The organism is Chryseobacterium sp. NFX27, assembly GCF_049887855.1.
GTDB lineage: Bacteria > Bacteroidota > Bacteroidia > Flavobacteriales > Weeksellaceae > Chryseobacterium.
The window spans coordinates 115343-173013 of sequence record NZ_JAGEKK010000009.1; the positions used below are offsets into that span (position 1 = coordinate 115343).

The 57671-nt window shown below is 38.4% G+C and carries 60 protein-coding genes (2 of these 60 running past the window's edge); 21 read left to right on the top strand and 39 right to left on the bottom strand.

The features are described from left to right. The 4 genes in view from J4Q03_RS12215 to J4Q03_RS12230 are tightly spaced (at most 7 nt apart) and all read right to left on the bottom strand, a layout consistent with a single transcriptional unit that may run on beyond the window. Positions 1 to 1198: the 5' portion of an IucA/IucC family protein gene (locus tag J4Q03_RS12215; RefSeq protein ID WP_426048450.1), read on the bottom strand. The gene continues 617 nt to the left of window position 1, outside the view; 1198 of the gene's 1815 nt are visible here — the first part of the coding sequence; its start codon is at positions 1196 to 1198; the stop codon falls past the left edge of the window. 7 nt (positions 1199 to 1205) lie between these two features. Then, complete coding sequence (locus tag J4Q03_RS12220) at positions 1206 to 2522, bottom strand: lysine N(6)-hydroxylase/L-ornithine N(5)-oxygenase family protein (RefSeq protein WP_426048451.1); 1317 nt, start codon at positions 2520 to 2522, stop codon at positions 1206 to 1208. Further along, complete coding sequence (locus J4Q03_RS12225; RefSeq protein ID WP_426048452.1) at positions 2515 to 4941, bottom strand: GNAT family N-acetyltransferase; 2427 nt, start codon at positions 4939 to 4941, stop codon at positions 2515 to 2517. The genes J4Q03_RS12220 and J4Q03_RS12225 overlap by 8 nt, the downstream gene beginning before the upstream one ends. Then, positions 4913 to 6439, bottom strand: coding sequence for a pyridoxal phosphate-dependent decarboxylase family protein (locus J4Q03_RS12230; RefSeq protein ID WP_426048453.1), 1527 nt, complete (start codon positions 6437 to 6439; stop codon positions 4913 to 4915). The genes J4Q03_RS12225 and J4Q03_RS12230 overlap by 29 nt, the downstream gene beginning before the upstream one ends. A gap of 218 nt (positions 6440 to 6657) precedes the next feature. On the opposite strand from J4Q03_RS12230, the gene J4Q03_RS12235 reads away from it, so the two are divergent. Then, on the top strand, positions 6658 to 7755 hold the full coding sequence (locus J4Q03_RS12235; protein WP_426048454.1) for a taurine catabolism dioxygenase TauD: 1098 nt from the start codon (positions 6658 to 6660) through the stop codon (positions 7753 to 7755). Between the two features lie 358 nt (positions 7756 to 8113). Here J4Q03_RS12235 and J4Q03_RS12240 read toward each other — a convergent pair whose 3' ends face one another. From J4Q03_RS12240 to J4Q03_RS12295, 12 genes are all read right to left on the bottom strand, one after another. Then, complete coding sequence (locus J4Q03_RS12240) at positions 8114 to 8926, bottom strand: alpha/beta hydrolase (RefSeq protein ID WP_426048455.1); 813 nt, start codon at positions 8924 to 8926, stop codon at positions 8114 to 8116. 259 nt (positions 8927 to 9185) lie between these two features. Further along, positions 9186 to 9749: a Crp/Fnr family transcriptional regulator gene (locus J4Q03_RS12245; RefSeq protein ID WP_426048456.1), complete on the bottom strand. Its 564-nt coding sequence runs from the start codon at positions 9747 to 9749 to the stop codon at positions 9186 to 9188. 13 nt (positions 9750 to 9762) lie between these two features. Further along, positions 9763 to 10284: a GNAT family N-acetyltransferase gene (locus J4Q03_RS12250; protein WP_426048457.1), complete on the bottom strand. Its 522-nt coding sequence runs from the start codon at positions 10282 to 10284 to the stop codon at positions 9763 to 9765. Between the two features lie 7 nt (positions 10285 to 10291). Beyond that, positions 10292 to 11302 carry a S41 family peptidase gene (locus tag J4Q03_RS12255; protein WP_426048458.1) on the bottom strand — a complete coding sequence of 337 codons (1011 nt, stop codon included), beginning with the start codon at positions 11300 to 11302 and terminating at the stop codon, positions 10292 to 10294. 68 nt (positions 11303 to 11370) lie between these two features. Then, positions 11371 to 12165, bottom strand: coding sequence for a helix-turn-helix domain-containing protein (locus J4Q03_RS12260; RefSeq protein WP_426048459.1), 795 nt, complete (start codon positions 12163 to 12165; stop codon positions 11371 to 11373). A 115-nt stretch (positions 12166 to 12280) separates the two neighbouring features. Next, complete coding sequence (locus J4Q03_RS12265) at positions 12281 to 13357, bottom strand: NAD(P)H-dependent flavin oxidoreductase (RefSeq protein ID WP_426048460.1); 1077 nt, start codon at positions 13355 to 13357, stop codon at positions 12281 to 12283. A gap of 6 nt (positions 13358 to 13363) precedes the next feature. Then, complete coding sequence (locus tag J4Q03_RS12270; protein ID WP_426048461.1) at positions 13364 to 13885, bottom strand: YceI family protein; 522 nt, start codon at positions 13883 to 13885, stop codon at positions 13364 to 13366. Positions 13886 to 13980: 95 nt separating this feature from the next. Then, on the bottom strand, positions 13981 to 14550 hold the full coding sequence (locus J4Q03_RS12275) for a Crp/Fnr family transcriptional regulator (protein WP_426048462.1): 570 nt from the start codon (positions 14548 to 14550) through the stop codon (positions 13981 to 13983). 37 nt (positions 14551 to 14587) lie between these two features. Continuing rightward, complete coding sequence (locus J4Q03_RS12280; RefSeq protein WP_426048463.1) at positions 14588 to 15193, bottom strand: nucleosidase; 606 nt, start codon at positions 15191 to 15193, stop codon at positions 14588 to 14590. 312 nt (positions 15194 to 15505) lie between these two features. Beyond that, positions 15506 to 16207 (bottom strand): DsbA family oxidoreductase, encoded by a 702-nt coding sequence (locus tag J4Q03_RS12285; RefSeq protein WP_426048464.1) that lies wholly within the window; start codon positions 16205 to 16207, stop codon positions 15506 to 15508. An 84-nt stretch (positions 16208 to 16291) separates the two neighbouring features. Next, positions 16292 to 17464, bottom strand: coding sequence for an MFS transporter (locus J4Q03_RS12290; RefSeq protein ID WP_426048465.1), 1173 nt, complete (start codon positions 17462 to 17464; stop codon positions 16292 to 16294). Between the two features lie 2 nt (positions 17465 to 17466). Next, positions 17467 to 18402, bottom strand: a complete 936-nt coding sequence (locus J4Q03_RS12295) for an alpha/beta hydrolase (protein ID WP_426048466.1) — start codon at positions 18400 to 18402, stop codon at positions 17467 to 17469. 159 nt (positions 18403 to 18561) lie between these two features. Here J4Q03_RS12295 and J4Q03_RS12300 point away from each other — a divergent pair, with 159 nt between their 5' ends. Continuing rightward, complete coding sequence (locus J4Q03_RS12300) at positions 18562 to 18942, top strand: winged helix-turn-helix transcriptional regulator (RefSeq protein ID WP_426048467.1); 381 nt, start codon at positions 18562 to 18564, stop codon at positions 18940 to 18942. A gap of 2 nt (positions 18943 to 18944) precedes the next feature. Here J4Q03_RS12300 and J4Q03_RS12305 read toward each other — a convergent pair whose 3' ends face one another. Beyond that, positions 18945 to 20129 (bottom strand): MFS transporter, encoded by a 1185-nt coding sequence (locus J4Q03_RS12305; RefSeq protein WP_426048468.1) that lies wholly within the window; start codon positions 20127 to 20129, stop codon positions 18945 to 18947. Between the two features lie 407 nt (positions 20130 to 20536). On the opposite strand from J4Q03_RS12305, the gene J4Q03_RS12310 reads away from it, so the two are divergent. Further along, entirely contained in the window at positions 20537 to 21268 is a 732-nt protein-coding gene (locus J4Q03_RS12310) for an MBL fold metallo-hydrolase (RefSeq protein WP_426048469.1), read from the top strand. Between the two features lie 15 nt (positions 21269 to 21283). Here the strand turns inward: J4Q03_RS12310 and J4Q03_RS12315 are convergent, their stop codons facing one another. Beyond that, entirely contained in the window at positions 21284 to 21625 is a 342-nt protein-coding gene (locus J4Q03_RS12315) for a helix-turn-helix transcriptional regulator (protein ID WP_426048470.1), read from the bottom strand. Positions 21626 to 22242: 617 nt separating this feature from the next. Here J4Q03_RS12315 and J4Q03_RS12320 point away from each other — a divergent pair. After that, complete coding sequence (locus J4Q03_RS12320) at positions 22243 to 22836, top strand: Crp/Fnr family transcriptional regulator (protein ID WP_426048471.1); 594 nt, start codon at positions 22243 to 22245, stop codon at positions 22834 to 22836. A gap of 32 nt (positions 22837 to 22868) precedes the next feature. On the opposite strand, the gene J4Q03_RS12325 is transcribed toward J4Q03_RS12320, so the two are convergent. After that, entirely contained in the window at positions 22869 to 23498 is a 630-nt protein-coding gene (locus J4Q03_RS12325) for a CatA-like O-acetyltransferase (RefSeq protein WP_426048472.1), read from the bottom strand. A gap of 245 nt (positions 23499 to 23743) precedes the next feature. Here J4Q03_RS12325 and J4Q03_RS12330 point away from each other — a divergent pair, with 245 nt between their 5' ends. Further along, positions 23744 to 24589 (top strand): NAD(P)-dependent oxidoreductase, encoded by an 846-nt coding sequence (locus tag J4Q03_RS12330; RefSeq protein WP_426048473.1) that lies wholly within the window; start codon positions 23744 to 23746, stop codon positions 24587 to 24589. Between the two features lie 52 nt (positions 24590 to 24641). Next, on the top strand, positions 24642 to 25097 hold the full coding sequence (locus tag J4Q03_RS12335) for a PPC domain-containing DNA-binding protein (protein ID WP_426048474.1): 456 nt from the start codon (positions 24642 to 24644) through the stop codon (positions 25095 to 25097). An 81-nt stretch (positions 25098 to 25178) separates the two neighbouring features. Here the strand turns inward: J4Q03_RS12335 and J4Q03_RS12340 are convergent, their stop codons facing one another. Together J4Q03_RS12340 and J4Q03_RS12345 are read right to left on the bottom strand one after the other, a co-directional pair. Further along, positions 25179 to 25700 carry a DUF4442 domain-containing protein gene (locus J4Q03_RS12340; protein ID WP_426048475.1) on the bottom strand — a complete coding sequence of 174 codons (522 nt, stop codon included), beginning with the start codon at positions 25698 to 25700 and terminating at the stop codon, positions 25179 to 25181. Positions 25701 to 25702: 2 nt separating this feature from the next. After that, positions 25703 to 26254, bottom strand: a complete 552-nt coding sequence (locus tag J4Q03_RS12345) for a TetR/AcrR family transcriptional regulator (protein WP_426048476.1) — start codon at positions 26252 to 26254, stop codon at positions 25703 to 25705. A 173-nt stretch (positions 26255 to 26427) separates the two neighbouring features. Between J4Q03_RS12345 and J4Q03_RS12350 the strand changes: the two genes are divergently transcribed. The 8 genes from J4Q03_RS12350 (at position 26428) to J4Q03_RS12385 (ending at position 35249) form a co-directional block, all read left to right on the top strand. Next, a complete protein-coding gene (locus J4Q03_RS12350) occupies positions 26428 to 27450 on the top strand; it encodes a ligase-associated DNA damage response exonuclease (protein ID WP_426048477.1) in 1023 nt (340 codons plus the stop codon). Beyond that, complete coding sequence (locus J4Q03_RS12355) at positions 27447 to 29027, top strand: ATP-dependent DNA ligase (protein ID WP_426048478.1); 1581 nt, start codon at positions 27447 to 27449, stop codon at positions 29025 to 29027. Before J4Q03_RS12350 ends, J4Q03_RS12355 begins: the two co-directional genes overlap by 4 nt. Before the next feature lies 1 nt (position 29028). After that, entirely contained in the window at positions 29029 to 31476 is a 2448-nt protein-coding gene (locus tag J4Q03_RS12360; RefSeq protein WP_426048479.1) for a ligase-associated DNA damage response DEXH box helicase, read from the top strand. Between the two features lie 123 nt (positions 31477 to 31599). Beyond that, on the top strand, positions 31600 to 32244 hold the full coding sequence (gene pdeM / locus J4Q03_RS12365; protein WP_426048480.1) for a ligase-associated DNA damage response endonuclease PdeM: 645 nt from the start codon (positions 31600 to 31602) through the stop codon (positions 32242 to 32244). 891 nt (positions 32245 to 33135) lie between these two features. Further along, complete coding sequence (locus J4Q03_RS12370) at positions 33136 to 33726, top strand: TetR/AcrR family transcriptional regulator (protein WP_426048481.1); 591 nt, start codon at positions 33136 to 33138, stop codon at positions 33724 to 33726. A gap of 69 nt (positions 33727 to 33795) precedes the next feature. Continuing rightward, positions 33796 to 34254, top strand: coding sequence for a hypothetical protein (locus J4Q03_RS12375; RefSeq protein WP_426048482.1), 459 nt, complete (start codon positions 33796 to 33798; stop codon positions 34252 to 34254). Between the two features lie 2 nt (positions 34255 to 34256). Then, positions 34257 to 34559, top strand: a complete 303-nt coding sequence (locus J4Q03_RS12380; protein WP_426048483.1) for a DUF3817 domain-containing protein — start codon at positions 34257 to 34259, stop codon at positions 34557 to 34559. Positions 34560 to 34742: 183 nt separating this feature from the next. After that, the gene (locus J4Q03_RS12385; RefSeq protein ID WP_426048484.1) at positions 34743 to 35249 is read left to right on the top strand and encodes a pyridoxamine 5'-phosphate oxidase family protein; all 507 of its coding nucleotides are present in this window, start codon (positions 34743 to 34745) and stop codon (positions 35247 to 35249) included. 224 nt (positions 35250 to 35473) lie between these two features. Here J4Q03_RS12385 and J4Q03_RS12390 read toward each other — a convergent pair whose 3' ends face one another. After that, positions 35474 to 36619, bottom strand: a complete 1146-nt coding sequence (locus J4Q03_RS12390; protein WP_426048485.1) for an Atu1372/SO_1960 family protein — start codon at positions 36617 to 36619, stop codon at positions 35474 to 35476. A gap of 69 nt (positions 36620 to 36688) precedes the next feature. Between J4Q03_RS12390 and J4Q03_RS12395 the strand changes: the two genes are divergently transcribed. After that, positions 36689 to 37495: an AraC family transcriptional regulator gene (locus J4Q03_RS12395; protein WP_426048486.1), complete on the top strand. Its 807-nt coding sequence runs from the start codon at positions 36689 to 36691 to the stop codon at positions 37493 to 37495. Here the strand turns inward: J4Q03_RS12395 and J4Q03_RS12400 are convergent. From J4Q03_RS12400 to J4Q03_RS12440, 9 genes are all read right to left on the bottom strand, one after another. Next, complete coding sequence (locus tag J4Q03_RS12400; RefSeq protein ID WP_426048487.1) at positions 37492 to 38148, bottom strand: DUF6766 family protein; 657 nt, start codon at positions 38146 to 38148, stop codon at positions 37492 to 37494. The two genes, J4Q03_RS12395 and J4Q03_RS12400, sit on opposite strands and share 4 nt — an antisense overlap. Positions 38149 to 38214: 66 nt before the next feature. Continuing rightward, a complete protein-coding gene (locus J4Q03_RS12405) occupies positions 38215 to 38961 on the bottom strand; it encodes an SDR family oxidoreductase (RefSeq protein WP_426048488.1) in 747 nt (248 codons plus the stop codon). A gap of 8 nt (positions 38962 to 38969) precedes the next feature. Further along, complete coding sequence (locus J4Q03_RS12410; RefSeq protein ID WP_426048489.1) at positions 38970 to 39470, bottom strand: CinA family protein; 501 nt, start codon at positions 39468 to 39470, stop codon at positions 38970 to 38972. A 41-nt stretch (positions 39471 to 39511) separates the two neighbouring features. After that, the gene (locus tag J4Q03_RS12415) at positions 39512 to 41644 is read right to left on the bottom strand and encodes a catalase (protein ID WP_426048490.1); all 2133 of its coding nucleotides are present in this window, start codon (positions 41642 to 41644) and stop codon (positions 39512 to 39514) included. Between the two features lie 59 nt (positions 41645 to 41703). Further along, complete coding sequence (locus J4Q03_RS12420) at positions 41704 to 42090, bottom strand: hypothetical protein (RefSeq protein ID WP_426048491.1); 387 nt, start codon at positions 42088 to 42090, stop codon at positions 41704 to 41706. 14 nt (positions 42091 to 42104) lie between these two features. Then, positions 42105 to 42407 (bottom strand): hypothetical protein, encoded by a 303-nt coding sequence (locus J4Q03_RS12425; RefSeq protein WP_426048492.1) that lies wholly within the window; start codon positions 42405 to 42407, stop codon positions 42105 to 42107. A 278-nt stretch (positions 42408 to 42685) separates the two neighbouring features. Beyond that, entirely contained in the window at positions 42686 to 43300 is a 615-nt protein-coding gene (locus tag J4Q03_RS12430) for a Crp/Fnr family transcriptional regulator (RefSeq protein WP_426048493.1), read from the bottom strand. A gap of 366 nt (positions 43301 to 43666) precedes the next feature. Beyond that, complete coding sequence (locus J4Q03_RS12435; protein ID WP_426048494.1) at positions 43667 to 43891, bottom strand: hypothetical protein; 225 nt, start codon at positions 43889 to 43891, stop codon at positions 43667 to 43669. Between the two features lie 86 nt (positions 43892 to 43977). Continuing rightward, on the bottom strand, positions 43978 to 44862 hold the full coding sequence (locus J4Q03_RS12440) for a DMT family transporter (RefSeq protein WP_426048495.1): 885 nt from the start codon (positions 44860 to 44862) through the stop codon (positions 43978 to 43980). A gap of 92 nt (positions 44863 to 44954) precedes the next feature. On the opposite strand from J4Q03_RS12440, the gene J4Q03_RS12445 reads away from it, so the two are divergent. Continuing rightward, positions 44955 to 46367 (top strand): PLP-dependent aminotransferase family protein, encoded by a 1413-nt coding sequence (locus tag J4Q03_RS12445; protein ID WP_426048496.1) that lies wholly within the window; start codon positions 44955 to 44957, stop codon positions 46365 to 46367. A gap of 1 nt (position 46368) precedes the next feature. Here J4Q03_RS12445 and J4Q03_RS12450 read toward each other — a convergent pair whose 3' ends face one another. The 5 genes from J4Q03_RS12450 to J4Q03_RS12470 all read right to left on the bottom strand — a co-directional run bounded on the left by J4Q03_RS12450 (position 46369) and on the right by J4Q03_RS12470 (position 49641). Next, positions 46369 to 46962 carry a Crp/Fnr family transcriptional regulator gene (locus J4Q03_RS12450; RefSeq protein ID WP_426048497.1) on the bottom strand — a complete coding sequence of 198 codons (594 nt, stop codon included), beginning with the start codon at positions 46960 to 46962 and terminating at the stop codon, positions 46369 to 46371. Then, the gene (gene ytxJ / locus J4Q03_RS12455; RefSeq protein ID WP_426048498.1) at positions 46962 to 47339 is read right to left on the bottom strand and encodes a bacillithiol system redox-active protein YtxJ; all 378 of its coding nucleotides are present in this window, start codon (positions 47337 to 47339) and stop codon (positions 46962 to 46964) included. Before ytxJ ends, J4Q03_RS12450 begins: the two co-directional genes overlap by 1 nt. After that, complete coding sequence (locus J4Q03_RS12460) at positions 47336 to 47797, bottom strand: DUF1569 domain-containing protein (RefSeq protein ID WP_426048499.1); 462 nt, start codon at positions 47795 to 47797, stop codon at positions 47336 to 47338. Before J4Q03_RS12460 ends, ytxJ begins: the two co-directional genes overlap by 4 nt. After that, positions 47791 to 48327, bottom strand: a complete 537-nt coding sequence (locus J4Q03_RS12465) for a YfiT family bacillithiol transferase (protein ID WP_426048500.1) — start codon at positions 48325 to 48327, stop codon at positions 47791 to 47793. The genes J4Q03_RS12460 and J4Q03_RS12465 overlap by 7 nt, the downstream gene beginning before the upstream one ends. A 171-nt stretch (positions 48328 to 48498) precedes the next feature. Further along, a complete protein-coding gene (locus J4Q03_RS12470; protein ID WP_426048501.1) occupies positions 48499 to 49641 on the bottom strand; it encodes a DEAD/DEAH box helicase in 1143 nt (380 codons plus the stop codon). 203 nt (positions 49642 to 49844) lie between these two features. Between J4Q03_RS12470 and pncA the strand changes: the two genes are divergently transcribed. Then, complete coding sequence (pncA, locus tag J4Q03_RS12475; protein WP_426048502.1) at positions 49845 to 50450, top strand: bifunctional nicotinamidase/pyrazinamidase; 606 nt, start codon at positions 49845 to 49847, stop codon at positions 50448 to 50450. 197 nt (positions 50451 to 50647) lie between these two features. Here the strand turns inward: pncA and J4Q03_RS12480 are convergent, their stop codons facing one another. Further along, positions 50648 to 51832, bottom strand: coding sequence for a pseudouridine synthase (locus J4Q03_RS12480; RefSeq protein WP_426048503.1), 1185 nt, complete (start codon positions 51830 to 51832; stop codon positions 50648 to 50650). Positions 51833 to 51933: 101 nt separating this feature from the next. Here J4Q03_RS12480 and aroB point away from each other — a divergent pair, with 101 nt between their 5' ends. From aroB to J4Q03_RS12500, 4 genes are all read left to right on the top strand, one after another. Beyond that, positions 51934 to 52980 (top strand): 3-dehydroquinate synthase, encoded by a 1047-nt coding sequence (gene aroB / locus J4Q03_RS12485; RefSeq protein ID WP_426048504.1) that lies wholly within the window; start codon positions 51934 to 51936, stop codon positions 52978 to 52980. A 279-nt stretch (positions 52981 to 53259) separates the two neighbouring features. Next, entirely contained in the window at positions 53260 to 53889 is a 630-nt protein-coding gene (locus tag J4Q03_RS12490) for a porin family protein (protein WP_426048505.1), read from the top strand. A 317-nt stretch (positions 53890 to 54206) separates the two neighbouring features. Then, on the top strand, positions 54207 to 54890 hold the full coding sequence (locus J4Q03_RS12495) for a porin family protein (RefSeq protein ID WP_426048506.1): 684 nt from the start codon (positions 54207 to 54209) through the stop codon (positions 54888 to 54890). Between the two features lie 363 nt (positions 54891 to 55253). Then, positions 55254 to 55961, top strand: coding sequence for a porin family protein (locus tag J4Q03_RS12500; RefSeq protein ID WP_426048507.1), 708 nt, complete (start codon positions 55254 to 55256; stop codon positions 55959 to 55961). Between the two features lie 218 nt (positions 55962 to 56179). On the opposite strand, the gene J4Q03_RS12505 is transcribed toward J4Q03_RS12500, so the two are convergent. Next, positions 56180 to 57127 (bottom strand): glycerophosphodiester phosphodiesterase family protein, encoded by a 948-nt coding sequence (locus J4Q03_RS12505; protein WP_426048508.1) that lies wholly within the window; start codon positions 57125 to 57127, stop codon positions 56180 to 56182. A 139-nt stretch (positions 57128 to 57266) separates the two neighbouring features. Beyond that, on the bottom strand, positions 57267 to 57671 hold the 3' portion of the coding sequence (gene purF, locus J4Q03_RS12510) for an amidophosphoribosyltransferase (protein WP_426048509.1). Its footprint extends 1095 nt past the window's final position; the window shows 405 of its 1500 coding nt (coding positions 1096-1500); its start codon lies beyond the right edge, outside the window — the gene reads right to left on this strand; the stop codon is at positions 57267 to 57269.

Below are 57671 nucleotides of genomic sequence, written 5' to 3' on the forward strand. Positions count from 1 at the left end.
CTCCATTCTGATCTACAAAAAGCAGGGAAGCCATGGTAAACATTTCTTCATCTTCCTGTAAATAACTGGAAGCACTTTCTCGCCATAAAGCTCCAAGGAATTCATTATACTGATAAGGAACACCGGCAATCGCACTGTATTGAGGATGCAGATACGCAACAGAAGCTTCTTCTCCTAAAAATATGGTTCCTTTGGTTTCAAGATAAGCATCGCCTTTGATCAGTCCTTTCATCCAGTCTGTAATGGATGGAGCAATTTTCATCTGCTTAGGCGACAATCCTCTGATATTTCCTGTACTTAAAATAGAAACGGCCGTTTTCAGGTACCTTTTTTCAGGATGATCTGTATTGAATAGAGTCCTGATGCTCTGTTGCGGGCTGTAGACATCATTACCTTCTCCTAAAAGAATTAAGATACCAGATGCAATATCACCTGCAAAATGAATTTTCAGTTTATGTTCCCACTGCCACGGATGCACGGGAATTAAATTATAATCCACAGAAGATTTCCCTGCCTCGATCAGTCTATGTTGAAATGTCTGATACAATTCGTCTCCAATTTCAGAACGGTAAAATCCTTCCTGATCAATAGGGTCCAGCGATTGGAAAGCTGATCTGTCTTTGTGTGCAGCCAGCCATAACACTTTTAAATCCTCTCCTGCTTCCGGAGCGAATGTTTCAAGATCTGTAGGAGAAAATCCTAACCTGCTTTTGTTAACAATGACCCACGGATGTCCTGTCATCTGGTGTTCTACCGTCTGGTAATTACTTGATGCCAGTTCCTTTGAAGACATAATACCTCTGGATATGATCAGTGCATCGCAGTATAAGGTATGCAGCAATTCTTCGGTATATCTTGCCAGCGTATTGGCATCCAGATCGAATACGGTCTGCATTTCAAGGAAAAACTCGGGAATATCCAGCGCTGAGGTTTTTGCCCCATTCTCTATTTTTACGATACTGTCTTTATCAATATGCCAGTAATCCATCATTCTTTCCTGTCCTCGGAATTGATATGCTATGTTTTCAATCCCGGTTTCCAGTTGGAAAACAGTAAATCCTGCTTCATCCTCCAGAGCAACAGCAGGTTTCAAACGTTCCTCATGCATTAACTCTGCAATCGTTTTGGCCATAAGATCTCTGTTGGCCTGTAGCCAGATCTCCTGGCTGATTATATTATTTTTTAAGTTGGTGTTCATTGTTCTGTTATATTTGGACAGTTGGCAGGACAGCGTGCTTTTCTACATCAAAATCCTGGAAAGCAATTTTCTTTTCGATTTTATAATATTCCCGTCCCAGAATGTCATTGATGATATAGGAATTACGGTAGGCCGCCATGCCAAGATCGGTAGAAATGTAGCTGTGGGTATGCACTTCTGCATGAAGTACATAGATTTCGCCTCCATTATGATCTATAGAATAATTCCTGTTCACCGCAAATAATCCTGAAGAGTCTCTTTTAATTCTGGACTGAATATTTTTCAGGAAAGCCGGTTCATGATAACGGTATCCTGTTCCTACCACCAGATAATCAGCTTCCTGTTCGTAAGGAATTTCCTGTTCCAGCTGCGTGAATTCAAGGGTTAAATGGTCCGGATTACTGTTGTCTACTCTATCTAACTGACTGTTTGGAATGATGGTAAGATTTGGATCAGCATTATCAATATTCAGGTCATAGATGAAATCATAGATCTGGTTGATGAGGTCATAGTTGATTCCTTTAAACTGAGCCTGCTGCTTGCTTAATATTGATTTTCTTGCCGCTTCATCCCTGCTGTAGAAATAATCTACATAATCAGGAGAAGTCAGTTCAAGCGTAAGTTTTGAATATTCCATCGGAAAGAAACGGTCCGGACGGGAATACCAGCCTAACTGTGTATTTTCATCACGGCTTTGCAATAAATCATAGAAAACCTCAGCAGCACTCTGTCCTGAACCGATCACGGCAATTTTTTTACCCTGAGCCAACAGTTCTTCTTTGCGGTATAGATATGAGCTGGTGTGAAGAATACGGGAATCCTCTTTCGGAATAAACGAAGGAATATGAGGCTGTGTTCCTGTTCCCAGGATCAGTCTTTCTGTTCTGAAAACTTCGGTTTCCTCAGTTTGGGTATGAACGGTCGTAATCAAATACAATCCGTCTTCATACACGATATCAACCACCTGTGTGGAAAAACGACATTGTGGAAGCTGGCTTACCACCCATTGGCAGTAACGGTTATATTCTTTACGCGGAATGAAAAAATCTTCCCTGATAAAGAATTTATACAGCCTGTTCGTTTCTTTCAGATAATTCAGAAGGCTTAAAGGATTCGTAGGATCCGCCATGGATACACAGTCGCACAGAAAAGGCGTCTGCAGGGTTACGTGGTCGATCATTAATCCCGGATGCCAGTCGAAGCCGTCTCTCTGATCAAGGAAAAGGGTTTTTAATTCAGAAATCGGATGGGATAAGGCGGCCAATCCCAAATTAAAAGGACCAATACCGATTCCGATCACGTTATATATATTGTCGTTATTCATGTTCATTGATTTTTACGGTGAATTCTACATCTTTGTTTTGCGGGAATTTTTCCCAATACCATTCTCTGTAGCAGAAATTAAGGTTGGCTTTTTTATGCGGCATTTCAATGACTTTATCAACTTTGAATCCGACATGTGCCTTGTTCATCATAGACGCCAGAGAATCTACCGAGCCTTCCCCTACCATTTTTCCAACCTCCGGCTGGGCAAATACATAATCGACCATAGACTGTGTGGAAGGAGAAACATATTTCTTCTTCGGATCTGTGGGTGCAATGAATTGGTGGGTTCCGTAATCGGTAGGCAGTACCTCATAGTAATCGCCTACAATATCCCTGCATGGCCAGTATACCTCAATATTACATGAAGGTTCCCCGTTGCTCATGACGATATAGCTGTGCGCTTCATCACCCGGCAGCATCAGACGGTAATAGGTTTCCAGCTCATCAATTGGCCAGTTCATCTGCCAGATCTTGATGGCGTGTTCACGGTTAAACCATTCATGGAGCATTTCAAGATCTTCATCAAGATCAACAGGTCTCATCGTAACCGTGACCTCATCTTTCTGGAAATAACGGCTGAAAAAAACTTCTTTTCCTTTCGGATGAATCAGCTGGTCTGAGAGGTAATGATAGTGAAGAAGGTTCGGGACTTTGGCATAAGAAATCGCTCCTGCACTGGTAATTCCGTCAATTTCATTTGCAACTGCTTTAAAGTTGGTTTTTGTTCCCCAATAACGGTTTTTAAGCGCATAACGGGTGAAATCTGAAGGCATTTCCTGATGAATCTGCTCAAACTCATGATGAAGAATATTAATCAGTGTTCTTTCTTTCACCCATCCTGTCTTTCCTAATGAAGCGACAAGTGCTGAAAGATTGCTCACCAGAACATGATAAGAGATAATATCCAGAAGACGCTCGTCCCTGATGAAAAGGTCTTCAATCTCGGGATAGTCTTTGGAAAGCTCCGTATACTGTTCTCTTGAACTTTCTCTTAATAAATACCCCTGTGCGTCTCTTACAAAAAGAGTCTCTGGAAGCAACTGATCGTCAAGTTGGATCAGAAGGTTCTGCTGGTGTGCCTCAGGAGCCATCCCGTATTGGCTGTACAAATTATTTAACGGAGCAATCAGCAAGTGAATATATTTTGTAAACCAAATACTAACCGATTCTTCCGGGCTTGTTCCCAGCTTCTCTGAAACATCTGTAAAGAATTTCTGAATAAAATTCTGTCCGTCTGCAGGCTCATCCTGACAAAGTCTTGCCAATAATAGTATTTTATCTTCCGGCAGGAATGGATTTTCACGGATCAGCAGATTAAGGCTTTCAATATTCTTATTCTGATGATAAACGCCTAATGTTACAGGTTCCAGAAGCAGTTTGAACTGGCTGAAATCCTTTTCAAATGCTCCTCCTGCATATTTTCTCCATAAAGCTGATGCATAGCCTCTTTTTAAATCTTTCTCCGTATTGATCCTTATTGATCCTGTTAGAAGAACATTTAAAGAAAATTTAGGCATCCATGGAATATTCTGACTGTACATGCTTCTGATGGAAGAGGTTGAATAAAATTCTTCGCCTAAAGCTCCGATATGAATTAAAGTACGGTCTTTGATCATTTCCGCCCCTTCTTTGATCGATAAAAGATAGGTCGCTTCCCATGGATGACACGGAACCGTATAGAAATCAGAAAGCTTTTCACCTTCGTTAAGGTACTTTGCTTCAAGATCTTCGGGTAATGAAACGACGCTCTTCAGAAATTCGTTGTAAGGCTGTTCTAAAACCGAATGTTCCCGGACACAGCTTTTGTGCACCAGAAAATACTCCAGCTGGATTCCTTTATTGAATTCCGGACCGTAAAGAAGCTGCTCTTCTCTGGAGAATCCCATTCTTGCCTTTGTGAAAGGATGAAGATTGTGGCCCACCGGAAGCTGCTGTTCAGATTCGAGGAAAGAATACGTTAAAGCATCTTGAAGCTGTAGGCCTTCTTCCATGATCATTTCCAGATTTCTTAAGCTGCTGTGAATTCTTTTCATGAATAAATCCAAGCCTTTTTCACTGAACTGTTCAGAAAGCTCACGGTAGACCAATGCTGTCAGCTGATCAACATCCGGCTCAAAAACTTTCTGATTTTGATGGTCAACAATCCATAAAGGCATTCCATAATCATGAAAAGCACTTTCGGAACGGTAAGAAACCGGAGTGAATAAAAAGACCCCGCTTTTCTTTAATTCAAATCTTATATGCAGTGGATACGTACTGTTTTCCAGTGCCTGAGCCGTAAGGGTGTCATATTTCGGAACTCCCTGGTAGAATTTTCCGTTTCCAAGCTCCCGGAGCATTCCGTTCAGCAATATTCTGATGGTAATTTCCTGTGCTTTTTCTGTAAGTTTAGTTGGCTGTACCAAAGTCTTCTCCATGCGATTTGATTGTATTTAAAATTTGGTGAACATCTTCTGTAGTCGTTATCGGGTTCAGGAAAGTAAACTTCAGGTAGAAATTTCCGTCTACTTTAGTGCTTGCCACAAGAATTTCCCCGCTGTAGAAAAGCTTCATTTTGATATGCTGGTTCAATGCATTCAAATCCTCTATATCAGGTCTGATATAACGGAAAACGAGAACACTGAGGTCTGTATCGGAAAGCAGCTCGAAATGCGGATTCTCACTAATCATAGAGGCCACATCTTTGGTAAGGTCTATTACGGTATCTGTATATTCTGAGAGCTGTTCTTTGCCCATCATTCTTAACGTAAACCACAGTTTCAGGGCATCGAATCTACGGGTGCTCTGGATAATGGATTTGTTGATCTGCGCGGGAATTTCCTCTTCATCCATCTCTGCAGGATTCAGATAGTCTGCATGGTGTTTGAGAATTCTTAGTTCTCTTTTGTTTTTAACGATGAAAGCACTGCTGCTGATCGGCTGGAAGAAAGATTTATGATAATCTATGGTCACCGAATCCGCTCTTTCGATACCATTCAGAAGATGACGGTATTTTTCGCTTAATAATAAAGCACATCCGTAAGCCGCGTCTACGTGCATCCAGATGTTGTATTGCTCAGCAATATTGGCAATATCTTCCAGTGGGTCTACATTTCCGAAGTCTGTAGTTCCGGCCGTAGCCACAATCCCGATAGGAATATTTCCCATCTGCTCTTCTCTCTTAATATATTTTTTAAGCAAAGCGATGTCCATGCAGAATCTTTCATCTGTAGGAACTTTAACGATACATTTTTCGCCCAATCCCATGATGGAGGCATTCTTTAAGTTGCTGAAATGCGATTTATCAGAAACAAAGATCCTGAAATGTCCGGCCTGCTGGGGAAGACCATCCAGCTTGATATTATGATGGTATCTCTTCTGGGAAAAGCAGTCACGCATCATCACCAGTCCCATCAGGTTGCTCTGTGATCCGCCTGCTGTGAAAACACCGTCGCTTGTTTCTGCATTATATCCTAACTGTTCGGCGGTCCAGTCGATCAGCTTTCTTTCCATAAAGGTTCCTCCGGCACTCTGGTCGTAGGTATCCTGCGATGAATTGATGGCACTGACAAGAATTTCTCCTGCTAAAGCCGGAATTACAATGGGGCAGTTAAGATGTGCCACGTATTGCGGAAGGTGAAAAGCAGTGGCATGCTTTACATATATAGCATCTACTTCCTGAAGAAGCTCCTGGTATGAAGAGAGCTTTTGATTAAGGTCTATCTGCTGTACCATGCCTTTCATTTCTTTGGCTTCTATTCCACTGAAGGGTTTATCGTTTCTGTGAAGAAAGGTTCCTACAAGGTCTAAAGTTTCTTCAACAGCGGAACGGTAATGGTCATAATTGTGAGAATGAAAAATATTTTCAAAATTCCCCGAAATGTGAGGTAAGGAGGCGCCCAGGATCTCTCCGGCGGGCATTTGATTGTTGTTCATATACGTATTTGTAAGGTGATTTTTAAAATCAATAAGTAGTGTATAGGTGTGGAGCATATAGTTGTATATGCTTGATTGTCAAGTTTTTATTTTTTACATTTTTTTTTGCTTTTTATTTGGTGATTGATAAATTATTCATAAATTTGAACCAGCTATTGTTATTTAGAATAATTAAAAACAAATATAGAAATTATATTCACACACCAAATATTTTTTTAATGAATTCGCTAGAAATTTTAGATAACGACCGTATTACTGCGGTAAAACTGCTTCCAAGAGTCATTGAGATCACCTCTCAGGAAAGAAGAATGATACAAGATGCAGCGGTGCATCTTCAGAGAAAATATGGCAGCTATGAGAACAGAGACTTTATTACCCATGTTCATCAGCTGGCCTCTTATTTTTTACCGGAAAGAATTCTGCATATAGCAGCTGATTTTGCCAGTGATTTTTCTAAAGATCAGTATGGAGCCCTTGTGTTTAGAGGACTTATGGATATTGATCAGGAAAGTATAGGAAATACTCCACCCAACTGGCAGTCTGCAGATTATTCCAAATTCAATATTTATGGCTTTGCCTGTGCATTGATCCACGGAGCACTTCCGTCGAAGCCCGTTCAGTATTATTCACAGCGAAAAGGTGGCGGATTGATGCATGCGATTATTCCGGATGAAAAAATGAAAGAAACCCAGACCGGGTCGGGATCTGCTACAGATCTTTATGTGCATACCGAAGATGCTTTTCTGAAACACCAGGCAGATTTTTTAAGTTTTATGTACATCCGTAATGAAGAGCAGGTGCCTTCTACCCTTTACTCTATCCGTTCTCATGGATCTATCAGAGAAAAGTTCAGGCCTCTTTTTGAACGGATGTATAAAATTCCGAAAGATGCCAATCTGGAGACCGGTGCGGATGAAGAAGAAACACTGGATGCCGTTCTGTATGGTAATTATGAGTTGCCCTTTATGAGGTTTGATGCTGCTGAACAGCTGTTTAACCCCAGCATTCAGCAGACTGATGAAGCCCATCATCATCTGACTGAGTTTTGGGATGAGGCAAGAGGCCTGATCTATTCGGGTTTTACACCTCAGGCAGGAGATGTTATATTGGTAAATAATCATTTATGTGCCCATGGAAGATCTGCCTTCAGAGCCGGAGTAAGAAATGTTGATGGTGTAGAACACGAATGTCAAAGAAGAATTATGCTCCGTATGATGAGTAAAGTGAGCCTTATGGAAATGAGAGCGCACACGCTTACAGAAGATCCGTTTTTTGTAATTGAAGAACATTTGGGTAAAAACTTTGAAAATATTTAAAATGTTTTATTAGATATTTATTTGATAATAATTATGATGGATCCTTTTAGGCCTTGTGCTTAAAAGGATTTTTTTTCCAAATGCTTTTTTAAACCATAATAAAATCTTTAAACCATGAAGAGCATTTAAGTTTTTAAGATGATTAAGGTGAGCTTCGCTTTTAAAGGTATGGCTTAAAAAAATCAAATGATTTTTCTTAACTATTCTTATCATCTTAATTGTTTAAAGATTTGAGCCCAGTTAACCATGTCAAGGTTCAAAACCTTGACATGGTTAGGAGATGTTGATTTCAATTTCAAATAAAATAACATAAACAATTATAATAAAACTAGATACATCAATTTATATAAAGCTAATTTTATAGCTTAAAAAGCCGGTAAAATAAAGTCAGCTGCTCAGATAAGGATCTGCTCCAGTACTGCGGATCATGAGCACCCAGGGATTCTATATAAAGATGCGGAATTTTAAGATCTGTGAGTTTTTTATGAAATTTTCTGTTCATTTCAATCATTTGTGTATCTTCCGTGCCGCAGTCGAAGATATATTGCTGTTCTGCTGTGGCCATTAGCTTTGTTTTATGATCAGTCAGGAAGTTGTTGCTGATAGAAGCTAAAGGTCCTAATACTTTATCTGTCTGATAATGAATATACCCTTCTCCGAATGAGTTGAAATCCAAAGCCCCGCAAGAACTTCCCACAATACCAAATGTATTACTGTATGCCGTACCAATATTAACAGCTCCATAACCTCCCATACTCCAGCCCAGGATACCACGCAATTTTTTATCCATTTTTACTGGATAATTTTTATTAACAAAATCCACGAGCTCCTGTCCGATAAAAGTCTGGTACTGGGAATCTTTAATCAGCGGACTGTCTACATACCATGAATTATAATTTCCGTCCGGCAGTACATAAATCATTTTATATTCCTGCGCTTTTTTAACCAGATCAGGAATATCCTGTTTAAGGGTACGTTCAGGATTTCCACTATAGCCGTGAAGAATATAAACCGATGGATAGGTTATTCCCTGCTGAACATCGGGTGTGATGATGATGGTTTTGATATTCTTATTCATTTTGGCACTGAAGACTTCTTGACGAATGATTTTCTGTGCGGAAAGCTGTGCAGATACTGTCATTACACATACAATGCTTGCTAAATTTTTCATAGGATACAATTTTAATGATGAACCTGGAACATCTGTAATTAATTTAAGCTGTCTTATTTTTTTGACGCAAAGGTTTACTATTACGATGAATATTTTAAGTGAGCTAAGAGGGAATCAATTAGCATTGATTCGATGAAGCCGACTTTTCATCCTTCCTTTCTCTTGTGCTTATTTAGATGTACAAATGTTCTTGTTTACAGGGCAAAGATGGGGTTGAGAAAATAAAAAAGCCTCAACATATGTTGAAGCTTTTGTCAGTTTATTTCTTTTTTATGCGGCTCAGCTGAGTAGGTGTGATTCCCAGATAGGAAGCAATATGATGCTGTTTCAGCCGGTCATGGAGCGGTTTATTCTCCAGAAGCTGCAAATAACGCTGTTTTGCTGTTTCATGCTTTAAGGAAATTTCCAGAGGCTCTTTTTTCACCACCCAGTTTTTTTCCAGGTAATGAATGTGAAATAACGCCAGGTCGTGATATTGATTGATCAGCTCTCTGAAAGCTTTTGCCGGATATTTTATCACTGAACAGTTTTCTAAAGCAATGATATTAAAATCGCTGGGCTTATCTTTAATAACGGCTGCCGTAGAAGCCACAAAACTCTTTTCTTCAAAGAAAATCTTATACACAGAATCTCCCTGTTCGTCTACAGTATAATATCCTATCAGTCCTGATTTTATGAAATAATAATATCTGGCAGCAGATCCTGCTTCCTGAAGAAGTTCATTTTTATGATAGGTTTCTTCCGTACAGATATTCATCAGTGCCTTAACTGTTTCTTCTGATAAAGGATAATAGGTGCTGATCTGTTCTAAAAATTCTTTCAAGGCTGATAATAATTTAATCTAATATTTTCTTCATCATCAGGTCAGTCTGGTCTTCATCACCCAGCCTGAATGTATGGCTTCCGAATTCTTCAAAACCATTTTTCCTGTAAAATTGAAGTGCTCTCAAATTCTCTTCCCAGACTCCGAGCCATAGATAGCTTTTGTTCAGGTTTCGAGCGGTTTCCATAGCCTGATCATAAAGCAGCTGACCTACTTTCTGGCCATGATGGCTTTTCTTGACGTAAATACGCTCTATTTCTAATGAAGTATCGTCCTTCAGCTCAGTTTGTGCCTCTCCGGAGTTTAATTTCAGGTAACCGACAGGGATATCCTCTTCCCAGGCAATAAAGAAATGAGAGTGAGGATTGTTTAATTCTAAACTTACTTTTTCTGTACTGAAACTTTCTTCCAGATAGGTTTTCATAGCCTCTTCTGAATTGCTTTCTGCAAAGGTTTCTGAAAAAGTCTCTCTGCCTATATTCTGAATGGTTTCAAGGTCCTGTATCCCGGCTTTATTAATGATTATTGATGACATATTATATTTATTGCTCTAATTTATTAATAAGATTTTTTATTTCAGGTATGCTTAATTCTGTTTTTGTTTCTGTTTTTAAAATATTTTTTAAAATTTTAATGTGGGCAGCCTTTAAAGCATCTTCAGCTTTTACTTCCTGATCAGGAGTTACCCCGATATGTTCCCAGTTTTTATGGCTTATGAAGGACTTTATTTCTCCAGCCGGAACCAGCAGTAAATATTGATTTTGGATAATGAAATGATCTACCGAATTGGCAGCGCCCTCAGTTTTCTCTCCTATTACTTCGGCCAGCTTATGCTCCTGCAAAAAATAAGCAAGAGCTTCTGCTGCTGAAAAACTTCTTTTGCTGGTCAGAAGGTAGACGTTCTTATGAAGGTATTTCTGTCCGGAAACTTTAGATTGGGTGCTGTTTATCACTGTTTCATCTTTATTTCTGAAATAGGTGGTATAAAGATCCGTTTTTTTATCAAAAAAATAGCTGCAGAATAACAGAAGCATGTCGTTATCTCCGCCACCATTTTCCCTCAGGTCAATGATCAGGGAATTGGTATTGGCAATAAAATTCATGGCAGCGGCCAATGTTTTTTCACTGGATGCCCGGGATGCAAAGCCTTTGAAATTGATATAGCCGACGTTACCTTCCAGGCGTTGAACGTTTTCAAATCCAAAATTTTCCAGGCTGTTATGAAAATTATTCTCTCTTTCTCTTTCTTTCTCATCGACCGCTTTTTGTGGGCTGTAGTTTTCAAGATATTTAACAAAAAAATGTTTATCAGTGATATTTATTCTCAACTTTTGGGTGAGAAGTGCCGCAAAATCTTTTTTGTTCAAACTGTTGAAACTGCCTTTTTTAAATTCATTTTTAAATAAAGAATCTACTTTTTTATAGGCTTCCTTATCAATATAATAGTTCTTCACTTTTTCTGTGATATCCGACAGTACCGCTTGAGTAGGATCACTTTGTGCATAAAAGACGAGAGAATGGAAAAAGAAAATGACGGCCAGTATTTTTTTCATTGAAACAAGTTTTAATATTTCAGTAAAAGTAATTCAATGATCACACTATAAATTGTAAAAATGGAAACTCAGATAAACAGCCAGATATTATTCTGTTCAATATCTACATTCTCAAAGAACTTTCTGGGACTTATTTTAGTGAATTCTTTAAAATCTTTAATAAGATGGGACTGGTCGTAAAAAAGATTCTCATAGGAGAGCTCTGTGAGGTTTCTTACTTTTTTATTTGAAATCAAAACTTTACGAAATCTCTGAATTTTTCTGAATTCAGACGCTGGTTTGCCCAGATACCTTTTAGAGATTTTATTCAGATACTGTCTTGTTATATTGTTCTTTGCTGCGATCTCTTCGATGCCGAGTTCAGTTTCAAAATCAGTCAATATAGCGTACGCCAACGTTAAATCTTTCTGTTGGAATTTCGAAAGCCAATACTCTTCCAGTATTTCAATTTGTTTTTTCCTGTTGGGCTCATTTAGAGCTGTATTCGAGATTTCTTTAAAATCCGAAACATGAATATGCTCCCGCATAGCCTCACTGCCATCTGCCTCAAAAAAATGATACATTCCCAATGGCTTAAAATAGACAGTAATTTCATTAATAGACTGATGGTAAAAAATTTCAGTGGGAACAGAACACCTGGAAACAAAGTCGATTACTAAATTCTCCTCTAAAGATCTACGGATTTCCACCCATCCTTTATCCTGGATGAGAGCCACATTCTGGCAGGCTGATACAATGAAATAGTTGTCAGGAAAAGTAAGATATCTTACCGGTTCATCCCTATCATCTTTTTCTACAAAATAATACCCTTCAATATATTTTTTAAGTATAGGATGTACCGGTTGATAAAAAGTAACTTTCATATAATCGCAGACCTGAAATGTAAAAATACAAATAGAAAACAAAATCCTGAAAAATTTTCTTCAGGACTTATACTTATAAAAATGATATTTTTATGGTGCAGAAGCCATAAGTATCTTACATGCTGATATTCATTTCATTAATCAAAGATTCCATTAAAATTTTTGCATCATGATGTTTTAGCAGCGCGGCAGCCTGTCCGCTCCAAAATGATTTAAATTCGGGGTGAGTTTCCGTATTTGCAGGATAGGCTCCTAGCGTTCCTGTGATCTTCCCCTGAAGAGGATAGGGAGCCATAACATGCTGAAATTCATTCAGTTCCTCTGTAAGGCGGTTTCTGATTCCTCTGGACAGCCTTCCGGTAAAAACTTTGGTCAGTGTGGTATATTTTGCATCTTCGGAAAATAACAAATTCCTGTGAATATTGCTGGTCCCTGACTGTTTTGTGGCTAAAAATGCAGTTCCGATCTGAACAGCATCGGCTCCGAGACTGAAAGCTGCCTTCACTCCTCTTGCATCAGCAATTCCACCGGCGGCAATAACAGGAATTCTTACACGGTCTGTCACCTGAGGAATAAGTGAAAATGTTCCCACTAAAGATTTTTCAGCCTGTTCCAGGAATGACACCCTGTGCCCTCCTGCATCGGAACCGGAAGCCACCACCGCATCCACTCCTGCATTTTCTATTGCAATGGCTTCATCCGGTGTGGTCGCTGTTCCTATGGTTTTAATGCCCAGCTGTCTGCATTTTTCCAGGATATCTTCAGAAGGAATACCATAGACAAAACTAAAAACGGAAGGTTTTATGTCAAGAAGAGCTTCTGCCTGTTCTTCAAACCCGGGACTTTCGGGAAGCGGAAATGTCGGCGGTTCTATTCCGGTTTCATCAAAATAAGGCTGGAATATCTGCATTACTTTGTCAAAGTTCCCTTTCTGAAACTGATCAGTATCGTCATCCCTGTCTTTTACCCAAAGATTAACGTTGAATGGTTTATTGGTTTGCTTTCTGATTTCTCTTGAAATATGTATCATTTCTTCCCCTGAAAAAGGCTGGGCACCAAAAGAACCCAAACCGCCCGCATTGGAAACGAGAGCCGTAAGCTCCACCGAAGAAAGTTTTCCCCCAAACGGCCCCTGAATTATAGGGAATTCAGTACCGAAGGTTTTTGTGAATTTAGTGTCTTTCCAATTCATGGCTATTTATTTTTGTCCGATCAGTTTAAACTGAAGTATAAAATCATCATGAATCAATTGATCTCCGAGGTTGGAAAGAAATTTACCGGAACCATACTTTATATTGTACATCGTACGGTCTATCACTATTTCTCCAAGAGCATGAAGAAAGTCTGTGAAAATCTCTACAGAAGTTATAAAGCTTATAGGATGGGTTATATCCTTAATGGTTAAGTGACCACTGATTTTATATTTTCCATCGGCTTTTTCTGAGTGAGTAATGGACAGTTTAGCTGTTTTAAACTGGTCTGTGGAAAAGAAATCATCGTGGTTCAGGTGATCAAGAAAGTCCTTGTTTGTTTTGGAATCTTTAATATCTGTAATAATGATACTGGTCATATCGATTACAATTTCCCCACCGGTAATGGCATCATTTTCAAAGCTCAGATAACCACTTTGGATATTAATTGTTCCTGTGTGCAGTCCCAGGATCTTTTTGCCTGTCCAGTTTACCGTACTGCTTTCAGGCTGAATCATAAATTTTGTCATTGTCTTATGTATTAAAGTTTCTCTGACAAAATTGGTAATTATGGAGAGCCTTTTAAAAGGATATACCTCACATTTTAATGGTGACCTGCCTCACATTATTTTGAAGTATAAAGCCTGCTGAGCGTTTCACGGGTTACCCCTAAATAAGAAGCCAGTAGATGTTTGGGAAGTTTCCGGACGAGATCAGGATAATCTGAAAGAAATTTTTCATAGCGTTCCTTTGCGCTGCTGCTTAATAAAGTCAGGATCCTGTTTTGCAGAGATACGTTCCTGCGGTTGGTTTTCTTTCTGAAAAAATGTTCTATCTTATGCAGTTCTTTACAGAGTTTCTCACGGTTTTCACTGCTTAAACACAACACTTCCGTGTCTTCTATACAGTCAATATTCAGAGTTGCTGATTTCTGATCGTAATAAGCTTCATAATCTGTAATCCACCAGTCTCTGGCGCCGAAAAGAATAATGTGAACCTTTCCTGTGGCATCTGTATAATAAGATTTTACACAACCGGACAAAATAAAATAGTCATCCGTTACCTGTTGCCCTTCCTGAACAAGAAACTGATGTTTTTTCAACTTTTTATAGTTAAAATGACTTAAAATATAATCGAACTCCTGATCAGAAACCTCGATCATCTTTAAGAGCTGCTGTTTTAATATTTCACTCATATTTATTTTTTTATCCGTTGTCCGAAAAGTACACCGTTTAGTTTTGATGAAGATCAGAATCTTCAGTGAAGAGCAATTTTTTAAATGTCTCAGAAGCCAGATGTACCTGAACTGCCCAGTCGTCTGCGGCATCACTTCCCGCATCATCAGAAATATATTTCAGGCATAGGAAAGGGATATTTTCTTTCTTTGCGATCAGGGCAAGCGGATACGCTTCCATATCTACAATATTATAATCTGTTTCGGAATGATTCATCTCAAAACTGTCGCCGCTGCCACAAATTCCTTCTTCCAGACCGTTCATCTGAAGACCATATTCCAGAACTGGAGGAATACCGGATAAAGGGGTTTCATAAAGACTGAAACCGAGACCTCTCACATCCATATCTCGCTGTATAAATTTTGTACAGCAGACTACTTCACCCTTCCCGAAGCTTTTACTTCCTGCAGAACCCAGATTAATAATCAGTTTAGGTTTTCTGAAATGAATTTCCCGGGTAAGTTCTATGGCCGCGTTTACTTTTCCTATTCCTGTTACCAATTTATTTTTCCCGTCAAAAGCTTTTCCGGCTTCTGAATCCAAAGCAAAGACAAACAGGGTTTCAGAAACAGGATATTGAGCTTCAGCATTGATTTTTATCATTGAGCGTAAATATTTTAACAAAAATAAGCATTGAAGGAATAAAACGGAACTTCTTTCTTTTTATTTAAAGCTTTTAACAATAAAAACACCTCGGTTTGAGGTGTTTTATACTGGAATAAGCTAATTATTTCTTCTATTAAAAATACTAATGCCATTAATCTTTTTCACAAATTCCACAGATGTTACTGTTATTTAATAATTATTAATAGCTACCATAAAATTGATGAAGTAAAAGTTATACATTGGAAATACCAGCATAAGCTCTTAACACATTTACCCTTCAACTCAAGACTTTCAAACTTAATTATATGATTAAACACTACATCCGTCAGCATCACAAGATGCACCTCCTTCCTTGGAAAGATCTTTAAACGGACTTACTGTTTCTTTGTATGTCTGCTGAAGCGCATCAGCAAAAACTTCAGCGGGCTGTGCTCCGGATACCGCATATTTTCCATTCAGTACAAAGAAAGGAACGCTGGAAATACCATTGTTTTTGGCCTCCTGGATATCCTGGCTGATCTCATAATCAAACTGATCGGATGTTAAGGCCTGTCTGACTTCCTCTTTGTCTATATTTAAATTTTCCGCAAGAGAAATAAGTTCTTCAATATCTCCTACATTTTTCCCGTCGATAAAATGCGCTTTAAAAAGAGCTTCTTCCATCTCATTCGCCTTACCATATTTTTTAGCAAGATGAAGTAGCTTATGAGCTGTAAAAGTATTGATGACCAGAGCTTTTTCAAAATTAAAATCAATTCCTGCTCCTTTTCCCATCCGGGCAACCTGGCCAATCATTTGAGATGCCTGATCTGCAGGAAACCCTTTTTTCTCTTTAAAATACTCAATTGTATTCTGAGGTTGGGCAGCATCTAAGGTTGGATCCAGCTGGAAGCTCTTCCACTCTACTTCTATTTCATTTTTGAACGGCAGCTTTTCAAGAGCCTGTTCAAAATTATGCTTTCCGATATAGCAGAACGGACACATAATATCTGACCATATTTCTATTTTCATTCTTTATTTATTTTAGTTCTGATAAAATTACCAGACTACAAAATTACTACATTTCTTAATTGTAACAAAATTTATTACAATATATTAAGAACAGGGAATAACGATCTTTTGCTTTCGAGATCTTTTCTCAAGAATACTTCTGAGGATGATCATCAGAAAAGCCAGCATACCAAAGACAAAGCCTATCCATGGGTTATAGGAAGCTCCTTTGGTCACAATCATCCAGCCTCCCAGGGTAGTTCCCAGGGTTACTCCTAAATTTCCAAAAGAAGTAGCCAGGCTGTTGGCAAATTCAAGAGAACCCGGAACAGAAGAAATCATATAGGTTGAAGCATTTTGAAAGCTTGGAGAATACAGGAAACCCCAAATTGCGATACTTATAATATTGGCGGGCAGGCTGTCTCCGGAAAAATACAGCAGGAAGGGCATGATAACCGTACCGGAAAGAAACAGAGCCGTTGTTTTTGAGACATTCCAGCTTAACATTTTTCCAGCTATCCAATTGGAAAAAACACCAATAATCCCAAACAGAAAAAGCATATAGCTAACCATGGTTCCATCCATTCCTTTTGCTTTATTCAGATAATCCGCAAAATAACTGTAGGTGGAAAACCAGGCTGTTATCATGAAAAAGTTCATGGCTGTACTGACAAGAAATGTTGGCTGTGTCAAAATTTTAAGCTGGCTTTTGTAAGATTTCTTCTCTCTGACGGGCATTGGAGGAAGTAAAAAATAGATAACCGCCAAAGCTACCGTACTGACTGCGCCCTGGATAATGAAAGAAGATTCCCATATCCATATACTGGCCAGCCATGTTGCAAAAGGAACTGTTGTCACCATAGCCAGGGCAACCCCGATAAAAACAATTCCCATCAGCTTGTTCGCCTGCTTTTCATCAGCACCGGATACGGCGACAGACAATGCTGTGGCAATATAAACAGGCTGTAAAAAAGCCGGAAGGATCCTCACCAGCATGAGAAGCCAGAATGGCGGCGACAGTGAAGAAACTACAGCGGTAAATAAAAAGATGGAAATTGCGGCAAGCATGACTTTTCTGCGGTCAGATCCGGACATCAGTAAAGTCATGAAAGGTCCCGTTAAAGCTATGATCAAAGCAAAAGCACTGAGCAGCCAGCCAGCTTTATCTATACCTATTTGATAATGTTCCGCGATTTGTGGAAGAATTCCAATGACTCCGAATTCAGTGGTAATAACTGCAATGAATCCCAGGCAGCCGATATATGCATATTTTTTCATCCCTATTTCGCTTTAGTTTTAAAATACTGCTTGGCAAACGCTGAGATTTCATTTACTGCGTATTGCACTTCATTCAGGATTTCTCCCATATGCATAAAGCCATGAACCATATCCTTATAAAAACTGATATGGACAGGAATTTCTGCATCTTTCATATGCTGTGCCAGTTCTTCCCCTTCATCTTTTAACGCATCATGTTCAGCAATAAGAACCAATGTAGGCGGTGTATTTTTAAAATCTTTTATCAAAACCGGTACTGCCAAAGGATTTGGATGATGGGCTCCTTCAGGATGATACCATTTCCAGGCCTGGATACCTCCTTCTTTGTTTAAAACCGGCCCGGTTTCATACATTTTCCATGATTTTGTATCCAGTTGATTATCGGCTGCAGGATAAATCAGTATCTGGAATTTCAGAAGCTCTCCTATCTGGGTTGAAACGCCGGCAGCAAGAGCTCCGCCGGCACTGTCACCAATTATTCCGATTCGATTTCTGTCAATTCCAAGTGATTCGGCATTGTCAGAGGCCCATTTTACGGTATCCACGCAATCATTTAATCCTGCAGGAAAAGGATGTTCGGGAGCCAGCCGGTAATCAATGAAGATTATTACTGACTCTGTTGCATTGGCAAGTTTCCGGACCACTGCATCATGGGTTTCGAAGCCGCCGGCAATGAACCATCCGCCATGTATATAAATAACAGCCGGTGATTTCTGGTTATCTTTCCCTTTTGGACGGTAAATCCGGACCGGAACTGAGTGGCTTTCCATAGGTATATTCAGTTCTTCTATCATGGCAACAGGTTCTTTTTTTCCGCTGAGCTGAAGCGTCATGGTTTCAAGATATTTCCTGGTATCATCCAGTGGATCCTTTGCGTTAAATGACTGTATTTTTTCTAAATGACTGATGATCTGGGTTATTGGAGATGTTAGATTCATTACTCTTTATTTTCTGTTAATACTATTTTTCTCAGGAATGTAAGCGCTATTATTCCCGGGCTGCTGTTTATTTTCAGTTTGTGAGGACAAAATTAATTTTCAAACCTTACATTTGTACTGTATACATCTAATTGTATGGTACTAACAAATTTGTAAGCTATGGGGAAAATAAAGGAAAATTCAACGAATAATATTAATAAAAAGTATATCCAGGAATGTGATTTGTCTTATGCAGTCTGTAAAATCGGCGGAAGATGGAAGCTTTTGATTCTAAACAGATTAAAAGACGGGAAACTGCGTTTCAGTGAAGTTCGTGACCTGATCTGCGGAATTACTGAAAGAATGCTTACTTTACAGCTGAGAGAGCTGGAAAAAGAAGGATTGGTCAAAAGAACCGTGCATGCGGAAGTTCCGCCAAGAGTAGACTATGAGCTTACGGATATAGCACGGGAGCTGATTCCGATATGGGAAGAGCTCGAAAAATGGGGGAATAAGCACAGAGATTTAGTTCAGGGGCCTATGGCTGAGGCTGAAAATTAAATTTAGGATTTATTTATTCTGTTGCAGAACAGCACATGAGCAATGATCGCCAGCAAGCCAAAAGATGCGCCTACAAAGCATACTCCCTCCCATTGTGCATATTGCCAGGCTACAGAAGCAAGCCATGTACCGAGTGATCCGCCAATAAAATAAGAGACCATATAAACGGTATTCAGTCTGTTGACCGCATTGGATTTAATTAAAAAGTAATTGGTCTGGTTCATAATATGGCTGGACTGTACGCCAAGGTCAACCAGGATAACCCCAACGATAAGGCCCCAATACGTTTCCCCTGCAAAATAGGTGAACGCCCAGCTTCCCACCACTATAAAGAGTGAGTACAATATAATCCTGTTGATATCCAGGTATTTTTGAAGTTTACCCACTTTTGCCGCTGCCAGTGCTCCTACAGCTCCGGCCAGTCCGAAGCTTCCCACTACGGAAGAACCGGCATTGAAAGGCGGTTTTTCCATATGAAAGACCAGGGTTGTAAATAAAGCACACATAGATCCGAAAGCCATCGCTCCACGGAATGATGCGAGCTGCAATATGGGTTGTGTTTTTGCCAGATGAACCACGGAATTCATCAGCTCTCTGTATGTTCCTTTGAAATTTGGCTGCATTTCCGGAAGCATTTTGTAGACGGCAATCCACACCAGTATCATTAGTCCTGCCGCAATTCCGAACATGGCTCTCCAACCCCAGACTTCGCCTACAATACCACCAATAAAACGTGACAAAAGTATTCCAAGAAGCAATCCTGACATCACAAGTCCAATATTGGAAGATTTTTCTTTGTCTGAAGATAATTCTGCTGCAATAGGTACGAACAGCTGAGGAATCACAGAAGTTGCTCCTATCAGCAGGCTTGCTGCGTACAGCATCCATAATTCGGTGGCAAAGGTCATCCAAAGCAATGATCCGAATACAAGAACGAGATCAAATAATATTAATTTCTTACGGAAAAATTTATCTCCCAAAGGGACCAGCAGTAAAAGCCCCAGTGCATAGCCTATCTGAGTAAGCACGGAAATTCTTCCTGCTGCGCTTTCAGAAACATGAAAATCGTCGGAAATGAGTGCCAATAAAGGCTGATTATAATAGTTGTTGGCTACCACAAGACCCGAAATGACAGCCATAAGCCAGATCACAGTTCGGGAAATGCCGGAGGATAAATTTGCCTGCATGATATGATTAGAATTATTTCAAATTACTATAGACGGATAGAAAAATTATTTCAGACCGGTTAAAAATTAAACATTGAAACAGTCAGAATAAGCAGTTTCTCTAAGATCAGCAAAGATAGTCAATTTCAAAAAAAGAGGCCGTTTATTTCGAACGGCCTCTTTCAATCAACTATGGCATTTAATCTTAAAAAATTTATCAGCAGGAAATCGGGAACTGTTTTTTTCGTCAGTAGTAGCTTTACAGAAAGTCAGCCATGTATTTTGTGTCATATCTCTAACGGAAAAGTACCTGTGAATATTTTGCAGTTGTTTTCTTTTTTTCAAATTAATAATCTGATCGTTTTTTCCGATGGGTTCTATTGAAAAAAAGGTTTTCAGGTTTTAGAAATATTAGGGAAATTTGCAGAATGAAAATCATTCCACTTAAAGAAGGCAATTTTTCAGCCAGCAAAACAAAGGACTTTACATTGTTGACGGATGAAAATTTTGATACCGTAAAAGGGATTAAAATGTCTGTGCAACCGTTTCTTATTGTTACAGAAAGCGATTATATCCTTCTTGATGCAGGTATAGGATGGAAAAATGCTGAAGAAAAAACTGTTATTTCAGAGCTAATGCAAAAAGAAAATATACATCCCGGACAGATTACGAAGCTTCTCCTGTCTCATCTTCATAAAGATCATATTGACGGCAGTATTCAAAACAGTGAAAATGGTTTTGCACCTGCATTTCCGAATGCCGAAATTTATATTCAAAAACGGGAACTGGCTTTTGCCATGCAAAATAAAGGAAACCCTTCTTTTGATTTTGACACCCTCGAAAAGCTGGTCAGCCTGCCCAATATTGTATGGATGGATGAAGACCAGGGAAATATTGCTAATGGGATTACTTTTGAAGTAGTGGGCGGGCATACCCCTTTTATGCAGGTATTCTGGATCAGAGAAAACGGGGAAACTGCTTTTTACGGGGCAGATGATCTCCCCCAGGAATCTTATCTTAAATATCATCTGGCCTATAAAAGTGATTTCGATGGCAGAAAAGCCATGGAACTAAGACAGAAATGGCAGAAAGAAGCTGCTGATGAGCAATGGAAAATACTGCTTTACCACGATCTGGACAAAGCAGTAATCCAAATATAATTCAATAATTCTAGTTTAAAGATCATTAAACCACTTATAAATATCCAGTTCGGAAGGAATATTCAGCTTTTTACGGATTCGGTTCTTTCTGTTCTGAATGGCTTTTGGGGTCACAAAAGTATAGGTTGCAATTTCCTTAGTGGTAAAGTTGAGTTTTAGATAAATGCAAAAAATCAGTTCAGAATTTTTGAGATTGGGGTGTATTCTAGCTATTTTATCAAAAAAATCAGGGTAAACTAATCTGAATTTATTCAGCAGACGCGGGGAGTTTTCTTTAGCCAAAGTGATAATTTCGTCCTGCATAAAAATCTTTTGGTTCAAATCTTCTAAATTAGATTGCGGTTTTTCGTTTTTCATAGTATTTTTCTCATCTCTACTTATTTCTGATGCTTTATATACAGCACCAGTGCCTGGTCTTCTTCTCCTGCTACGATAGCAGCTGTTTATGATGTTTTATGATGAAGCTGCAGTTTGCAATTCCATGATTTATAATTTAATAGTAATAAATACATTTTGACGGTTCCGGTATTTTTCTTACAAATACTTTATCTGACGTTTATTCTTTCAGCTATTAAATGGAGCAAAGAAAGAGAAAATGATTAAAATTTTGCAGAATTGAAATACCACATACATACCACGCCTTGCTTATAAAAAGTATATTTATTCTATTTCCAGCTTAAGTTTAAGACTAAGCTGTATTTTCATATGTAAACAAATTTAGCCGATGTAAGTCTTGCTTTTTATGATCTTAATCAATGTTTTTATGGATTTTACGTTCTAGTTTAATGGACAACAGTAATTTTAAATTTGAAGAACACCTGATTCTTGTGGTACGCATATGGTATCTCTTATTGAGGAAAATTGATTAAAATTGGCCGTTCTTTACATTATTGAAATCTCAAGTTTTCCTGTTGGCAATATCGAAGTATCAATACTAAACGGGTGCTTAAAATTTAATCAAAAACTTATTAACCATGATTATTGAAGATTTACTCATTTCGTTTGGAGCGGAAACTAAAGAATATAAAGCGGAAGATATTATTTTCCGAGAAGGAGAATTTTCTATGTTTTATTATCAGATTGAGCAGGGACAGGTAAAGCTTAACAATTATACAGAGAGCGGAAAAGAATTTATTCAGAATATATTTTCAAGCGGTCAAAGTTTCGGAGAGTCTTTACTGTTTGTAGGCCGTCCCTACCCTATGAATGCAATAGCAATGGAGGACTCCACTGTTCTCAGACTTTCAAAATCCCGTTTTATGGATTTGATCAATAAAAATCAGGAGGTTTCTCTTAATGTATATAAATGTCTGGCAGAAAGAATGTATTACAAATATATGATGCTGTACAATCTTTCTGTCCAGAATCCCGTGTTGAAACTTAAACAGCTTCTGGACTACCTTAAAAGTTATTATGATGACAAAAGTCCCTATTCTTTTCAGGTCCCTATGACACGGCAGCAGCTGGCTTCTCTCACCGGTCTCCGTGTAGAAACGGTGATAAGAGCCATAAAAAGTATGGAAAAAGATCAAATTTTAAAAATAGAGAACAGAAAAATTATGTATTGATTCTTTTTTTATAAAATAGGATTTCACAGTACTTAATTCTCGTCAAGCTGTTTTTGAAACTCCTCAAGGTATCTTGCAAGATGAATGCCGTCTGCCAGGCCATGATGCGCCTCCACAGAAACAGGAAGATACTTTCTGCCGTCACGGATACTGAATTTCCCGAATGTGATCTTCGGGACAGATTCTGAATTGTTAAAACCGGTAGGATGAAGCAGCGCACTGAATGAATTCCACGGAATGGTTGTATGCCGGATCAGGTCTTTGCCAAGCTCGCCATTATTCATTCTCAGTCCTGAAGAATGCTGTACGGCATCTATTTCCTGCTGCATCACGTCATTAAAAGCATTGAAGTCTTCCGAGAAAGGAATAAAAGCAAAGCCGAAAGTTCCGTCTGCCCTTCCGATCGTAGTTCCCGCATGGATGGCATCATACAAAACCACCTGTCCGTCTACAATTCTGAGTTTCAGTTCATCTACAGCATTCACAGCAACCATGGACCTGTGGAGATAAGTCGCGAAAAAAGAATGTCCGTTTTCCTTTGCATAAGTATAAGCCTTAGTACAGTCAACCTCAGTGGTAAAGCCAAAATACGGACTTGCCATTTTCGAAAAGAATTCAAAATGCTCTTTCCTGTTCCAGTTTTCAATATCTAGGATCCTCATCTGTTTTATTTGCTGCAAATTTCAGTAAGTTTTCCCGTTTATAAAAGTTTAACAGGAAAATATTACAGAAATAGGCCATCAAAATATAATCAAACCGTAATATAAAAAGTAAATTTCGGTCAGTTTTTTGATGCAAATACAAGAGGATTACATTATTTACCTGATTTCCAGGGAAAATTCCCTATCAATATTCAACGGTTTAATTTATTACAGAAACCGGCACTTTAACTATAATTCAAAATAATATGGAGACAGAAAAAATAGGATTCATCGGGTTGGGAAATATGGGGCATCCCATGGCTAAAAACCTTGAAAAGGCAGGCTTTCCGCTTTCAGTTTACAACAGATCATTAGAAAAAGCTGAAGATTTTAAAGAAAAGTCAACGGTTTGCACTCAAATTCCCGAATTGGTTAAAAACAGCAGCATTATATTCACTATGCTCACGGATGATCATGCAGTAAAAGCAGTCTATGAGGAAATCCTAAAATTAGATATCAGCGGAAAACTCTTTATAGACATGAGCACAATTTCCCCTATGGCTACCGCTGAACTGAGTGGTGCAGCTAAAATAAAAGAAGCTTCTTTCATAGATGCGCCGGTAGCCGGAAGTACCGTTCCCGCTGCAGAAGGCACCCTGATTATTATAGCCGGTGGTGAGGAAAAAGATATAGAACGGGCCATGCCTTATCTTGAAAAACTTGGAAAAGCAGTGAAGCATTTAGGGGGAAACGGAAAAGGAATTGCCGGAAAACTATCCATCAATTATTTTCTTTCTGCTATTTATCAGGGATTGGCAGAAACCATCCTGTTTTCGGATAAACTGGGAATTGAGCGTGCCGATATGCTGGAAATCATCAACGAAAGTGCCAGTGGAAGTGGCGCTACCAAAGTAAAAACGCCCATGCTCATCCTCAATCAGTATGAACCCGCTTTTGCGCTGGATCTGATGCTGAAAGATATTCTCCTTGCCCGGAATGCAGGGGCTGGCTTCCCTTTATCAAAAGTGCTCAGTGAGACCTATCAATCTGCTCATGATGAAGGCTTTGGTAAAGATGATGTGATTGGCATTATCAATTACCTGAAAAAGTAAAATGAAAAAGAGAATTCGATCAGCTTAAATATTAATCTTAACTGTCAATACAATGGATATACAGAATTTTAAAGAAAATAATTGGTCTGCGAGAAAAGTTGATCAGATTTATATTGTAAGTGTGAAAGATGGGTCAGGAATTGTTGATGCACTGACTGATTTTGTCAAAAGCCAAAATATACAGGCTGGAGAAATTACAGGCATCGGAGCCGTCAGCGAAGCCACGCTGCGTTTTTTCAGGCCTTCTGATAAAAATTATGTTGATAAGACCTTTAACGAGCAGATGGAAATGACCAATATTTCGGGAAATGTTTCTGAGATTGAAGGAAAGCCTGTGCTGCATCTTCATATTACTTTAGGAAGAGAAGACTATACCGCTTTAGCCGGCCACCTTCTGGATGCTAAGATCCGGGGTGCCGGAGAATTTATTTTCTATCCGCTGAATACAAGAGTCGTGAAAGTTAAAAATGAAGAAGTTGGGATCAATTTTTATGATTTTGAAAAATAAATGACAACCTGTAAAATTTGAATTTTCTAAAAAAAATCATTGGTTTGTATATTCTGCTTAAGAATAATTATTAACCTGATTTTATTTTTTTTGTTCACGCTTTTGCTTATAGAAACTTTTGTCGGCAATATAAACTGTTTTCCTTATTTCACAGTAAACAGTTTCTTTATTTCTGTCTGTGAGCTGGGTTACTTTTACAATTTCAATCTCATTTTCATTTTTTATCCTTTCTGCTATTGCTGCCAGTTCCTCTTTGGTGTAAATGAAATCTGCATACAGATCAACATTCGCAGGACGTTTAAAATAGATTTCTGCAGATTTATCCCAAATTACATATTGATGGTCTGTAAGAGATATAAGCTGTACCATGGGAATAGGATCAACTGACGAAAACATACTGCCCCCGAAGATCGTTCCCATATAATTTCTGTTTTTATAGCTGATAGGAAGCTTAACGGATATCTTCAGAAGATCCTGAGAAACGTATTGGATCCTGGCAGTGCTTCTCCGGTACATTGGAGATAAATTGAATCCCCACTTAAACAGCTTTGGCAATCCGATTATTTTGCTCCCATACTGAGTTATTTTTTGGTAAAAAGCCATTCTTATCGTTTTAAATTGTTAATATACTGATTCAGTAAAACCTGAATTTCATCTTTAGGGTACAGCCTGCCGATTTGTGCCAGACCAACCAGCATAGATAACAGCTCCATTGCCTTCATTCTGCAGTTTTCAATCCTATGAAATTCTTTCCTTTCAACACCGGATTGTAAAAGGTCTGCCGTATGAGACAGTATCGTCTGGTTGAATTCTTTCAGTTTTTCAGTAACCTTTTCATCCAATGAACTATAATCCGAGGCCAAAGTCCCTGTCAGACAAATCTGTTGCCGATCAATAAGAAAAAGATAATAACCGAACAGCCCTCTTAATTTTTCTTCCGCAGACAGTTCCATCTGAGAGTTTTTAAGATTCAGTATATGCTGACGGTGAGTTTCAATAATAGCCAAACAGAGATCCGCTTTCGATGGAAAATGATAGTGTATTGATGATGTTTTTATATTGATAGTTTTCGCTATATCAGCATAGCTAAAAGCGTTGTACCCTTTTTCACTCAGTAATTTATTTCCGGTTTCTATTATTTTATCTTTAGTTTTCATTATCTATCTAGTAATAGGTAGATAAAAATACAAAAATAAACTGAACGTCTTAGATTTATTTTCCAATTATATTTTTTGCTCGAAATTGAATATTTTGGTTAGGTTTTTGAAGGATAAATTGCAGCCGATCCAATAACTGCAGCAGTTATTATAAACAACAAAATATTTTTCCATTGAAACTAATAACATTCACAAAAAAAGGAATTTACTGTCCGCAGGGAAAATTTTATATTGATCCCTGGAGACCTGTGGATCTCGCGGTGATCACCCATGGACATGCGGACCACGCCCGTTGGGGAATGAAGAAATACCTTTGCCATCATTATACAAAGCCTATTCTCTACCAGAGAATCGGGATCGATATTGAATGTCAGGGAGTTGAATATGGTGAAACACTTCATCTTAATGGTGTAAAAGTTTCATTACACCCTGCAGGCCACATTATCGGTTCCGCACAGGTAAGATTGGAATACAAAGGCTATGTCACCGTTATCTCAGGCGATTATAAAGTACAGGAAGACGGTCTGAGCACCCCTTTTGAATTGGTGAAATGCAATGAGTTTGTCACAGAAAGTACTTTCGGGCTTCCCATTTATAACTGGCTTGAAGTTCCTGACCTCAATAAAAAACTTCAGACATGGGTACTCAAAAATCAGGAAAACTCAAAAACATCAGTATTTATAGGATATTCCTTGGGAAAAGCCCAGCGTATTATGAAAGCGGTAGAAAGTCTGGGGAAAATATATGTTCACTATTCCATCGGAAAACTGAATGAAGCCTTTGAATCCGCCGGAATTGATCTTCCGGATTACACGATCGCTGATTTCAGAGAAAACGCCAAAGAAGTTCAGCATGAAATTGTTCTTGTTCCCCCGGCATTGCTTGACAGCAATATCATTAAAAAAATACCCGATGCGGCCACAGCAATCTGCTCAGGCTGGATGCAGGTGCGCGGTGCCAGAAGGTGGCGGAGTGCCGATGCAGGATTTGCCATGAGTGATCATGCCGACTGGAAAGGACTTTTGCAGGCCGTAAAAGCTACAGAAGCCGAAATAGTACACGTTACCCACGGACAGACCGAAGTTTTTTCAAAATATTTAAATGAAATAGGGATCAGGTCAGATGTTGTACAAACCCAGTTTGGGGAAGACGAAGAAGAATCTGAAAAAGAAATCATTGAAAATCCCGGGCCATGAAACATTTTGCAGATTTGATCAATGCTTTGGAAACTACCAATAAGACCAATGCAAAAATAGACGCCATCATCGATTATCTGGAACGGGCTCCGGATGAAGATAAAGTATGGTTTATTGCTCTGTTTACAGGAAAAAGACCCAAAAGAAATGTCAATACCAATTATATGAAAGAATGGGCTCTGGAGATCACACAACTGCCGTTCTGGCTGTTTCAGGAAAGCTATTCCTCAGTGGGAGACCTGGGAGAAACACTTTCTCTTATCCTTCCCCCGCCAACCGAAAAAATTGACCGTACTTTATCCCAGTGGATGCTGGATATTGTTGATTTAAAAGATAAACCGGATGCTGAAAAAAAAGAATTTGTATTAAAATCATGGAACGGACTGGATTATACAGAACGCTTAATCTTCAATAAATTACTGGGCGGAAGTTTCAGGATCGGCGTTTCAGATAAAACGCTCATCAATGCCCTTACTAAGTTCTCTTCCCAGGAATCCAGTACCCTGATGCACAGTCTCATGGGAAAATGGATCCCGGGCGAAGTATCATTTCAGGAACTGATCTCGGCCGAAAATATCAATCCGGACAATTCAAAACCCTATCCGTTCTGCCTTGCCTATCCACTGGAAAAAGAGCCGGAAGAACTTGGTAATCCCGAAGACTGGCAGATAGAATACAAATGGGACGGAATCCGCGGGCAGATCATAAAAAGGAATGATGAAGTCTTTATCTGGTCAAGAGGTGAAGAACTCGTCACCGATCAGTTTCCGGAAATCAAAGAGACCGTAAAGGCTATGAAGGGGAACTTTGTTTTAGATGGAGAAATACTTGCGGTAAAGGATACTAATGTTTTAAATTTTAATGAATTACAGAAAAGATTAAACAGGAAAACTTTAACAAAAAAAATGCTGGCAGATATTCCTATCGAAGTTTTTGTCTATGATCTGCTGGAACTTGAAGGGACCGACCTTCGTGAAAAACCTATGGCCGGAAGACGGGCCATGCTTGAAGAATTGCTTCTGAATGAAACGCCTGAGAACATTAAGCTTTCGAAGGTCATAAACTTTGAAAAATGGGAGGATCTGAATACAATACGAGAAGCATCCAGGGAGATCAACAGTGAAGGCCTGATGCTGAAGCAGAAAAATTCCCCTTATCATGCGGGAAGAAAAAAAGGCGACTGGTGGAAATGGAAAGTCAGCCCTCTGACTATTGATGCTGTTCTAATTTATGCTCAAAAAGGAAGCGGAAGGCGAAGTGCCTATTACACGGATTATACATTTGCTGTAAAGAACGGAGACACCTTGGTAACCATTGCAAAAGCCTATTCCGGGCTCACCGATAAAGAAATTATGGAAGTCAGCAAGTTTGTCAATAAAAATGCCATAGAAAAGTTCGGACCTGTACGTACCGTAAAAGCAGAATTGGTCTTTGAAATCGCCTTTGAAGGCATTGGATTCAGCAGCAGGCACAAAAGCGGCGTCGCCCTGAGATTTCCGAGAATTGTAAGATGGCGTAAAGACAAAACCGTAGACGAAATTGACGAACTTGAAGAAATAAAAAAACTCATCCAATAATTTGAAAACATTTGAAAACAGCAACGGATTCAGCGTCATTCAGCAGTGGATGGCTGGTAAAGGCATTTCTCCTTTCAAATTTCAGATCGATACCTGGCAGAAATTCGGAAGCGGATACAGCGGAATGGTCGTCGCCCCTACCGGATTCGGGAAAACATTTTCTGTGTTCCTTGCTTTGATTTCAGATTTCATGAACCGCCCGGAAGACTATAAAAAAGGGCTGAAAATGATCTGGATTACTCCTCTTCGGTCTTTGTCCAAAGATATTGCTAAAGCTATGCAGGAAGCAATGGATGAAATTGGCCTCGACTGGACTGTTGGAGTACGAAATGGAGATACCGACCCGAAAATAAGACAGCAGCAGGTAAGAAATATGCCGGAAATTCTGGTTGTAACACCTGAAAGTCTTCATCTGCTTTTAGGACAGAAAAATCATGCCCGGTTGTTTCAGAATATGAAATGTGTCGTAACTGATGAATGGCATGAATTATTAGGTTCAAAGCGCGGTGTCATGGTTGAGCTTGCTGTTTCTCAATTAAGAAAATATGTTCCTAAAATAAAAATATGGGGAATCACCGCAACGATCGGAAATCTGGATGAAGCGATGGATGTTTTAATTCCTTATGATATTAAAAAAACAAAAATTACAGCCAAAGAACATAAAAAAATAGATATTCTTCCGGTCATTCCGGATGAGATTGAAATTCTTCCCTGGGCCGGACATTTGGGAGCAAAACTTGCCGACAAAATAGTTCCCATTATTCTGGATTCAAAATCCACCATTGTTTTTACCAATACACGAAGCCAGAGCGAAATGTGGTACCAGCTCCTGCTGAGTGCCTATCCTGATTTTGCAGGCCAGATCGCTATTCACCACAGCTCTATTGATGCCCATCTGCGGATCTGGATCGAAGAGAATTTAAGTGCAGGAAAACTGAAAGCCGTTGTATCCACTTCCTCATTAGATTTGGGAATAGATTTTAAACCCGTGGATACTGTCATTCAGATCGGTTCGGCAAAAGGTGTGGCCAGGTTTCTGCAGCGTGCCGGACGAAGCGGGCACTCCCCCTTTGAGACCTCTAAAATTTACTGCGTTCCCACCCATTCTCTTGAATTGATTGAGGTGGCTGCTTTGAAGGAAGCTGTAAAACAGAAAGTGGTTGAGCCTCGTGAACCGCAGGTTTTATGCTTTGATGTGCTGGTACAGTTTCTCATGACCCTAGCCATTGGTGACGGATTTTATCCTGAAGAAACATTTGAAAGAATAAAAAAAGTATTTGCTTTCCAGGAAATGACCGGAGAAGAATGGAAAAGTATTCTTGATTTTCTGACAATCGGCGGAAGTGTTTTAAAAAGCTATGAAGAATTCCACAAAATAGTGATTATGGAGGACGGTCTTTATAAAGTAACCTCCAGAAAAATAGCTATGCTCCACCGGATGAATATGGGCGTTATTGTAAGCGATGCCATGCTGAAGGTAAAATTTATCTCCGGCGGTTATATCGGAATGGTTGAAGAATATTTTATTTCAAAATTAAAAAAAGAAGAAAAATTCATCCTGGCCGGAAGAACGCTGGAAGTGGCTATGATCAAAGATATGACGGTTTATGTCCGTGCAGCAAAAGGAAAGGCCATGGCCCCAAGCTATCTCGGCGGAAGGTTGCCTTTAAGCTCTAATCTGGGACATTTTCTAAGAGAAAAACTTTCTCATGCCTTAAATTCGAAAGCTTCAGAAAAAGAACTGAAATTCTTACACCCCTTATTAGCCAATCAGGAAAAAAAATCCCACATTCCCAAAGAGGACGAATTTCTTGTTGAACTTATCAAAAATCGTGAAGGCTATCACCTGTTCATGTATCCCTTCGAAGGCCGGCTTGTACACGAAGTGATGGCAGCACTCATCGCTTACCGGATTTCCAAACTGACTCCTATCTCCTTTTCTATGGCGATGAATGATTACGGTTTTGAACTATTCAGTGATAAGGAAATTCCTTTAAACGGAGAAAATCTTGATAAAATCCTGACCAGGGAAAACCTGATGAATGATGTGATAGCGAGTATCAACTCTGCGGAAATGGCGCGAAGGAAATTCCGGGATATTGCAGTAATCTCAGGAATGGTCATACAGAATTATGCGGGAAAACAACGTTCCAATAAATCACTTCAAAGCTCTGCAGGCTTAATTTTTAAAGTTTTGGAAGATTATGATCCCAATCATTTTCTTGTCAGACAGGCATATACCGAAGTTTTCAATATGCAGCTGCAGGAGCCGCGTCTTGTGGAAGCCTTTAAAAGAATTGAAAAATCAAAAATCATTTTAAAATATTCCCATACCTTTACCCCACTGAGTTTCCCGATCAAGGTAGACAGCCTGAGACAGACGCTTTCGAGTGAAAGTCTGGATGCCAGGATCAGGAAAATGGTAGAACAGGCTGGAAGGAGTGGTTAAAGTTTTAGAGTTCAAAGTTATAATTATGATTAATGAAGTTTGACTATGTTGCAGAGGAAATTCTATTTTCATCTTCCTTTTCAAAATCATTGATACATTTTACATCGTACATTGTACAACAAAATGAATATTGCAGAAAAAAATATTATCCTTAACAACGAAGTTTTCACGCTGACCAATCAGCGTGCCGCATTTTGGAAAAAAGAGAAAGCCCTGATTTTATCTGATCTTCACATTGGGAAAACGGCCCATTTCCGGAAAAACGGAATTGCGCTCGCCAATCATATCATGAAAAGCGATCTGGAAAGGCTTTCCGTTCTTATTGAATATTTTCAGCCTGAAAAATTTATAGTGGTTGGAGATTTGCTTCATGCAGGAGATAATTCAGATGTAGATGCGTTCTGCAGCTGGAGAAACCAGTATTCGGATCTTCATTTTTATCTTATTAAAGGAAATCATGACCGTCTATCAGCTGCACTGGAAAAGAAATTGTGTCTAAATTTCAGTGCTGATTCTTTGACAGTTGACGGTTTCACTTTCGTCCATGACTTTGATAATACTTTGCCGGAATTTCAGATCACAGGACATATCCATCCCGGTGTCATATTAAATTCTGCGGTGAAAAAAATAAGGCTTCCATGTTTTGTCCAGACGGCTAACCAATTACTTCTTCCGGCTTTCAGTGAATTTACCGGATTGGACACCAAAAATATTCCCAAAGGCGGAAAATTCTTTGTATTTACAGATTCCGAGATTCATGAATATTAGGCAGAATATATCTTAATAATTGTGTTCCCTTTATATTTCATTAATAAGCGAAGCGCCCTTGTTTACCTTAAAATTCATGCATCTATTATTTCTTAGTCTACCCTTGCGATTAAAAAAATCAACTCAAATATTTAAACAAAAGACAGTCTCTGAATATTAAAACAAACTCAAAGGCAGAAAATTCTTTGTATTACAGATTCCGACATTCATGAATATTAGGCAGAATATAATCTTAACAATTGTGTTCCCCTTGTATTTCATTAATAAGCGAAGCGCCCTTGTTTATCTTAAAATTCCATATATTTATTATTCTTTGTCTACCCTTGCGATTAAAAAAAATCAACTCAATATTTAAACCAAAAAAGTCTCTGAATATTAAAACAAACTCAAAGGCAGAAAATTCTTTGTATTACAGATTCCGAGATTCATAAATAGGCAGAACATCTTAACAATTGCGTTTCCTTTGTATTTCATTAAATAAGCGAAGCGCCCTTGTTTATCTTAAAATTCCATATATTTATTATTCTTTGTCTACCCTTGCGATTAAAAAAATCAACTCAATATTTAAACCAAAAAAGTCTCTGAATATTAAAACAAACTCAAAGGCAGAAAATTCTTTGTATTTACAGATTCCGACATTCATGAATATTAGGCAGAATATAATCTTAACAATTGTGTTCCCTTTGTATTTCATTAATAAGCGAAGCGCCCTTGTTTACCTTAAAATTTCATATATTTATTATTCTTAGTCTATCCTTGCGTTTAAAAAATCAACTCAAATATTTTAACTCCAAAGATTACTAACTCTATAACCTTCACAGCATATTTGTTTGATAATAAAAGTTTGTATTTTAAAAATTCCGTTCCTTTGCAATAAAGCCGCCTATACCAATGAAAAAATCAGAAGCAACCCGATTAAATATTCTTCAGAAAGCCTTTGAGCTGATCTATACGAAAGGATACCAAACCACCAGCGTTGATGAGATCATTGCGACTACTCAGGTAACAAAAGGTGCCTTCTATTATCATTTTAAAACAAAAGACGAAATGGGGCTGGCGATCATTAATGAGCTTTTGATCAGTAATTTCAAAAATACTTTCATTAAACCGCTGGAAACCAGTAATTATCCACTGAAAAGCATTTATGATCTGATGCACGGCATTTTAATGGAAAACGATTTTTTAAAGGTTGAATACGGCTGTCCTGCCTCTAATTTCACTCAGGAAATGGCTCCCTGGCATATAGATTTCACAAAAGCATTAAACTTGCTTTCCAAACAATGGGAAGATGCGATAATAACCTGTATTGAAAATGGAAAGAAAGAAGGAAAGTTAAAAAGTGATATTGACGCAAAAGAAATAGCAGTTTTTGTGATGTCAGGCTATTGGGGAGTAAGGAATTTAGGTAAATTAGAAAATTCAAAATCGGTGTATCTAATTTATTTAAAAGGACTTAAGTCCTATTTTGACTCACTTCAATAATTTTTTTATCAAAAAACATACTAATTAGTATGTTTTTGTTATACCTTTGGACTGTTCAAAAAATTCAAAATGTACCAGACTCTTACATTTCTGCATTCCTTATTCCGTTGGTTGGTTTTATTAAGTCTTATTTATGCCATATGGATGGCTTTTAAAGGATATTTTTATCATAAACCATTGACAAAGAAAGAAGATCTGGTCAGGCACTGGACCGCTACAATTGCTCAAATCCAATTGATTCTCGGGATCATTCTTTATACAAAAAGTCCAGTTGTAAAGTATTTCTGGAAGAATTTCAGTGAGTCCAAAGCTTCTTTAGACCTTCTTTTCTTCGGGATGATCCACATTCTGCTTATGATGACGGCTATTGTTCTGATCACTGTCGGTTCCGCTTTAGCTAAACGGAAAACTACGGACAGGGAAAAATTCAAAACAATGCTCATCTGGTTCACAATTGCCCTGGCAGTTATTTTTATTGCTATTCCATGGCCCTTCTCTCCTTTTGCCAACAGACCTTATTTCAGATAATTATGATACATTTATTAAAAACAAAGATCGGACGCCTGAGAATCCTGGCTATTTTGGAAGGAATATCTCTTTTAGTCTTAATTTTCATAGCAGTTCCTTTAAAATATTGGATGGGAAATCCGGATCTTGTGAAACTCATGGGTCCGGTGCACGGAACTTTATTCCTGCTTTTCCTGTTCAATACTTTAAGTGTTGGGGTTGAACAGCAGTGGAAATTCAAGGAGACTACCTGGAAAGTCATTCTGGCATGCTTTATTCCTTTCGGAACCTTTTATATTGACAGCAAAATTCTGAGCAGGCTATGAGAAATATGTTGATTTTTTTGTGAGATCTTTATTATGATTTAAAGATTTTTTGACTGTTACTACCACAAAAAAGTGATGTTTGGTCAGGTATTTGAATGTTTAATGAAATATATACTATTGATTCTGGTCCCTGAAGAAATCAATTTTAATTCAACTCAATACCAATCACTAAAATATAATATTATGTCAACACAGAATTTAACCCATCTGGAAGCCATTAAAAAAATCAAAGAACTGTCGGAAAATGCAAGAATATGCATGTTCTGTACCGAGCTTGAAACAATTCCTGTCAATTCCCGCCCTATGACACTGCAGGAAACAGATGACAGCGGAAATTTATGGTTTATCAGCAGCGGAACAAGCAATAAAAACTTTGAAATAAAAGAAGACCGGAGAGTACAGCTTTTCTTTATGAATAATGGTGACTCCCAGTATCTTTCTGTTTATGGCGAAGCCTCTGTTTATAAGGACAAAGCCACCATTGAAGAAAAATGGTCGCCAATGGCCAATGCCTGGTTTGACGGAAAAGATGATCCGGACGTAACGATTATCCGTGTAGAACCCAAAGAAACATACTATTGGGATACAAAAGCCGGAAAACTTGTCAGCCTGTTCAGCTTTGTAACCGCTGCAATAACCGGCGTTAAAACCAATAATGCTGATGGTGTGGAAGGAAATGCGAATGTTTAAAATAAAGTGACTTCGGGTCATTCAGAAATTTTTACAGCCTAAAATATTTACAATAGCTAATTTAATTAGTACTGAACTGAAAAATTACTGATGGCTGAGGCTTTCGAAGCCACGCTATAGCCCTATAATAAAAAACACTGGTGGCTGAAATACTCAGCCACCAGTGTTTTTATTTCCCTTTCTCAATGCTCCAACAATTGTCATGCAGAACATTTCTGCTTGGTCTACTCTACTTCAAACACAGCCTGTATCTCCACAGAAGAATTCACTGGAATAGATGAAGCTCCCAAAGTGGCTCTGGCATGTTTTCCTTTTTCTCCAAAAACGTCTACGGTAAGATCCGAAGCTACATTCATCAGGTCTGCATGTTTTGTGTAATCATCTTTTGTATTGAAAATTCCTGTCAGCTGTACACATTGTTTTACTTTATTGAGATCGCCGCCTACAGCTTCTTTCAAAACAGCTATAACATTAAGCATTGTAGCTTTTGTAGCCTCTTTTACCTGCTGTTCATTAACGTCAACTCCTAATTTGCCCGGATTCAAAATCTTTCCCTCTTTCAAAGCGACCTGATTGATAAAAACAAGGTTCCCTGAGCGTACAAACGGCTTGTAGTTTCCGGCAGGCTGCGGAACCTGTGGCAGGGTAATATTTTTCTGCTTCAAAAGATCATTGATATCCTGAGATTTTACCGGAATTACAGCTGCTGCCTGTTTTTTAGAGAATGTACCTTTCAGGGCTAAGGCAGTTTTAGCAAAGTTTGTTCCCTGCAGTTCTGCCAGTCTACGTTCATCCTTTGTAGGTCTTTCAACATCTTTCAGTGATGCCATGCTTGTTATTCCCAAAACGGTGTTTCCCTGAGGAATGGTTTTATTAATATGATCTGTTCCCCGGATTCCATTAGAAACGAGGACCATTCCATGAACTGCAAGACTGTTCCAGAAAGCCTGAAGTGCCAGTTCTTTTCCTGCTCCGCTTCCGGCAGACATAAAAACTGTTGCCGGCATCCCTTCCAGCGCATGACTGGTCCATAGCTCAACGGTTTTGGATAGAAATTCGCTCATCCCTGTGCTGATATTTCCAAAATATACAGGCGATCCAAAAGCAATTCCATCATAAGAAGGCAGCTCATCTACTGTTGCTACAGGAATGTTCTTCAGTTTAGGATTGGAAGATCCTTTAACCTGCTTGATTATTGCATCTGCATTTTTACTGATTTCAATACCGGATGCTATTTCTTTGGCCAGTTCATAGGTTCCGCCGTTATCCGAGTGAATAAGAACCAATATTTTAGCTTTACTGTCTTGTGCCATGACCGTGGTGATTTTTAATAATAGAATTAATACAAAAACCGTACTTAGTTTTTTCATTTTTAATAAGATAAATAATTACAATACAAAATTAGTATTGTCGTTTTTATTAAATTTGCCAAAAATTCTATGCAGAACGACATCGTAAAATGCGGCTTAACTAAACAGGCGGACAGCCGGTTTGTAGACACCATTGAAAAAGAAGCTTATGTCTGGTGCGAAAAAAACTGGAAACACGATGATCATGAACATGCTCACCAACGTTCCCAGCTTACTTTTGTGGAAGAAGGATATCAATATTTTCATATAGACCAGAAAATCTATCTTGTCCCGCAGTATCATGTGATCTGGATTCCTTCGGGGAAAGCACACAGGATAACTTCAGAAGCACAAACAGTCAACTTAATGGTGTTTCTGTTCAAAACTGTTTTTGAAGACGATTTTTATAAAAATGTTCACGTCTTTGCTGTTCCTGCTGTTTTGAAGGAAATGCTTTTATATGCTTCCAAATGGAATCAGCTGATCGAAGGAGATGAAGAGCAGGATTTATTTTTTAAGGCTATTTTAAAAAGTCTTCCGAACTTTTGCAGAGAGAACAGCTATCTTGAGATCCCGGTTCCATCGGATGCCCGTCTTATTCCGGTCTGTACCGCTATCAATTCAAATTTTAAATACAGCCTGAATACTGATGAACTGGCAGAAAAGGCACAGATGTCTGTAAGGAGTTTACAGAGGATTTTTAAAAATGAAACAGGAATTACCCTTCAGAAATACCTGCAGCTTGTCAGGATTTTAAAGAGCATAGAACTGATTGACACAGGGCAGTATACTTTAAGCCAGATTGCTTACAGGGTAGGTTACCAAAGCCTTTCTGCTTTTACCTCTTCTTATCACTCGATCATGAAAGTGAAACCCAGGGCGAAAAAATTAGGTTAAGGGTTTTCGTCATGAGCCATATCTACCGGTTTAGATTCCGGTGACCCTTTTTCGCGGAGCCAGATCGAGAGGATGACAATGGAGGCAACTGCCAGGAATTCGCTCTGCCAGTTCTGAAAAGACTCAAACCAGAATCTGGATTCCGAAATATACTGTACTGCAGTAACGGGAGGCTCATTCTTTATGACCTGCTCTTCATTGAAGTCCTTCATACTTCCATAAAAGTGCATCACGAAGCTCAGAATAAATAACAGGGCAAAAGCTAAGGATAAAGAATGCTTATACATACTCAGCCATATTCCGCCTTTTTTTACCGGCCACGGAGCATCTGCATGGATTTTCGGTTCCCTGTCCACATCTTCTTCTCCTTCTAAAGATTTGGATTCGCTGGAACCTTTCTGCCTTAGAGAAACTGTCAGCACAACATACAGCATCATCTGGAGAAACTCACTTTCCCAGTTTTCGAAGGTGGCCTGTATAAAATGTCCGCTTCGGACATAGGCACCAAGGCTGAGCATGGCACTTCCCTGTTCTGCAAGGTCTTTATTCAGAGTTTTCCAGCCTGTAAAAAACTGTCCAACAAGGCTGAAAAGCATTAATGCAAGTAAAACAATACTTAAACTGTTACGGTAAAAGAAACTTTTTTTAGACATAATCAGCAGTTTAAAGTTTAGGATTCAACATGTACAATTCCAAAGCTGGATATTGCTGCAAGATTTTTATCCGTTGACGATCAGTCCACCGTTCGGGTGAAGAACCTGCCCGGTGATCTGGGCGGCACCACTGCCTGCAAGGAATAAAAAGCTGGCTGCCACTTCTTCCGGAGTAGCATTTCTTTCAAAAGGCGGTTTGTTGGGATCTTCTTTTTCCTCTCCGAAGGTTTTTTCAGTAAGCGGCGTGGCTACAGGGCCCGGCGCGACGGCATTAATACGGATGCCGTTTGGTTTTGCCTGCAGTGCCAGAGAACGCGTGAAAGATACAATAGCACCTTTTGTTGCAGCATAATCCAGAAGCTCGGGATGCCCCTGATAAGCCGCAGCAGAAGTCGTATTAATGACACTGCTCCCCTCTTTCAGATAAGGGAAAACGACTTTTGTCAGCAGGATCATTCCTATGATATTGGAATCAAAGGTCTTCCTGATATTTTTTTCTTCGAGATCCTCTATATTTTCTGCCGGGAACTGTACTCCTGCATTGTTGATGAGGATATCAATTCCTCCAAATTCGGACACTACTTTCTTCGTGGTATCTTCACAAAATTCGTAGTCATTGATATCACCACTAAAAATAATGCATTTTCTGCCCAGCTGTTCAATCTGTTCTTTTGTTTTTTGGGCATCATTATCGTCTTTATAGTAAATGATGGCAATATCGGCTCCTTCCTTTGCAAAAAGTAATGCTGTTGCCTTACCAATTCCGCTGTCTGCTCCTGTAATAAGAACGGATTTATCTTTTAACTCATCCATCTGAAAAGTTATTTTAAAATTAGAAGTTGGTTAATTTCACTTTTAAAACATCCCAGAATAAATTCTGTATAATATAACTGTGCGTTCAGAGCCTGGGTTTTAGGATGCAGTTCCAGTTTTTTGGTAAGAACGATCTCCCCTTTATAAGAAAAGGCAAAATAAGCGAAGATCTTATAGGCTGAACTTCTGATGGGCGTACAGTAACCCGTGGTCGCAATTGACCAGTCAGATTCAAATACCTTGGCTACATTAAGAGCCATGGTTCGTGCAATATTTTCTGATACACAGTCGCATTCTTCAGCTTCCTGCCTGTCTACATTCAACAGTTTCACTTTCTGAGGCAGCGTATAGGCTGTCATACCGCCTTTGTAAAACAGGGAGGCATTCGGCATCTGCGAAAAAGCCAGCTGCAGACATCCCGATGTAACGCTTTCTGCAATTGAAATTGTTTCGTCCGCAGTCATAAGGGACTGGCTTATATACTCTAAAAGATTCTTTTGAAATTCCATAATTTTAAATATTTAGTGGTGTGAAGGTGTGTGGTATTTGTCTACATATTTCTTTCCATTTCTAGATCCCAGACTCTGTGTCCGGCTATTGCTGTAATAAACTGGTCATCAGAACCTCCGTCTTTTGAAATAATCACAGCACGATCCTCATGTTTTTTCATGGCTATATTACTGCTCATATACAGTTCTTCTGTGCCTGCCCCGAAATAAATGGCCTTACAGTGCTTATAGGCTTCATTGATGAAGCGAAGACTGAGATGCCTGTTCTCGGGAGCCATCAGTTCTGCTGCAGATTTTTCTCCGGCCCCGATGTATAAAGCATCAAAGCAGACACTGGCCGTACTTGTAAGAGAGTGTTTTGGAATTAATGGTCCGTTATCGGTGATAACGGGAGCTAAACTCGGTGCGATAATTTCTACTTTTGCCCCTTTACCTTCAAGCTTGGTTTTTAGGTCAGTAAGCGCTGCACCATTTGTGCCATTGCCAATAATAAACCCTATCTTTCTGCTTTTAATAGTGTCCTTAACGGTATCTTTCATACTCAGCGCTTTGGATATTTTCGTATGAGGCTCTCTTTCCTCACTCTGAAGGTCTGCGATATTAGCATCAGCAGGAATGCTGCGGTTAGGCTGTTCTAATTTTTTAACGGTCACCCCTAATTTTTCAGCTACTGTCTGGGCAAGATTATGATCAATAAAATTCAGCTGTCCTACCACTCTTTCTCTGATCTCCGGTATTGTTACTTTTGAAAGTTCAAAAATAAGGGCGTTCTGAAGATGGGTCTGCTCAGGAACCGACTGGCTGTTATAGAATAATTTTGCCTGTGAATAATGATCTACAAAGCTCTGACTTCTTCTTCGGACCTTTTCACCCGAAACTCTTTCCTGATGTGAAGTAAATCCGCCTTCTGACATCATGGCCTGGAATGGACATCCGCCTCCGATGGAATTGGGCTCATAGCTTACTTTTCCTTTGGCAATCTGTTGTCTCATGTGTCCGTCACGCTGGTTGTTATGAACTGTATTGATGGATCTGTTGATCGGTATTTCATGAAAATTGGGCGATCCTAATCTTGATAGCTGGGTGTCGGTATATGAAAATAATCTTCCTTGAAGCAAAGGGTCATTACTGAAGTCTATTCCCGGAACCAAATGTCCCGGATGGAACGCTACCTGCTCTGTTTCTGCAAAGAAATTCTCCGGATTTTTATTGAGAGTTAAAGTTCCGACAATCTCTACGGGAACTTCTTCTTCGGGAACCAGTTTGGTAGGGTCCAGAAGGTCGAAATCAAATTGATGTTCATTTTCTTCCGGAATCAGCTGTACACCAAAATCCCATTCCGGATAAGCACCGTTTTCAATGGCTTCCCATAAATCTCTTTTATGGAAATCCGGATCTACCCCGGAGATTCTCTGCGCTTCGTCCCAGGCCACAGAATGTACTCCCAGTTTGGGTTTAAAATGGAATTTAACGAAATGAGCTTTGCCTTCTTCATTAATAAATTTAAAGGAATTAACTCCAAAACCTTCCATCATCCTGAAACTTCTAGGAATGGCCCTGTCGCTCATGAGCCACATGATCATGTGCATGCTTTCCGGCATCAGCGAAACAAAATCCCAAAATGTGTCATGGGCAGAAGCGGCCTGTGGAATCTCATTATCCGGCTCAGGTTTCACTGCATGTACAAGATCAGGGAATTTAATGGCATCCTGGATGAAAAAGACAGGCATATTATTCGCTACAAGGTCATAATTGCCTTCTTCGGTATAAAATTTTACGGCAAAACCTCTTACATCTCTCGCCAGATCGGTACTTCCTTTGCTTCCGGCTACGGTTGAAAATCTTACAAAAACAGGAGTTTCCTTTCCTACCTCCGATAAAAATTTCGCTTTGGTATAGGCATTAAGGCTTTTGTTCAGCTTAAAAACGCCATGGGCTCCCGAGCCTCTTGCATGAACGATTCTTTCAGGAATTCTTTCATGATCGAAATGGGTTATTTTTTCTCTTAGAATGAAGTCTTCCAGCAAGGTAGGACCTCTGTCTCCGGATTTTAAAGAATCCTGGTTATTATTGATTTTTATCCCCTGGTTGGTGGTCAGTTTTTCGTTTTCATTAGAAGTACTGTGTGCTTCCAGCTGGTCTAACTTTTTGTTGTTTTGGGTCTCATTTTTCATATCAATATATCTTTAATGTGGTGTGAAGGTTAAAAAGTCAAACTAAAAACTTTAGGAAATCATTCCGTGTCTGCCCCGTCTTTTTCCAAAGTGCTTAGCAGTTTATTGAGATATTCCTCTTCTTTTAATACTTTATAATATGCTGTTTTGGCATAGAGCGTAAAGTGTGAATTTTCAATATTTATTTCTGTATTCAGATTTTCCGGAAAAACGGTTCCTTTACCGTGATACTCGCGGATATTCAGGATATATTCTTTAATATAAGTGTCTATTACATTTTTCAGAATATCACATTTCGCATTATTTTTTATCTTTTCTAATGATTTGATCAGAAAAGCAGTAACTCCGTAAGAATTGATAGCACTTGGGAACAGAGATTCATTCTCTATCATATTGTTTTTATCATACAATCCGGAATGTCTTAAAGTGTCGTTTTCAAATATCATATTCGTAGCGGTTATTAGTTATCGGAAATTTTTAAATATTTCTCAAAATAATGAAGGTCTTCCTTATCTTTGATCGAAAGATAGAACATGATCTGCTCCGGTTCCTTCAACCCTATACTGCCGAAACAGTCGAAATGGGCAATCAGAGCCTGAATATTTTCGATTTCTATGTCTTTCAGGATCACAAATAATAAAAAAATATTATCTTTTATTTCTTTGGCATAGATCGCTGCACCATCTTCAAACCAGTTTCCTTTATTGGAAACTTTAATGAAGTCTTTATGTTTCAAAGTCTTTACTATTTTCTGACAATCCATATTTGAGTAATTGTGGTTATATTCTTTCGGGAGAAGCTTCAACATCAATTTCTCTGAACTGCTGCTATTTTCAGTATTGCTACCGAGTTTTATAAATCAATTGAATGGCATATGGCAATCTGGTGCTTCATGCTGCAGAGCAATGGAATTTAATCATCTGAAAAGCTTGAAGCTTTAAACTGCCCTTACCTGGTTTTAAGAATTGTATTGAAACTTATATTTCAAATTTACGCCTGAATAATTCACTTTTTTATGACCTGAATCATATTAAACCCGCACTAGTAAATAATTTTCCTGTTTTCTATAGTAATGCTTCCTTCTTTCTCCATTTTTTTTAAAGCTCTGATTACTGTTTCTACACGTAAGCCTACCAGATTGGCGATCTGCTGCCTTGTAAGCTGTACCTGAAAGCAGCTTCCACAGCTGTCATCATGATAGCTTTTAAGGTAATTAAGAAGTCCCGTAAGCCTTGATGCAGGATTCAGTGAGGCCATATTCTGGAGCATGATGGCCTTGAAATAAAGCCTATGGGAAAGACATGCATTCATTTCCAAAGAAAGCTTGGGATCTGTCTTTATTAATTTCAGAAACTGATCTTTTGGCACCCTTATAATTTCCAAAGGAGTGATGCAGATGGCATTCATGGGATAAAATTTATCTAAAAAGAGCAAGGAATCCCCAAAGCTTTGGTTTTTCCCGAGAATATTATGTATAAATTCTCTTCCCTCTTCATCATAATTGTTCAGTTTCACTTTTCCCTCTATGATCTGTAAATAATAAAGAGAATGGTCTCCCTCCCTGTATATAATCTCACCTTTTTTATATTTTTTGGTTTCCCCTCCATATGAGTATAGTACTTCTTCGTCTATATTCATGCAACTTATTGTCTTCATAGTTTTTTTAATTATTTTCAATAAAAAATAGTGAAATTTATTATTGAAACTGTGTTTAAAATAAATTTTTCAGATCAAGTATTCGAAAAATTTATTTTCTTGCGCTCTATCTGATATTCCTACTGGTTTTTTTGAATTATGAAACTGATTTAATAAAGCCAGATACAAATATTGAACCTTATTTGTTTGTCAATTGTTAAATTAAGTTAAATAAATTAGCAAAATACAAAATATGTTAATGAATCATTATCTAACAAATATATTAACCATTATATTCGTAAATATCGATTTAAATAGAAGTAGGTGAAAGACATTAAAACCCGCTTTTAAGTAAAAACGGGTTTTAAATCTATGAATGATAAAAAATTATTTTTTGTTAACCTTCGCTGTATCCGTTCTTTTTGTAGTTGCAGTATCTGCAGTACGCATAGTATCGGAAGGCATCGGGGTAGCAGCCACAGTGCCTGTGTCTGATGGTACGGTATCAATCATTGTACTGTCTGTTATGCTAGTAGAAGTGTCTACTTTTGTTTCCTTTTTGCAGCTCAATACGGTCAGGCCTAATAACATTAATAAGATCGTAAATTTCATAATAGATATATTTTGTAATGTGTTTCAAAGATAATTCATTTACAAAATGTCCTTTTATGACTTGAATCATAATGCTTTATTTTTAATTATTTCGCAAATTTTTTGGTTCCAGCAACACATAGAATAACCCCAATGGTTACTCCCACCATTCCTATGCTCACCTGCTCATGAAGAAAATAGGCAGCAAGCGCCAGTCCGAAAAACGGCTGCAAAAGCTGGAGCTGCCCTACAGTGGCAATACCGCCCTGCGCCAAACCTTTATACCAGAATATAAATCCAATGAACATACTGAAAAGGGAAATGTAAGCCATCCCAAACCATCCCTGAAAACTCACAGTTTCAATATGATCCGGAAAATAAATAAAAAATAAAGGAATCATAACCGGCAAAGCCAATACCAAGGCCCAGGAAATCACCTGCCACCCTCCTAGTGTTTTAGAAAGTTTCGCACCCTCGGCATATCCCATACCGCAAAGGATAACCGCGAGAAGCATCAGGATGTCGCCTACCGGTGAAGCGGATATTCCCTGCGAAACAGCATATCCTATCACCAAAAGGCTCCCGATAACAGAGAAGAACCAAAATACAGGATGTGGTCTTTCCCCGCCACGGAAAACTCCGAACACAGCAGTTGCCAAAGGAAGCATGCCTAAAAATACAATGGAATGTGCCGAAGTCAGATATTGAAGTGCCAGTGCAGAAAGAAGCGGAAAGCCTACCACACAGCCGATAGAAACCAGCAACAGGGCGAATATCTGATTCTTTTCAGGACGCTTTTCTTTATAAATTATCAGAACGGTAAGTGCCAGAATACCTGCAATAGCTGCACGAGCTATGGTAACAAAAATAGGGCTCATTTCAATTACGGCCAATTTGGTAGCAGGCATAGATCCACTAAATAGCAACACCCCTATAAAGCCGTTAATTAATCCACTTACACTTTCATCTTTGGAAATTTTATCAGTCATCATTTTCTATATTTTTTGATAATTCAAAATTAAAGCGCTTAAATGAATAAACACAGTCCCAGTTTTGTACATTTGCATGAGCACAGTTAAAAACAATGAGCAAAGAATTTATATATACAGAAATCGCTGACGGAATTGCTTCCCAGATCAGAAACGGTGTACTGAAGGCCGGAGACAGGCTGCCTTCCGTAAGAATGATGTGCCAGGAGCATCAGGTAAGCATGAATACGGCAAAACGTGTTTTCCTTGAGCTCGAGTCACAGTCCTTAATTGAATCCAAACCTCAATCAGGTTATTTTGTGAGCAGGCTCATGTCTGTGAAGCTTCCTCTCCCTGAGGTAAGCCGGCCTTCTCTGATTGCCAATAACGATGAACCGGACGAACTGATCAGCAGGGTTTATGAAAATATGGGTAAAAAAGGACTGACATTTTTTTCTATCGGGATTCCTTCAGGAGATCTTCTGCCACAGGCGAAACTAAAGAAAGAGATCATTAACGCAACCCGTGAATTAAAAGATGGCGGTACGGAATATGAGGAACTTCAGGGAAATTTAAAGCTGCGGAGAATGATCGCGGTCCGTTCCCTTCAATGGGGCGGAAATCTCAGTGAAAACGATTTGGTTACTACAAACGGAGGGATGAATGCGCTCTCTTTCTGTCTGATGGCTTTAGGCAAACCCGGTGATACAATAGCCATTGAAAGTCCCTGCTATCCTGGTATTTTACAGCTGGCGAACGGATTGGGTCTGAATGTTCTTGAACTTCCTACCCATCCTACGACCGGAATTGAAATAGAAGCTCTGCGAAAAGTGATTCCGCAAATAGACCTATGCTTGTTAATTCCTAATTTCAATTCACCGCTGGGAAGCTGTATGCCGGATGAAAATAAGAAAGAGATTGTAAAAATTCTTTCTGAAAACGGGATTCCTCTGATAGAAGATGATGTATACGGTGATCTTTATTTCGGACCGGGGCGTCCGAAGTGCTGTAAATCTTTTGACAGAGACGGAAATGTGCTGTACTGCAGCTCAATTTCAAAGACGCTGGCTCCGGGATACCGTGTAGGATGGATTGCACCGGGAAGATATAAGGATAAAATAATGAAGCTGAAACTGCTCCACTCCACTTCATCTATTTCTATTGTTAATGAAGCGGTAGCCAATTTCCTCAAATCCGGAAGGTATGAAAAGCACCTTCAGCAAATGAGGAGAGCTCTTCAGAATAATTATCAGAATTATGTGCAGACCATCGCAGATTATTTCCCCGAAGGGACCAAAACAAGCCGCCCGCAGGGAGGTCTTTCCCTGTGGGTGGAGTTTGATAAAAATATCCGTACCACTGAACTCTATGATCTGGCCATTAAACAGAACATCAGTATTGCTCCGGGCAGGATGTTTACCCTGCAGGATCAGTTTGAAAACTGCATGCGTCTGTGTATAGGCCTTCCGTGGACGGAAGAAACCAGGTTATGTCTTCAGCATGTTGGAACTCTTGCAAAAAGGATTTGATTTATCTGTCCGGAACAAAATTTTTCCTGGCCAGTTCTTTTCTTACTCTGCTAAGGCTCTCAGGTGTAATTCCAAGGTAAGACGCGATCATCCATTGTGGAACTCTCAAAAGAAGATCCGGATACATTTTAATGAATTTCATGTATCTTTCTTCCGCGGTTTCCCCTAATAAAGAATTGATCCTGTTCTGCAGGCTTCTGATGTGTTTCTGTAAAAGAAAGTCACTTCTTTCGATACTGTTGGGAAACTGTTCTACGAGATTGTTGAAGAAATCGGGATGCAGAAACAGAACTTCCGTATCTTCCACCGCTTCTATATAGTAAATCGATTTTTCGTTAAAGTAAAGACTGCTTCGGTCGGAAATCAGCCAGCTCTCCGGGGCAAACTGTATAATATGTTCTTTTCCGTTCTTGTCAATGGAATACATTTTCAACAGTCCTTTTTCTACAAAGAATATATGCCTGCAGACCTCACCATACTGTAAAAGAAATTGATTTTTAGGTATTTTCTTTACTTCATAGTGTAAGCTGCACATGTTCACTTTTTCTAAAGGAACATTTAATACTTTGGCTAAATAGGTGTTAATATTCTTCATTATGAAATCTGGCTTGCGGATATATCTTCATGTGATGCACTGTTGATGACCTTTCCATCTTCAATTACGATCAGTTGCGGGCTCTCATGTCTGATTCCAAAGTCTTCAGAAATTTTATTGGAAATGGATCTGTATTCCAGCAAATCTAAGAAATATAAATCCAGTTTGTTATCCAAACTATCTATTTCTTTTTCAAAGTTTTTCAATACTGTTTTGCTGATGAAGCAGCGTGTTGAATGTTTGAAAATAGCAATTCTATGGTGATGGGAAGCTTCAATGGCTTGGGCCAGATCTTCCTCAGATTCTATTTTTTTCCAGAAGGATTGACGTTCAGGGCTGTCTTCTTTTCCTCCGAATATTTTATCAAAAAAACTCATACATTAAATTGTTTTAAATGGTGATCAAGATGCTTATACTCTAAAAATCCCCAGTCTTTTTCAGTCATTTTACCGAATAATCTGTGACGGTCCGGAAGATCTTTATTTTCAGATGCCGCCCGGAAGTCTTTCAGTGTATTCAGCAGATTGGTTTTTGATTCATCGAAATCACATTCAAAATTAATGATTAGTTTTTGAAAAGTAGGCATGTTTCGGGGAATTCCGTTGTTAAAGATCTGCATTTCTATTCTGGTTATAATTCCTATGGCTTCAAAGAGGATATTAATCCTGGAAAGTTCAATTTCCCCTAAAGCAACCTGAAGAACGAAATCGCAGTGTCTCAGCATCTGGGAAACGTTCATTTTCCCCCATCTTTGTGGAGTATTTTCAGTAAGAAGGGAGATCCTGTGGACAATTTCTTCAAAATAAACAGGATTGTGCAGACTTTTATTTACCACCCTTTTTCTCTCTTCAGATTTTCAATGTGAGCAAAATGATGATTACAGTGCCATACATAAAAAGCAAGATAATGCCTCAGATCATAATTTGCATTCTGTTCAGGGTGCTGGAAGGTTCTTTCGAACTGTTTATTGGTAAGGGTATTAAGCAAGACTGTCCATCTCTGATGTGTTCCTTTAATCATTCTCATTGCAGGCTTTACAGGCATGTTAACACTATCCTGAAGTTCTGCCCATTTGGCTTCATCATAGGGCTTGATCACGGGATTGTCTTCTGTAAGAGCCAGCTTAAAACGTATAAAGCTGTTGATATGGCTGTCTGCAATGTGGTTAACAAGCTGACGGACCGTCCAGCCTCCTTCTCTGTAAGGCGTGTCTAACTGCTCATCTGTAAAATTCTCAATCAGGTCTTTCAGTTTTCCCGGAAAATTTTTGATGACTTTAATATGCTCATCGAGCTTGGTGTCACAGATATTTTCAGACAGCTGAAACTGACCTATAGGAAATCTTTTTTGCTCTAAATCGTTCATTTTTAATTTTCTTGGTGGTATGTTTAATAAAGTTTTTCTGTTGCGATAAAATTACTACAAGAAAAGCAGAAAGCCAATAAAAAATAAATGTCAAAAGTATTTTTTATGGAGCGGAAAAATAATAAAAAAGCCTCAATTCTAAAATTGAAGCTGTATATTTAAATTCGTCTATTAATAACCATGCAGATCAATTCCCTCGGTTCTCTGTAAGGTTACTTTCCTGCCCATCTTCTTTTGAATCACTCTGAAATGCTGCAGTTCGTCATCCGTCAAAATAGTAATGGCAGTTCCTTTTTCACCTGCACGTCCTGTTCTGCCGATCCTGTGAATGTAATCTAAAGGCGAGCGCGGCAATTCGTAATTGATCACACAGGGTAAAGATTCAATATGGATACCACGGCCAATAAGGTCTGTAGCAACTAAAATCTGAGCCCCATTTACTTTAAATTCTTCTAAATTATTTCTGCGGGCACCCTGCGATTTCTGGCTGTGAATGGCTACGGCTTTAATTTTATTCTTTTTAAGCTTTTCCACTAAATTATCTGCAGATCTTGTAGACGAAACAAATATCAGTGCTTTTTCAACTTTCTTTTCTTTAATTAGGTAGCGTAAAAAAGGCCCTTTATTTTCCGGCGAAACATGATAGGCCAGCTGCTCGATATTATCAATGTCTACTTCTTCTTTTTTAATTTCAATAATCACAGGGTTAATGGATAAACGTTCCTTCATTTCAGAAACCTTATCATTTAAAGTTGCTGAAAACAAGGTTGTTTGCTTTGCCACAGGCATCAGCGCGAAAAGTTTATTCATTTCTTCACCAAAACCTAACTGAAACATTTTATCGGCCTCATCAATCACTAAATGCTGGATTCCGGAAATACTCAACGCATTATGATCAATTAAGTCTAATAAACGGCCGGGTGTTGCGATAAGAATTTCCACGCCAAACATTCCTTTCATCTGCGGGTTGATAGAAACACCACCATAAACCGCCATAGTACGGATTTCACGCTTTAAATTCTCTGTAAAAGCTCTGAAAACTTCATCAATCTGAATCGCCAGCTCACGGGTTGGAACCAATATTAAAACCTGAACATTACGGTCTTTCTTAACTTCTGAATTCTGCAGTTTTTCTAAAATAGGCATCACAAAACAAGCTGTTTTTCCGGAACCTGTCTGCGCAATTCCCATCAGATCTTTTCCCTGAAGAATAACAGGAACAGCCTGCTCCTGAATTGGAAAAGGTTTCAGGTAACCTAATTTGTTGACAGAACGAATAATATTGTGTGATAATCCTAACGACTCAAATGACATAAAAATACTTATTTCATGCAAAGATAAGCTATTGATATTTGACAGATAACTCAAAAATGAATCCTATAAATAAAAGTATGATTATTGTAGTTGTTGAGATCTCGCTCTCTCTGTTCTAAAAAAATTATATTGCCGATTTGTCCGAAAATTCAGTTTTGGAAGGTTTTTTGAGTAATTTTATCAAAAATTCGAGAAATCTAAATATGAAAAAAGCGTTAATAATCGTAGATGTACAGAATGATTTCTGTGAAGGCGGCGCATTAGCAGTTCCGGAAGCCAATGAGGTCATTCCCTACATCAATCTTCTGATGGAAGAAAATGAATACGACCAGATTGTTCTTACCCAGGACTGGCATCCTGCCGACCATAAAAGTTTTGCCAGCAACAACAACAGAAAAGTAGGCGAAAGTATTATCCTGAACGGCGTTCCACAGTTTATGTGGCCGGATCATTGTATTCAGGGCACTTTCGGGGCAGAATTCCATAAAGATCTGAACAGAGATAAAGTAACCCACATCATCCAAAAAGGGAAGAATACAGAAATCGACAGCTACAGCGGTTTCCAGGATAACAATCACTTTATGAAAACTGGGCTGGATGATTTTTTAAAGTATCACGAAATTCAGCTGCTTGAAGTTGTGGGGCTTGCCATGGATTATTGCGTAAAGTTTACGTGCACGGATGCTCTGGCCAACGGATATATTACATGTCTTCATTTCAATGGAACCAAAGCAGTTAACGTAAAACCGGATAATGGCAGAGATGCTATTTATGAGATGATCCAGAAAGGAGTTACAGTTCTCGGATAGCATTTATTTGTAAATCATGAGTTTTGGAAGCTCTGGAAATTGCTTTCAATAATGATCATATAAACATTAAAAAAGGCGCAGAAATAAGATTTCTGCGCCTTTTTAATACATATAATTTTCTTAAATGTTTCAAGCTGAGTCTTCAATTATGACCGGGAATCAACAGATTCGCCATCATCATTTATAACTCAAAACTACTAAAGCATTTTAAGATTATTAACTTCCAGATCTGTAAGGATTCTCCAGTGTCCACGTTTGATATTCTTTTTCGTAAGACCTGCAAACATCACCCTGTCCAAAGCTTCCACTTCATATCCAAGTCTTTGAAAAATTCTTCTGATGACACGGTTCCATCCGATATGAATTTCGATCCCTATTTCATTTTTCGGTTTTCCTTCAATAAAAGAAATCTGATCTACAACAGCTACCCCTTCATCAAGACGGATCCCTTCCACAATCAGTTTCATGTCTTCATGAGTCAGCTTTTTATCCAGGGTTACGTGATAGATTTTTTTGGCATCAAAAGAAGGGTGCGTCAGCTTTTTCGTCATATGCCCGTCATTCGTCAAAAGAATAACTCCGGTTGTAGAACGGTCCAGTCTTCCTACAGGAAACAAACGGTATGGCGATGCATTAGCAACAAGATCCATTACTGTTTTTCTGGCTTTATCATCCTTCGTGGTAGAAATATATCCCTTTGGCTTGTTCAGCAGTACGTATACCGGTTTTTCCGGGGTAATGCCCTGTCCGTCAAAAACTACTTTATCAGTCTTCTCAACCTGGTATCCCATTTCAGTGACCACCTGTCCGTTTACTTCCACAAGTCCCTGCGTAATCAGTTCGTCAGCCTCTCTTCTGCTGCAGATCCCGGAATTGGCAATATACTTGTTCAGACGGATGGTGTCCTTATGAACATCTTTTTCAATTTTGTTTAGCCTTCTTTTCTGTACAAAAGATCTTGCCTTATCATCATTTTTGTCATCTCCGCCGGATGGTCTTCTTCCATATTTCAGGCTGCCTCTTTCATACTTGTCTCTGGTATCAAAACTTTTTCCACCTTTTTTGGGAGCTGATTTACCAAAAGGTTTTCTCTCACGTCCTTCACTTGAATTGGTAATATAGGCTCTGCTCTCAGTTTTTGCTCCGGAGTCCTCATCTCTGTTCGTAGGGTTGTCTCCGCTTTTCTTAAAAGGTTTCGGCTCAAACTTCGAATGGCTTCCTTTATAGTCGGAATTTCTTTCTCCGGCTTTTGGAAAAGGTTTCTTAAAAGGTTTTGATCCTGAAGAATTTCCAGATCTAGAAGCACGAGAATCATCAGAATTGTTTCTTGTTGAAGTTCTTGGTCTTTTTGGTCTTTCTGAATTATTGTTATCTCTGCTCATTCTAAAAATTTCTGCAAAGATAGTAATTTAGTTACGAGTTAAAAATTAAGAATCATAACTTTGCAGAATAGTTTTATTTTAATTTTAAAGAAACTCCAGTAATGATAACAATATTAAACGATGATTTTTCTCAATTAAATACTTTCCTGCACGAAAAATCTTTCAGTAAGATCTTTATTTTAGTTGATGAAAATACCCATGAATATTGTCTTCCGGTTCTATTAGGCAACATGGAAACAGACTTAAACTTCGAAATTCTGGAGATTGAGGCTGGTGAAGAAATGAAAAACATCCAGACTGCCAACCAGCTATGGGAAATTCTTACCGAAATGCAGGCAGACAGAAAAGCGCTTGTTATAAATCTCGGGGGCGGCGTGATTACGGATATGGGAGGTTTTGTAGCTTCTACCTATAAAAGAGGAGTCTCGTTCATCAATATCCCTACTACCCTTTTATCAATGTGTGATGCCTCTATCGGAGGAAAAACAGGGATAGATCTTATGCATTATAAAAATATGGTAGGAACTTTTGCCTTCCCTGAACAGATTTTTATTTACCCTAAATTTCTGGAAACGCTCCCATTTAAAGAATTGAGGAGTGGTTTTGCAGAAATGCTGAAGCATGGCCTTATTGCTGATAAAGCGCATTGGGAAAGTCTTATTCAGGTTCACAAACTTGATGTAGAAGCGGTGGTTCCTCATATTCAGACTTCAATGGATATCAAGCAGGATGTGGTGGAAAAAGATTTTCATGAAAAAAATATCAGAAAGACTCTGAATTTCGGACATACGATCGGACATTCTGTAGAAAGTCTCTGTCTTAGCCAGGGAAATCCTATTCTTCACGGTGAAGCCGTTGCTATGGGAATGATCTGTGAGGCCCATCTGGCTTATCTTGAAGATCTTATTAGCCAACAGGATGCTGCCGGTATTATTGAAAACATTCAGAGGTACTACCCTTATCTTGATATAAGCGATTTTACGGATGAAAGTATTACTGCACTTTTGTTGAATGATAAAAAGAATACGGACAGCAAAATTAATTTTTCATTAGTCTCAGGAATCGGTTCTTGTACATATGACCACCAATGCAGTCAGGAAAACATTTTGAGGTCTTTGGATTTTTACAGAAAACTGAATAATGCTTAATTTAATAATATAAAAGAGCCATTTTTCATTATTATTTTAATGAATGAATAATTTAGACCACCTCTAAACAAACGTTTAATTAGTTTGTTAAAGTTCTAATAATCAATAAATTAATATAAAGCAGCTTGAAAAACAGGCTGCTTTTTTTACTGATTTTTGTCATGTTATTTGTTTTTGGCAAGCAATTTGGAAGATACTCTGCGTCAAACTCAGTAGTAAGTTTTTGACAGTAGTAAAATTTAAAATTAGAAATAGTAAAATATTAAAAAAATTAAAGTTATGAAAAAGTTAATTTTAGGATTAGCAGTAACTGCAAGTTCACTGGCATTTGCTCAACAGACTCCATCATCTTCTTCTAACCCGGTAACATTTGGTGTAAAAGGTGGAATGAACGTATCTTCAGCAACAGAAGGATCTGGTCTTGATGATACTAAATCAAAAATTGGTTTTAATGCAGGGGTTTTTGCTAATATTCCAGTAGCAGAATCATTCAGTATTCAGCCAGAGGTTATTTATAGCCAATATGGTAATAAAACAGAATTTAGTAATGCATTAGGTAAGTTTTCTACTTCTAGTCATTTAGATTATATCGCAGTACCGGTAATGTTCCAGTACAACCTGATCCCTAATCTTTATTTAGAAGCAGGTCCTGAATTTGGTTTAATGGTAAGTGCTAAAAACAAAATCAAAAACGAAAATAATGGAAATTCAACAACAAGTGATAACTATAAAGATGATTTAAATACATTCAACGTAGGTATCGGTCTTGGAGCTGGGTATTATTTTACTCCAAACTTTGGAATTACAGCAAGATATGTTGCTGGTTTAACAGATGTTATTAAGGATAATCCTGGTGACGCTATCAGAAACAATGTATTCCAGGTAGGATTAGCTTATAAATTCAAATAGTAAGCTTTAACATTCAGAAACAAATTTTATATTCAATAGAAAGCCGGATTAATTTATTTTAATTCGGTTTTTTTATGGGCAATTTTTTTATTTATTCTTTTTGGCAAGGAGTTTGTGTATATCAGATAGTTGGAACTCTGATATCTTTCAGAGGTTACCACGAAAGTTTCTTCATATATAAATTGATTTCAAATAGAAAAGGTCAGGTTTATTCATTTAAGCCTGACCTTTTCGCCTTAAAATATGATTTTTATCATTTTATTCTCTTTGGCGGGAATTTTGCTGAGTACGGGGAAATAAGTTAAAACTTTATAATCATGAAAAAACTAATTTTAGGATTAGCAATTGCAGCAAGCCTTTCGGTTAATGCTCAGGAAAAAACCACATCTTCTTCACCTGTTACGTTCGGTGTTAAAGCTGGATTCAACGCATCAACGCTAAGTAAAGTGGATCAGTATGATAATGATCAGAAACTGAAGCCTGGTTTTAATGCAGGAGTATTTGCCAATATTCCGGTAGCAGAGAAGTTTAGTATTCAGCCCGAGCTTCTTTTTAACCAGTTGGGTTCAAAAACTGAAGAAAGAGAGGTATACTATGTTAATTCTGACAGATACAGAAGAGAAGTAGACTATAAAAAAACACTGAGCTATCTTGCCGTACCGGTAATGGTACAGTATAATATCCTTCCTCAGCTTTATGTAGAAGCAGGTCCGGAATTTGGGTTTCTGTTAGGAGGAAAAGACAAAGGAGATATTACAACTGTTAAAACTTCCGGAAATACTACGACTACACAATCTACAAGTTTTTCAGAAAAAATCGTTAAAGATCTTCACAATAAATTCAATTTCGGAATCGGTATTGGAGCCGGATATTATTTTACACAGAATTTTGGGGTTACAGCCAGATTTACTGCAGGTATTACAGATATCTATAAAGAAAACAGTTCAGATGCCGTTAGAAACAATGCCTTCCAGGTAGGTGTAGCTTATAAATTCAAATAGAGATATATTATTTTCAAATGAATGCCGGACTTTTTTGAGTCCGGCATTTTTCTGTATCCCTGACAAGGGTTTCAAAAAATTCAATAATTTTCAATGCCTGCTTCAGCATTTTTCCAACTTTAACTTTGTGTTAAATTATCAACATAAAGTCAATTTTACTTAAAATCATCTTTCAAAAACATATTTTCATAATATAATTTTTCTTAAAAAACAGATAAAAACACAAACGAAGCAATGGGAAAAACCTTCGTAGAAGCCCTTTAAATAAGGGTTTTTGAAGTTTGGCAAGCATTTTGCAAAATAAATCAAGTCTGATTGAAAAATCGGATAAGAAAGTAAATAGTAAAATTAAAAAATAAAATTATGAAGAAGTTATTTCTAGGGTTGGCAGTTGCTGCTGGCATGATGACGTTTGCTCAGGAAACAAAAACAGTAAGCACAGAACCAATCAAACAAGAAAAACAGCCTATCAGATTCGGTATTAAAGCAGGAGGAAACTCATCGTATTTCAGTGAGCAGAAATTAAGCCTTAACAACCAGAAAATAGGTTTCCATGCCGGAGTTTTAGTTAACATTCCACTTTCTCAGAAATTCAGCTTGCAGCCGGAAGTTTTATACAACCAGTTAGGAGCAAAAAGTGTGATCTCATCTACGGATGTAACTACTGGAGATACCAACATTAAAACGAAAAGCGATTATAAAACTACCATGAACTATATTTCAGTTCCTTTAATGGTACAAATGAGACCTACAGAGAAATTTTATGTAGAAGCGGGTCCTGAATTCAGTTATTTCATTAACGGAAAGAATTCCGGAAACAGTACTATTTCTACGACTACAGGAGGGGTTACAACTTCTCAATCTGTGTCTAACTCTGAAGACATCAATAAAGATAACGTTAACAAGTTTAATTTAGGTCTTGGTTTAGGTCTTGGGTATGATATCACTCAAAATATTGGGATCAACGCAAGATATATCAACAGTCTTACGGATATGAGAAACCAGAAACCTGAAGGTACCGAGCCATTGAACCATAGAACGTTCCAATTAGGTCTGAATTATAAATTCTAATAGAAGACAATCAATTATTTAACCTATAGTAAAGTCCGGGCTTTAAAATTTTAAAGTCTGGACTTTCGTTTTTAGGCAAATTATGATTTTAGATATCAGATATTATTGCTGGTGGCTTCGAGTCCCTCAGCCACCACATATTTGTCATTCTTTCAACGCTTCTCAAAGTATTAAACTCTAAAACACTCTGACGCTCAAACCCGTAACTCGTATCCCGGTTATTCAAATATTCGTGGATCATCGCTGATCACTCCATCTATTCCCAGGTCTTTTAATTCTTTTAACCTTTCTTTCGTATTGACGGTCCAGGGAATAACTTTCATGCCCAGGGCATGGCATTCCTGTACAAGTTCTGAAGTAACAAGTGTATGGTCGGGACTGTAAATGGTTGGGGTAAAACTCAGAAATTTCATATCTCCGGCTACGCCATTCAGATGATCAGGATACTGTCTGAATTTCTCCGTAGGTATATTTTCAAAATGAGTCTGCTGCTGTGCCAGTTTTTTATCATCTACTTTTTCCACCAGTAAAGCGGTCATGATCTTAGGATATTCTTTATGAATAATTTCCAGTGTTCTGGGATCAAATGACTGAATAATGACGCGGTCCTGAATTCCTTTTTTTAGAATAATTTTCATCATCAGCGCTACAAATTCTTTTGGCTCGGGATGAAATATCAGGTCAGAAAAAGGGCGTGTTTTGGTTTCTATATTATAGAAAGGTAAAGGTCTTTTCAGTTCACGGGCGTAAGCCTCACATGCATCTATTACCTCTGAGAAAAGAGGTTTCTGGGCTTTTATTTTTTTTTGATCGGGATAGTTAGTGAGTTTCTTTAAGCCTACATCAAATGTTTGAATCTTTGCATAAGGCATGTCATAAATTTTATAGTAAAAACCGGAATCTTTGGGAATATAAGTGCCATCCGGCCTTGTTACCAGCTCAGGAGAAAGGAAAGCGTCATGGGAAAGAATTACTTTTTTATCTTTCGTGATCGCCAGATCCATTTCCAACGTTGTGATATTCATTTTTAAGGCATTCTTCATGGCCGGAACTGTATTCTCGGGATATAAAGACTTTCCTCCGCGGTGTGCCTGTTTATCGAAAGACTGGGAGAAATATAAGTGGGAATAGATCAGAAGAATACCGGTTAAAAATAAGTTTTTCATAAGAAGCTTTAATAGTATAAAATTAAAACTTGCTTTTATATTGTATGATACAGGAATATTAAACTTTTGATACATTTATAAAAACAAAAGAGCCAGATATACAAACCTGGCTCTTTTATTTATTTCAAATTGACAAACGTTAATTGAACAATTCTGCCTCCTCTCCTTTTCCTACCGGATATTCTTCTGTAAAGCATCCGAAACAGTGATTGGAAGATCCTAAAATTTCTTTCAGGCTGTCTGTACTTAAAAACTCCAGTGAATCTACTCCTAAGTAATCTTTAAGCTGTTCTGTGGTCATGTTGGCTGAAATCAGATCATCTTTTGAGGGAGTATCTATTCCTAAGTAGCATGGGGCAATAATAGGTGGAGAAACACTTCTGAAATGGATCTCTTTTACGCCTGCATCTTTCAGGATTTTAACCAGTCTCTTGGAAGTTGTTCCTCTTACAATAGAATCGTCTATGATCACTACTCTCTTATCTTTGATCTCAGAAATAATAGGATTAAGCTTAAGATTCACCACCCTTTCCCTCATCTCCTG

Bases quoted from the DNA above. Each gene is read 5' to 3' on its own strand.
- J4Q03_RS12465 (WP_426048500.1), bottom strand. From the start codon at position 48,327: ATGAACGATTTAGAGCAAAAAAGATTTCCTATAGGTCAGTTTCAGCTG.
- J4Q03_RS12305 (WP_426048468.1), bottom strand. From the start codon at position 20,129: ATGCAGGCAAATTTATCCTCCGGCATTTCCCGAACTGTGATCTGGCTT.
- J4Q03_RS12375 (WP_426048482.1), top strand. From the start codon at position 33,796: ATGTACCAGACTCTTACATTTCTGCATTCCTTATTCCGTTGGTTGGTT.
- J4Q03_RS12225 (WP_426048452.1), bottom strand. From the start codon at position 4,941: ATGGAGAAGACTTTGGTACAGCCAACTAAACTTACAGAAAAAGCACAG.
- J4Q03_RS12315 (WP_426048470.1), bottom strand. From the start codon at position 21,625: ATGAAAAACGAAAAACCGCAATCTAATTTAGAAGATTTGAACCAAAAG.
- J4Q03_RS12290 (WP_426048465.1), bottom strand. From the start codon at position 17,464: ATGAAAAAATATGCATATATCGGCTGCCTGGGATTCATTGCAGTTATT.
- J4Q03_RS12255 (WP_426048458.1), bottom strand. From the start codon at position 11,302: ATGAAAAAAATACTGGCCGTCATTTTCTTTTTCCATTCTCTCGTCTTT.
- J4Q03_RS12295 (WP_426048466.1), bottom strand. From the start codon at position 18,402: ATGAATCTAACATCTCCAATAACCCAGATCATCAGTCATTTAGAAAAA.
- ytxJ (WP_426048498.1), bottom strand. From the start codon at position 47,339: ATGAGTTTTTTTGATAAAATATTCGGAGGAAAAGAAGACAGCCCTGAA.
- J4Q03_RS12435 (WP_426048494.1), bottom strand. From the start codon at position 43,891: ATGAAATTTACGATCTTATTAATGTTATTAGGCCTGACCGTATTGAGC.
- J4Q03_RS12335 (WP_426048474.1), top strand. From the start codon at position 24,642: ATGGATATACAGAATTTTAAAGAAAATAATTGGTCTGCGAGAAAAGTT.
- J4Q03_RS12320 (WP_426048471.1), top strand. From the start codon at position 22,243: ATGATTATTGAAGATTTACTCATTTCGTTTGGAGCGGAAACTAAAGAA.
- J4Q03_RS12395 (WP_426048486.1), top strand. From the start codon at position 36,689: ATGCAGAACGACATCGTAAAATGCGGCTTAACTAAACAGGCGGACAGC.
- J4Q03_RS12300 (WP_426048467.1), top strand. From the start codon at position 18,562: ATGGGGAAAATAAAGGAAAATTCAACGAATAATATTAATAAAAAGTAT.
- J4Q03_RS12325 (WP_426048472.1), bottom strand. From the start codon at position 23,498: ATGAGGATCCTAGATATTGAAAACTGGAACAGGAAAGAGCATTTTGAA.
- J4Q03_RS12440 (WP_426048495.1), bottom strand. From the start codon at position 44,862: ATGATGACTGATAAAATTTCCAAAGATGAAAGTGTAAGTGGATTAATT.
- J4Q03_RS12370 (WP_426048481.1), top strand. From the start codon at position 33,136: ATGAAAAAATCAGAAGCAACCCGATTAAATATTCTTCAGAAAGCCTTT.
- J4Q03_RS12390 (WP_426048485.1), bottom strand. From the start codon at position 36,619: ATGAAAAAACTAAGTACGGTTTTTGTATTAATTCTATTATTAAAAATC.
- J4Q03_RS12275 (WP_426048462.1), bottom strand. From the start codon at position 14,550: ATGAGTGAAATATTAAAACAGCAGCTCTTAAAGATGATCGAGGTTTCT.
- pncA (WP_426048502.1), top strand. From the start codon at position 49,845: ATGAAAAAAGCGTTAATAATCGTAGATGTACAGAATGATTTCTGTGAA.
- J4Q03_RS12420 (WP_426048491.1), bottom strand. From the start codon at position 42,090: ATGATATTTGAAAACGACACTTTAAGACATTCCGGATTGTATGATAAA.
- J4Q03_RS12355 (WP_426048478.1), top strand. From the start codon at position 27,447: ATGAAACATTTTGCAGATTTGATCAATGCTTTGGAAACTACCAATAAG.
- J4Q03_RS12410 (WP_426048489.1), bottom strand. From the start codon at position 39,470: ATGGAATTTCAAAAGAATCTTTTAGAGTATATAAGCCAGTCCCTTATG.
- J4Q03_RS12270 (WP_426048461.1), bottom strand. From the start codon at position 13,885: ATGACAAAATTTATGATTCAGCCTGAAAGCAGTACGGTAAACTGGACA.
- J4Q03_RS12495 (WP_426048506.1), top strand. From the start codon at position 54,207: ATGAAAAAACTAATTTTAGGATTAGCAATTGCAGCAAGCCTTTCGGTT.
- J4Q03_RS12250 (WP_426048457.1), bottom strand. From the start codon at position 10,284: ATGTCATCAATAATCATTAATAAAGCCGGGATACAGGACCTTGAAACC.
- J4Q03_RS12445 (WP_426048496.1), top strand. From the start codon at position 44,955: ATGAGCAAAGAATTTATATATACAGAAATCGCTGACGGAATTGCTTCC.
- J4Q03_RS12405 (WP_426048488.1), bottom strand. From the start codon at position 38,961: ATGGATGAGTTAAAAGATAAATCCGTTCTTATTACAGGAGCAGACAGC.
- J4Q03_RS12220 (WP_426048451.1), bottom strand. From the start codon at position 2,522: ATGAATAACGACAATATATATAACGTGATCGGAATCGGTATTGGTCCT.
- J4Q03_RS12280 (WP_426048463.1), bottom strand. From the start codon at position 15,193: ATGATAAAAATCAATGCTGAAGCTCAATATCCTGTTTCTGAAACCCTG.
- aroB (WP_426048504.1), top strand. From the start codon at position 51,934: ATGATAACAATATTAAACGATGATTTTTCTCAATTAAATACTTTCCTG.
- J4Q03_RS12415 (WP_426048490.1), bottom strand. From the start codon at position 41,644: ATGAAAAATGAGACCCAAAACAACAAAAAGTTAGACCAGCTGGAAGCA.
- J4Q03_RS12450 (WP_426048497.1), bottom strand. From the start codon at position 46,962: ATGAAGAATATTAACACCTATTTAGCCAAAGTATTAAATGTTCCTTTA.
- J4Q03_RS12425 (WP_426048492.1), bottom strand. From the start codon at position 42,407: ATGGATTGTCAGAAAATAGTAAAGACTTTGAAACATAAAGACTTCATT.
- J4Q03_RS12310 (WP_426048469.1), top strand. From the start codon at position 20,537: ATGAAAATCATTCCACTTAAAGAAGGCAATTTTTCAGCCAGCAAAACA.
- J4Q03_RS12400 (WP_426048487.1), bottom strand. From the start codon at position 38,148: ATGTCTAAAAAAAGTTTCTTTTACCGTAACAGTTTAAGTATTGTTTTA.
- J4Q03_RS12430 (WP_426048493.1), bottom strand. From the start codon at position 43,300: ATGAAGACAATAAGTTGCATGAATATAGACGAAGAAGTACTATACTCA.
- J4Q03_RS12470 (WP_426048501.1), bottom strand. From the start codon at position 49,641: ATGTCATTTGAGTCGTTAGGATTATCACACAATATTATTCGTTCTGTC.
- J4Q03_RS12385 (WP_426048484.1), top strand. From the start codon at position 34,743: ATGTCAACACAGAATTTAACCCATCTGGAAGCCATTAAAAAAATCAAA.
- J4Q03_RS12380 (WP_426048483.1), top strand. From the start codon at position 34,257: ATGATACATTTATTAAAAACAAAGATCGGACGCCTGAGAATCCTGGCT.
- J4Q03_RS12340 (WP_426048475.1), bottom strand. From the start codon at position 25,700: ATGGCTTTTTACCAAAAAATAACTCAGTATGGGAGCAAAATAATCGGA.
- J4Q03_RS12285 (WP_426048464.1), bottom strand. From the start codon at position 16,207: ATGAAAATAGAAATATGGTCAGATATTATGTGTCCGTTCTGCTATATC.
- J4Q03_RS12505 (WP_426048508.1), bottom strand. From the start codon at position 57,127: ATGAAAAACTTATTTTTAACCGGTATTCTTCTGATCTATTCCCACTTA.
- J4Q03_RS12480 (WP_426048503.1), bottom strand. From the start codon at position 51,832: ATGAGCAGAGATAACAATAATTCAGAAAGACCAAAAAGACCAAGAACT.
- J4Q03_RS12260 (WP_426048459.1), bottom strand. From the start codon at position 12,165: ATGAAAGTTACTTTTTATCAACCGGTACATCCTATACTTAAAAAATAT.
- J4Q03_RS12490 (WP_426048505.1), top strand. From the start codon at position 53,260: ATGAAAAAGTTAATTTTAGGATTAGCAGTAACTGCAAGTTCACTGGCA.
- J4Q03_RS12240 (WP_426048455.1), bottom strand. From the start codon at position 8,926: ATGAAAAATTTAGCAAGCATTGTATGTGTAATGACAGTATCTGCACAG.
- J4Q03_RS12230 (WP_426048453.1), bottom strand. From the start codon at position 6,439: ATGAACAACAATCAAATGCCCGCCGGAGAGATCCTGGGCGCCTCCTTA.
- J4Q03_RS12265 (WP_426048460.1), bottom strand. From the start codon at position 13,357: ATGAATTGGAAAGACACTAAATTCACAAAAACCTTCGGTACTGAATTC.
- J4Q03_RS12500 (WP_426048507.1), top strand. From the start codon at position 55,254: ATGAAGAAGTTATTTCTAGGGTTGGCAGTTGCTGCTGGCATGATGACG.
- J4Q03_RS12330 (WP_426048473.1), top strand. From the start codon at position 23,744: ATGGAGACAGAAAAAATAGGATTCATCGGGTTGGGAAATATGGGGCAT.
- J4Q03_RS12345 (WP_426048476.1), bottom strand. From the start codon at position 26,254: ATGAAAACTAAAGATAAAATAATAGAAACCGGAAATAAATTACTGAGT.
- pdeM (WP_426048480.1), top strand. From the start codon at position 31,600: ATGAATATTGCAGAAAAAAATATTATCCTTAACAACGAAGTTTTCACG.
- J4Q03_RS12235 (WP_426048454.1), top strand. From the start codon at position 6,658: ATGAATTCGCTAGAAATTTTAGATAACGACCGTATTACTGCGGTAAAA.